This window comes from Pedobacter humicola, from assembly GCF_056490705.1.
In genome coordinates, this window is sequence record NZ_JBWJIG010000009.1 from 173,015 (window position 1) to 230,685 (window position 57,671).

The window sequence follows — 57,671 nt, forward strand, 5'->3', positions numbered from 1 at the left end:
AACGTGCAAGGGTAGAAACACCGCCTCCGCCACCAGCTAAACTTTGGAATGGATTGTTGGCAATAAACCTGTTTAAGGCCAATAGCGCAAATACCTGTTTATTCAATTCGCTTTCGTCGCGGTTTACGTTGAGCAATTTGGTATAAACGATGCCACCCAGTGCGCCGCGTTCATTTTCTGGTAAATCTAATTTAAAGGAGATAATCGGTTTTAAAAGCTCACCTTTCATCATTAAATATACCTGAAACGGCAGTTTTGTTTTAGCTTGAATATTAGATGGATCGTTGATTAAATCAATAGGTGCCGCATTAACTTCGTAGAGGGCACTTAAATTAACATTTGCCGTAGTTGGCTCTCCCGTCCAGATAATAGTGCTACCTTTTACCAGTTTAAATTCTTTCTTACCCAACGGGCCAACTGACAAGTTATAAGAACCATCAATAATCTCGTAACGTCCGGTTAAGCTGATTTTACCACTTGGATCCATCGTTGCATTTAAATTTGCGTCGCCTTTTACATTTAAGGCGTCACCGTTTGATGGATCTACCACAACATTAAGCTCAGCTTCAGGATCGATAGTTACTGCCGCAACAAGGTTGATGCCTTTAACAGGAGATTTACTGATGCTATCAACCTTTAAAGCTTTCTGTCCGTTAAAGGGTGGCGCATCTGCATCGATAAACTGCACAATGCCATCCTGGTCAATAATAGAAGGATCACTTGATGGAAGTGCGAAGAAGAATTTTGTTCCTTTATTTACCTTGATGTTCATGTTTACATCAGGCTGGTTTAAATCTCCACGGACCTTAATATCGCTGGTTAAAAATACGGTTCCGTAAATCATATCATTATCGGCTGCAGTGGAGTTGATCGCCCTGAAATTATTCATTCTGACATCCAAGCCGAAACGGTAATTTTTAAAATCAGTGGTGTACACTTTTCCATTGATAGTGGCCTTTTGATTTAAGGAATCGATCAGAGTAAAATTGTTGAAGCTGATGCCTTCGTTTGTAAACGAAATCTTCTCATTCGGCATACGGAAAAATGAATTTACGTAAGCCACATTAAAGCCTGCATTATTGAAGGTTAAATCGCCCAGGATCTTAGGAGCGGTTAAGGCACCTTTAACGGTTAGTTCGCCGGTTAAGGTACCGGTACCACGTCTGAGCTGACCGGCAGATAAACTCTCGATGTTTTTCATTTCGATCTTGTCGATATTTACCCGAAGATCTAAGGCACTTTGTGGTGCGGTATAATAGAACCCGTTAACCCTTAATTCGTGTACGCCGGTTAAAGCCACATTTACCTCAAAGGCATTTTCAGTATTGTTATTTACGGCTAAACGTAAGGTACCCAACTGATCTTTTTGATAACGCAACTGATCGATGGTGAGGTTTGCTTCGAATTTTGGTGTTGATGCCAGATCTTTAACATTAGCGGTTCCGTTTAAGCGGCCGCCAACTAAAGTGGTATCGGTTTCTGCAAATTTAGTGAGGGTCTCCAATTGGAAATCTTTAAAAGCTACAGCCAATGGTGCATTGGGTTCGGTAGGATTGCTGTTGATGGAGAGCGACTGACCGCTATTGCTGATCTCGAATTGATTAACCAGTATACCCGAAGCGCCAAACTGGATGTAATTGTTTTGCGAAACCACCCATTTTTGATAATCGAGCAATAATTTTTGTGGATCTAAAGTGAATTTAAAATCTTTATTGATGGATTGAAAGGTGCCACCAATTACATATTTATTCTTCAGTTGTCTATCACGCAGGAAGATATTCACGCCCAAATTGTTGTTCGCCGCATCACCACTTACTTCTGTATTAAAGAGTGCGATTGATGGACTTTGTAAGCTTTTAACCGTCAAGCTGTAATCTAGCTTATTATTGTCGTTATTGATGTTCAACACGGTGGTATCGACTTTAAAATCGCCGTATACTACCTGAGGGAAATTACCTTTAATCTGTAGGCTGTCTTTTTGCGTATCGATCAATCCGTAAAACTGCGATTGTTTAAACACGGTCAACTGTGGTACAAATTCTTTTAAAAGCTTAGAATCATAAACCTGTACAAAGAACCTCAAACGTTGATCAGGAACTTTGGTTATAGTACCAAAGGCATAATATTTATTAATCTGGTTGATAATTGCGCCACCTAGCTTTGATAATTGGTATTTGCCATCCAATTTTGCCGATAAAATTTCTGATTTTAAAGTCAGTTCGTTTTCAGTAGCGGTTGATTTTGCACGGATGGAAATCGTGTCTACATTGATTCTCTGTTTGTCTTTTACCAATTGCAGTCCGGTAACATCAACCGAACCATTTAGATAATCGGCATCAGCGGTGGCCAGATCTACCTTAACAACACCTGCCGCGCTTAAAACAGTCGGACTAAAATTCAGTGCCTGTAAGTTTACCTGTTTTAAATTCAGATCAGCTTTTACTGCAGGATATTTTCCTGCCATATTTACTTTCGCATCTAAATTAAAGTTGGCATTGCTATCGGGCATGCTGCTTTTGATGCTGATGTTCTGGTTACTGTAATTTCCGGCAAGGCTTAAATTGCGGTAAGTATATTTGTTGTAGTAAGCACTAAGCACCTTTGCGTTAAATTTTGCATTGATTTTTTTAGGATCGAGACCAGTGCCCACTACGTTTGCCTTAACCGAAACGCGGCCAAGTTTTGGCTGCATTTTTAATAGCCTGCCTACATTAAAGTTGTTTAGGCTGATATCTGCTTTATAACTTTCCTTACCCTTTGGCCCTTTCATGCCTGCTACTAAAATTGCACCGCCCATATCGGTATTGATATTAAGGTTGGTGTTAAAATCGGTCATCGAGCCTTTAAAATTACCTTTTGCATCAATTACATTTGGCAATTCGATGGAGGGTGGCAAAGATTTTTTAGGTACAGCAACCAAAATATCGCTTTTGGTTACATGCAGTTTCTTTATGTTTAAATCAAGAAAGGTTTTTTTGATATCAGGCAATCCCTTTGCTTTTCCGCTGATATCGATCTGTGTGTTTTTTAATCCGGTAACCTGCAGTTTTGGGATATTCAGGTTATTCAGAAAACCATCCACATTGGCGGTGATTTTTATTTTTTCGTTGCGGTAATTGGCAGGTACTGCATCACTAAACAAACCAGCGTCCTTTAACCCAATCGTGGTGTTTTTAAGGGCTATATTGAGTTTTACACGTTCCGGATGTTTGGTTAAATCCTCCATCGAAGTGAAATTTAACTCTGTGGCATTTTCAATTGAGGTATTTGGCGTTTTGAGAATAAAATTGCTGAGTTTAATCTGTTTGTCGTTATACACAGCATCGCCACGTAATTCATCCAGCACAAAACCGCTTTTCTCTTTTAACGAACCATTTTTAACATTTACCTTGATGCCCGCTGCACTATAATTTACATCGCTTGCACCCAAATTAAGCTGGTCGATTTTAAGATGGTTGAAATCCATTCCCTTTTTTGCAGGTTTGGCGCCGAGGTTATCAAACTGTACATTGTTATCAGCAAGGCTAATATTCTTAATGATTAAACCCAAAGGAGATTTTTCGGGAACTACGGTATCCTTAACTTTCTTTAGATCGTTGCTGGGTGCAGGTTTAAAAGCAAAAAGGATATTAGATTTATTTAAATGGGCATCATCAACCGAATATTTACTGTTGGTTAAATCTACCTTCAGGTTTGCCAGGCCCAGATCATTTACATCAGCAATGGCTTTGGTGGTCGAGAGCTGATCGTCATAATTTACCTTCACATTGCTGAAAACAAAATTCTGTACTTCGATTAGTGGCAGTTTACCCTGTTCTTTCTGGCTACTATCTACACTGTTAGTAATGTGCTGAACAAGTTTGACAAGTGGTTTTTGCTGTAAATAACGCAGAGAAGTATTCACCAGGCTTAATTCTTTGATTACATAATGTTGATTAGCCAGATCGAAATCTTTTATTTTAGTTTTAAAAGCACCTAAATATAATTTCACGTCGTTACCTGCAACGTCATCACGGTAGTTGATGCCGATATCTTCAAAAGAAACTTTATCAACGGAGAATTTTAAGGTAGATGTGGTATCCGTTTTTACCTTTTCTTCAGGTTTTTTCTGATCGCTGGCAAACGCATCAACCAGGAATGAAAAATTAAATGTGGTATCGGGCGTGATGCGCTTTACATTGGCGCGTACATTTTTTAGTTCAATATCATTGATCTCCACAGTATTTTTTAACAGCTTAAATAAGCTGATATCCACTGCGAGTTTTTCGGCATATAATAAGGTATCGCCTTTGCGGTCTTCGATATAGAATTTGTTTAGAACCACATCTTTTGGCAAAGCAATTTTGATGCTTTCCAGACTCACTTCGGTCTTGGTTTTGTTTTTAAGGTAGTTTATAGCCTTACCTTTAACAAAATTCTGAACCGCTGGGATGTTTAGGGATAGGGCTACACCAACTACCAGGATGATGATGGAAGCAATTACCCACAATAAAATTTTAAGACTTTTGCGTACGTATTTATTCAAAGCTAAGGGTGTTTGGTGTTTGATAAATGCTAAAAGCATGCCATTAAAATTAAATTTAAGGCAGGATTTACTAAATAATACAAAAATTAACTTAAATTGTTCGCCCGCTATAAAAATTTAACATTGGCGGTTTTATAATTCGTTAAAAATGAATGTAATAAATCTAAATATATCTTTTGAACAATACGAAAGTATTATAGAATTAACATTGGCAGACCGAAGCCTTTGTGAACAGGCAGAACAGGCTCTAAATACTTCATATTCTCCTTATTCGAAGTTTAAGGTAGGTACAGCCATCCGCCTCGCCTCGGGCGAAACCGTGCTGGGGAGTAATCAGGAAAATCTGGCTTATCCTTCGGGACTTTGTGCGGAACGTGTTGCCCTTTTTACTATTGGTGCGGCTTATCCAAATGCGGTAATTGAAACCATGGCCATTACGGCAAAGACTGATAATTTTGAGATTTTAAAACCAATTACCTCTTGTGGAGGCTGTTTGCAGGTGATGGCAGAGTTTGAACGCAAGCAAAAAATGCCGATTGAGGTGATTTTTTATTGCTTAAACGGTGAAGTACTAAAGGTACCCAGTGTAAAGAGCTTATTGCCTTTTTCTTTTGTGGAGGATCGATTAGAGCGGTAATTTCAGTTGAGAGTTTTCAGTTGAGAGTTTGGAGTTCTGGGCGCAGCGCCTTACCCTGACAAAGTTTGTGGATTAAGTTCGTTGTTGCAAGTCCCTATCCTTTAGAAGAGGGAAGCGGGGATAGTTTTATTAACTCAATAATTGAGTAGAGCGCTTTTAGTTTTTAGTGGGGAGTTTTGGGTGTGAGATCGGTAGTTCTGAACTCGTAGTAAGCAGTTCTGAGCTCGCAGTTAATCGTTCTGAAGTTGCTATTTCAATCTGAGGAAACCCGATTGATCAACGGTAAACCCATCGGTGATAGCTCACTAATCGACAGTAATTCATATCCCATCTCAAAATTTTCTTGTATCCTTTATAGCCTCCGTCAACAATTGTATATTTGATTTTTTAACCATATGAAGCATCTCTATATCCTTACCATCTTTGTTTTAATTTCTTTTGGTGCTTACGCCCAAACAGTACTGAAAAGCAAGTCAACTTATAAAATCACTTATTTCCGTTCTTCGGATGGCAAACCCAAAGAAGACCGGAATGCCACAATTGTAATTGCATCAGCAAATCAGAATTTGGTCAGCAATGCGGCCATACTCGATAATCAGGCAAAATATCCTTATGAGCAAAGTATTGTTACCAAACCAGGTCTGATTTTATTTCAACTTGCAGATTTGGCAGCAAATAACCAGATTGCTACCGCGGATAGTGTTGCAATCGGGAAACAAATTTTCGAATTCAGCAAAGAAACCAAAGTGATTTTAGGTTATACCTGTAAAAAAGCCACAACGGTTGTGAATTCGAACCGCATCGATTTATGGTACAGCACCGAAGCGGGGATCAAAGCCGCACCAACCATTTTGGGACAAAACCTTGGTCTGGTTTTAGAGCAGGTGCGTAATGGCAATAGTTTTGTAACCGCTGCAAAGATTGAAGAAGTTAAAAAACCGAAACCAATCGATTTACAAAAAATAAGTACCAAACTAACCGATGGATTAACCTATAAAGATCTGCTTTGGAAAAGCAGGTTTACCACTTTGAATGTTTTCAATAACGAACAGATCAACTTTATAGATAAACCACAATCGAACGATTCTATTTTTCGTTTTGCTGGTGGAACGGTAATCGCCAGAAAGGTTAAGTTTCCTGAATTGAAGGCTAAGCCCAATGTTTTTGTTGATCTGACTGAACAATCGAATGGCGATGCCTACGATCGAACGGGTTCAGTATTCATTATCCCGACGGATAAGCAGATCAGTTTAATGGATGCGCTTAAAAATTCGGTTAAAGACCTGCCGGTTTACGACAATGGGAACGGCAAAAAATACCAGGGCGTGGTGGCTACCATCAATTATAATCCTGTAATCGAACTGATGCGGTTTTTTACCCCTTTTGGAGTGGGAAAATACAATACCCTAAAACTCAAAGATAAAAACTGGGCGGAGAAAGTGTATTACCGGCAGGATGTGTCGGAACTGTTTCCGTTGGTGAATGGGAAAGAGGTATGGGTAGCTGTTTTTATCGGTAATTATGATAAGGGTGGGCATAAGGTGTCTTTGAATATTACACTGCACAACGGTGGAAGAGAAAAGGAAGCTAAAGAAGTGATTTTGCCATTGTTCAACTCGACCAACGTAATGGAAATGGCCGGACAGGAATATGCCACCATGTTTAGCAGCGATAAAGGTTTGGAAGTTTCTTTTACTTTAGCGAAAGATTTAAGAGATGCCAAACTGCGCTACATCACCACCGGTCATGGTGGCTGGGGGAATGGTGATGAGTTTGTACCACGAAAAAATACCATCTGGCTGGATGATAAAGAAGCTTTTGCTTTTACACCGTGGCGGCAGGACTGCGGTTCGTACCGTTTATCAAATCCTGCATCGGGTAACTTTGAAACCGGACTTTCTTCCTCCGATTTAAGCCGCTCGAACTGGTGCCCGGGTACGGTAACCAATCCCGAATGGATCAGTTTGGGTGATTTGAAAGCGGGAGTGCATAGCATAAAAGTAACCATCCCGATGGGAAAGCCAGAGGGCAGCAGCTCGAGCGCATGGAATGTTTCGGGGGTGTTGTTAGGAATGGAATAAGCATTTGATTTGTCATCCTGTATATCGGGAAGAATCTTTTTCTTGCTTTTTTTACCAGATAAGACATATATGCAGATATAAGCTTTAATCGCCACATATACTACGCTATCCCCCCTTTTTATTTTCAAGGAGGGAGGCTGGTTCTGCGCAATTGCAACCCCCAATAGTACCACACACTATTTTTCTAAACCGGATTGCAGCGGAGATCCTTTTTTGCGGCCTGAGCCTTGGCTGCGGACAAAAAAGATCGTAGCGGAAAGCCGGAATGACCGTTTAACAAACCTGCGGAACCCTGCTTTCCAAACCCTTTAAAAACAAAATTTCCAACTTTAAATGTGAATAACCTCTCTTTATTCTATGCGATCATTTTTATTATATTTACGGCTGCCAATTTTTGTAAATAAATGAGTGAAGAATTAGATCAAAACGTAAACGAAGAGCACAAACATACCATAACCCCAATCAACGGTTTATACGAAAACTGGTTTCTCGATTATGCGTCTTATGTAATTCTCGATAGGGCCGTTCCGCACATCCATGATGGTTTAAAACCTGTTCAGCGACGCATTATGCACTCTTTAAAGGAGATGGATGACGGGCGTTTCAATAAGGCAGCCAACGTAATCGGCAACACAATGAAGTATCACCCACATGGTGATGCATCAATTGGCGATGCAATGGTACAGATCGGGCAAAAAGACCTGTTGATCGATATGCAGGGCAACTGGGGCGATCCGGTTACGGGCGATAGTGCTGCGGCACCGCGTTATATTGAGGCTCGTTTATCAAAATTTGCCAACGAGGTGGTGTTCAATCCGGATACTACGGAGTGGCAGCTGAGTTATGATGGCCGTAATAACGAGCCGATTACCCTGCCTGTTAAATTCCCCTTATTACTTGCGCAAGGCGCCGAAGGTATTGCGGTAGGTTTGGCCACTAAGGTAATGCCGCACAATTTTATCGAACTGCTTGATGCCTCAATTGAAGCATTACAGGGTGTCCGTCCAAATATATTGCCCGACTTTTTTACGGGTGGTATGGCCGATTTTTCAAACTACAATGAAGGACAGCGTGGTGGTAAAATCCGCGTTCGTGCAAAAATTACGGAGAAGGATAAAAAAACTTTGGTGATTACCGAAGTACCCTTTAGTACGACTACGGGTTCGGTAATTGATAGTATTTTATCGGCCAACGACAAGGGTAAAATCAAGATTAAAAAGATCGAGGATAACACTGCAGCCAATGTTGAAATTGTGGTGCACCTGGCGCCGGGTATTTCGCCCGATGTAACCATTGATGCGCTTTACGCTTTTACGGCCTGTGAGGTGTCTATCTCGCCAAATACCTGTATTATCCAGGGAGATAAGCCGCACTTTTTAAGTGTGAACGATATCCTGATCGAAAATACAAAACACACTAAAAGTTTACTTAAAAAAGAGCTCGAAATCCGCTTGCACGAGCTGCAGGAAAAGATTTTCTTTAGTTCTTTGTTAAAAATATTTATTCAGGAGGGGATGTACAAAAATCCTGAATACGAGAATTCGAGTAATTTCGAGACGGTAGTAGAGGTTTTACACATTTTGTTCGACCCTTTTAAACCCTCACTTTACCGCGAAATTTTGCCTGAGGATTTCAAAAAGCTGATCGATAAGCCCATGAGTAGCATCACCCGTTTTGATGTGAAAAAAGCCGATGAGCAGATGAAAAACCTGGAAGATGAAATTAAAGTGGTTAAAAATCACTTAAAACATCTTACCGACTATGCGATTGCCTGGTACCAGCGCCTGAAGGATAAATATGGAAAGGGCAGGGAACGTAAAACTGAAATCCGTTTATTCGATAGGGTAGAGGCTTCAAAAGTAGCGCTGGCTAACGTGAAGTTGTACATGAACAAGGAAGATGGCTTTATCGGAACGGGATTAAAAAAAGACGTACATGTTGCCGATTGTTCGGATATTGATGAGGTAATTGTTTTCCGCGAAGATGGTAAATGTATCATCACCAAAGTGGCCGATAAAACCTTTGTGGGTAAAAATATTATCCACGCACAGGTATTTAAGAAAAACGATGAGCGTACCATTTACAACATGGTTTATAAGGATGGTGCAAGTGGTACATCATACATTAAAAGATTTGCTGTAGTAGGGGTAACACGCGATAAGGAATATGATTTAACCAAGGGATCTAAAGGATCGAAGGTACTGTATTTTACAGCTAACCCGAACGGAGAAGCGGAGATTATAAATGTTGCGTTGAAACCGCATTCTAAGCTTCGTAAACTTCAGTTCGATCAGGATTTTGCAGAAGTGGCCATTAAAGGGCGTGGTTCGCAGGGAAATATCATTTCGAAATATCCGGTTAAAAAGATCATCTTGAAGAGTAAGGGCGTTTCTACCTTATCAGGACTTAAAATCTGGTATGATGATTTATTGAAACGTTTAAATGTGGATGGCCGCGGGAAATACCTGGGCGAATTTGACGGTGATGACCGCATTTTACAGGTACATAAAGATGGTTTCTATGAGTTGAGCTCTTTCGAACTGAGTAACCATTTTGATGATGGATTGATTTTGATCCAGAAGTTTGACCCGGAACGGATTTTTGCTGCTGTACATTTTGAAGGTAAGGCACAGAACTATTTTATTAAACGTTTTGCATTCGAATTGCAGGCTAACGGGAGGAAAACCATTTTCATCAGTGAAGAGCAGAAGTCGAAGTTACTGTATCTGACCTCAAATCCGGGCGCGAAGATTATTGTCGATGTTTTAAAAGGCAAGACCCAGATTCCGGAAACATTGGATCTAATCCTGTCAGAACTGATTGATGTTAAAGGACTGAAGGCAAACGGAAACCGCCTATCGCCTCACGATGTACAGAAAGTAGCATTGGAAGAACCGGAGATAGAAGAGGTAGAGGAAGCAGCTGTTGAAGAAATTGAAGATGGAGGGGAAACAGCAGATGTAGTGGTTACGGATGAAGAAATAGCGACCAATGAAGAAATAATAGGGGAAACAGAGATGCCTGAAAAAGTTGCTGATAAACCTGCTGTGGAGCAGCCAAAACCAAAATTCGAACGTGCACCAGAATCAGCGGTTAAAGCCGACAAGCCAACAGCAGAGGAAAAACCCACTGAGGTAGAAAAGCCGGTGGCTGATAAGCCAAAGACTGAGTCTGTTAAAAAGGAAAAACCTAATGCAGAAGATAAACCAGAAGCTGAAGAAAAGCCAGCTAAAAAAGTAGATTTCGAAATCACCAATCCGGATGATATCGATATTGATGATAAAGGGCAATTGGGACTGTTTTAAATTCCAGATATCGGATTAGCATCACGAAAGCCCAAAACACAAAAGGCACCTCAAATCTGAGGTGCCTTTTTGCTTAAAAAAGAAAAAGAGTTTTATTTAATGCTGACCAATACTTTAATTTTTGCTACGGTTGGCTGGTCAAAATCTTGTAGGGCTTTGCCTAAAACCTGTCCAACTTTAACCTTATTCAAATCCGCTTTCATGGCTACGCCACTTTGCGATGAGGTTACCAGCATATCGCCTCTTTTAATGGCGCCACCTTCTAAACAAACTTTGGTCGGGATCACACCGATTACACCCATTGGTACTTTATCCAGTAGTTCCGAATCGATATTTTCTTCTGTTAATAAAACCCCTGGTTTGGTGGCATAAACACCGGCTACCAAATTAGAATATGCCCCATTCGATTTTTCAACAGCCCTGTCTTTATCTACTGAGATGATTAATATATCGCCTGGCTCAAAATCTTTTACTTCTCCGCTTACATCAAATGCTTCGGCCACATCGGCACCACTGTTTTGTGTCCCGCCATTAAAGAAACCACGACCTGCTTTGTTGATCCTGGCCACATTAACGCCTCCACTTTGACCGAGAAAAATATTTCCTGATGCTCCCGTATGGTTGGTTAACAATGCTGTTCCAGTACCAGTAGTAGAAATGTGGACGGTAGGTTGGCCGTTAGCGTTATTAAAATTAGCGAAGCGACCAGCTTTTCCTGTTCCAAAGTTAGGAGTCCAGCCATAAACAGCGTTTCCTGTTCCATCAACGGAAGCCTCAATACCATCGCCGTTTTTACCAGCATTGGCCGTAATTCCGTTTCCGTTACCTTCGGTAAGTGCAAGCAGTGCCGGCCCATTTCCACCTGCATTTGAGGCGTAAAACAATCCTGCATAACCGCCAGTACCAGATGACAGACCATAAATCCCAGCTGTTCCGAAATTGGCAAAAATAGAGTTTACCTCACCTTTTACCGCTGGAGAGGTACCTGTAGTACGGTCTACCTTAAAGTTACCCGCTGTACCATTTCCTACAGTCGTTACTGTTAAAGCTTCTGTTTCATTATCTTCGTTAAAATTTTCGAAATGACCCGCACGGCCTAATCCAAATGATGGTACCCAGCCATATACCGCATCTCCTTTACCATCAACGTTACCTTCTACAGCATTACCATCTTTACCTGCATTAGCTGTTATTGCGTTACCATTGCCATCGGTTACAGCAATCAATGCTGCGCCATTACCTGCTGGGTTAGAGGCGTAAAATAAGCCTGCTCTACCTCCTGTGCCTGATGATACCCCAAAAACACCTGCTGCACCAAAATTGCCGAATATGGTATTTACCTCTCCACGAACCGCAGAACCAACACTATTGGTGTTGTCCAGTTTAAATGAAGCGGCATTTCCAAGTGTATTGTCTGGAATATTTCCATTGGTATTTGAGTTTACCTCGAAAGTGTTTACATCTGTATTTGCTGCATTTGTGTTGTTGAAACGACCTGCCAATCCTTTACTGCCATTACTTCCAACTTCACCCTGAACTCCCACACCTGTGCCAGTAGTACTTGTGGAAATGAAACCACGCACACCGAAGCCGCCGCCATCATTGCGCCCAACAACTGCTCCTGCAATATCACTTGTGGTACGGCCAACAATCGCCTCACCTCCACCATTATTATCGCCAAAAATACCTGCAGAAGTTTGACTAGATGTAATTCCATGTATTGCGAAGCCGTTACCACTCGTACTTCTTATACCCTCACCATTCCCTGATGTCGAAGCATTGATTACAATTCCATTTCCTAATGTATTCGCATTTAGTACATTATTGTTATTTGAATTATTGGAAATAGCAATGTTGGCAGCAATTCCATTTGTGGATGTAGCATTTAAGCCTGTGCCTGAATTACTATTGGCATATACACCGTAACCATTACCACTCGAATTTCCGTATACGCCCAAACCACTTGGGGTTACACCATAAACGCCCCAGCCACTTCCCGCTTGGCTACCCCATATGCCTATACCCAGACCGCCTGTACCATTATTAATGCCTCGCAGCGCTGAAGAAAAACCTCCGGGAGCAGTTGAATTAACAATTCCCCTTATTGCTGCGATACTTGATGAAGTAGTGTTATTTATACCTTCAAGCGATGTTCCGTCGCCATCGTTGGTGATGGAAAATAAAGTGGAAGCATTGTTTTCAGTAGTAAAATACGGAAGAGCAAAACCGCCACCCGAAGCGTTGGCCGGAGCCCAGTTTGTTCCGTTATATTTTAAAACCTGGCCATTGGTAGGTGCGGTAGCCGCAACAGCAACATTCTGCAAGCCTTGAACCACCGGGTTAGGATAGTTTCCGCTTAAATCGCCACCTGCAGCTCCTGTTAATGATCCTGCGGGACCAACAGGGCCTATGGGGCCAGCGGGACCAGTTGCACCCACAGGTCCTTGAGTACCTTGGACACCTGCGGGACCTACCGGACCAATGGCACCAGTTGCCCCAGTTGCTCCAGTTGCTCCTATGGGACCTATCGGGCCAACAGGGCCGGCAGGACCTTGAGCACCGGTAGCCCCAGTTGCACCGGTTACTCCAATAGGACCTATCGGGCCTGTTGCACCTGCGGGACCTACCGGACCAATAGCACCTGTTGCACCAGTTGCTCCTATGGGACCTTTCGGGCCAACAGGGCCAGCAGGACCTTGAGCGCCGATAGCTCCAGTTGCACCAGTTACTCCAATAGGACCTATCGGGCCTGTTGGACCCACTGGACCAGTTGCCCCGGCAGGCCCAACCAAACCTTGGGGCCCGATTGGGCCTGCAGCTCCTGTTAATCCAATCGGGCCTGTTGCACCTGCAGGACCAACTGGTCCGATAGCACCAGTAGCACCCGTTGCGCCAATTGGTCCCGCTGGTCCGGTAGCACCAGCAGGCCCTATGGGACCGATGGCACCAGTAGCACCAGTTGGTCCGGCTGCACCCGTTGGTCCGGCCGGACCTGTTGCACCTGCAGGACCAGGGTTACCCGAGGCCGCATATAAGGCAAAAGGTACACTCATTAATTGAGTTGCTCCCAAGTCGGTAAAAGCTCCGCCGCCGATAGCCAGTTCTACTTTTAAATACTGATTTGCATTTTGCCAGGGCACACCTGTTAAAGTTCCTGTTGATGGGCTTCCTTTTCCAATCTGTAAGGTAAAGAGACCTAATGTGTTTGTAGTAAGATCGTGGCTTTCCTGATATTGTACAGGGCCACTTGCACTTGCTCCAAGTATCGAGATCCTAACCTTTACATTTTGTTTGGCAAGTACAGTTCCATCGTTATTGCGGGCAACTGCCTGATAGTTAATTCCTGTTAATCCGCTTTGGGCAAATATTTTCCCAAAAAAGATAAGGGTAACCGCAATGATGAGCGTAAACTTTTTCATGTTAAATAATTTAAGTAAAGAGGTATTAGATGTATATTTTACTGTTTTGTGCTGGTTTCCTGCTGCATGGGAGGTTGTTTAACCTCAGCTTTTGGCTCATTTTTATCAACTTTGATTTCTGCTTCTGAAGCTGTTTTAGTATTGCTTACTGCTGCTTTACTTTTTACTACAGAAAAAGAAGACCGTTGTGCACTCTGGGTATAATTCTGAAATAACCTTTGTTTTGTAGGGGTAGAAACATCCTTTTTTGAGGATTCCTCTTTACGTTTTAGTTTTTCAATTTCTGCAGCTTTATTGGGAAACAAAGTGTTAATGGTAGATTTTTGGGCTTTTGCATTCGCGATGCCAATAACGGTCAGCATCAACAGGAAAAAGAACTTTTTCATTTTTTATAGATTTTTTATGAGGTTTAATATTTAATCAATGGCATAGCTTAAGGTAAATTTGATTCCATTTCTAAGCACGTAACGCCTGGCGGTTGGGGCAACATAACTCATATCAAACTGAAAAGGTTTTAATTTTAAACCAAGGCCAACCGAAACATGTTGCCTGTTACCTTTTTCAGGATCTTCATAAAAATATCCGCTACGGAGGAAAAACTGGTTCATATAGGCAAACTCTACGCCTCCAGCAATTGTAAATTCTGATATTTCTTCCCGAAATCCTCCTGGGGCATCAAAAAGGGACGTAAATAAAGCACTGGGAACGCTTCGGGTGGGATCCTTCCCTTTTTCAATTTCATTTGTTGTTATGCCGTTTGCATCCACTTTATATCTTGGGGGAGAGGGAACCATTAATTTGTTTATATCTACTAGAAAGGTGAGACTGTTTGACTTGCTTTTCAATATAGTATAACCACCGCCGATCCGAAGGTTCATCGGTAGGAATGATTCTCCACCTGGTGATGAGGAATATTTGAGTTTAGTGCCGATATTGGTTAAACTCACGCCCCATGCATATCTGGAGGTGTTTAATGTTTTTTCAGAATATACACTGATATCGGCTGAATAGGCATTAACCGGATTTACCTGCAAACCGTTAAAAGTTCCGTTGCCCAAATCGCTTCTAATGAAACGGCCAGTTAATGCAATGGCCAGGTTCTCTCCGAATTTTCTGGAATATGTACCATCGATCGCAAATTCGTTGGCATTGTACTGCTGTAATAACCCACCGTTTTCATCACGGAAATTAATATTGCCCTGATCAAAATATCTTAATGAAACGCCGATTACTTCTTTGTCATTTAACTGATGATAAGCATTTAAATTACCGAGATGAAGATTTTTGTCAATCTCCATCATCCAGGGTACATAAGAAACGCTTATACCTGTTTTATTTGCGAAAGAAAGTTTTGCGCCGTTAATAAAATTAGAATTTGCATCGCTGGTTAATCCGGTGCCTGCCTCGCCAACGCCCGAGTTCCGTGCATCAGGACTAATTAATAAAAATGCAGCACCGGTTGTTACCGTACTATATTGATTTTGAAGCTGAGCCTTTGCGTAATTGACCGAACAAAGCAAAATCAGTACAGCAGATGCAGTTTTGATAAGCGTTTTCATGGAGGTATTTTAGATGGTTAGCAATAAGTTTATTGGATAATGAGTTTTTCAGAGAATGTCCGGTAATTGACATAAAGCACTACATGGTACATTCCTGAAGCAAGTCCGTTTAATGGCATCACATATTCGATTTTCCCCGCCAAACTTGTAACTGAACTCGAGTGTACAATCTGGCCAGCGTTGTTAACCAGGTTGATGATCACCTTGCCATCGGTTAATAAATCGAAATCTATTTTGGTTTTTCCGACAGCAGGATTGGGATAAACACGCATATTGCCCACCGCATTGGGAACAAAGTTTGATGCGATCGTTTCTGGCTGTTGAAAACCTTGTGTAAGCATAACGCCGGCGCTTTGCAGTGTAAGGGTGGCCACTTCGCCAACGGTAAACTGGATCAAGGTATTGCCTACCTGAGCACTTCCACCGGTACTGGCAACTACATTACGGGCAATTGCGGCCTGACCGTAAGACTTAAATAAGCACAGAAAACAAAATAAAGAGAGTAAAAGTACCTTTTTCATAGAGCGCAGGAAAGTTTGTTTAGTTATTGTTTATAGAATTAGCATTCTATAATTCAGCCACAAATTTTCATCGCCTGGTAGATTTAAAAGATGAGTGTTAATGGATGATCAGTACAAATTGACAGAAAGCAATCAATAATTTCAATACGCTTTTTACGGTATTTTTTTAATGAACAGAATTATTGTAACCCAAGAAATGCCTTATTCTCTAAAGCATATTTAACCAGCAAAGCGGTGTTATTTAAGTTAAGCTTATAAAAAATATTTTTACGGTGCGTATCTACTGTTCTGGTGCTTAAAAAAAGCAGATCGGCAATTTCTGCATTGGTATTGCCATCAATAATAAGGCTAACAATTTCAAGTTCGCGGGAGGAAAGAATGTGTTTGCTCTTTTTATCAGGATATTTATGGCTGCATAAAAATTCTTCCAGGATATTTTCCAGACCATCTGAAACATAATATCCGCCCTGATAAACCTGATCGATAGCCTTGAATAGGTTTTTATCATCGGTATCTTTAAAAAGGTAAGCTTTTGCACCGGCTTCGAGCATATTCAGCACATTTCTTTTGTCATTAAGCATCGTGAGTACAATCACCTTAACTTCTGGGTAGTCCGATTTAATAATCTCAAGCGTTTGATAACCGTTTAAGATCGGCATGTTGATGTCCAACAGCAGTACATCCGGCCTTTCAATTTTAATGAGATCAATCACTTCAGCGCCATTATTGGCCACCGCAATTACCTTAAAATCGCTTCTTACGCCTAAAATAAGCTTTAACCCATTAATGAGTACATTATGGTCATCTGCAATTAGTAGCTTAATCATTGATTTTTGATTTTAGAATCCGTTTTAAATTAATGGTAATGGTAACGGCAACACCTCTCCCGGTAGCGGTATCAATAACCAGTTCTCCTTTTATGGCCTTGGTGTGTGCCTCAATATTAAACAGTCCGTAACCTCTTTTTACGGTATTAAAATCATATCCCTTTCCATCATCTTCATAAAGGAAAATCAACCTTTCATTGCGGTTGATGATGACGATATAAATATTCTTCGCCGAGGCATGTTTAATGGTATTGTTAATCAGTTCCTGACAGATCCTGTAAATGGCATATTCAGGCGTGCTTTTGAGTGCAACGGTAAAACCCGAATGATCGAAATGGATGTTGATGATGCCTAATTTGTTAATGCTATCGATGAGATCTTCCATTGCGGTAACCAGGCCATTCTCGTCGAGCGTTTTAGGACTTAAATTGATCAAAGTTGTTCTGAGCACATTTACCGATGAATCGATGTATGCTGTTGATAATTTCCGGAGCTCGCCACCATCTATCATTTTATTGATGTCGCCCGCTAAAAGATAGTGTTTTAAGGAAGATAACTTCAATCCCAGTTCATCATGCAGATCGTCAGCTATTCTTTTCCGGTCTGCTTTTTGGAAATTGATCATCTGGCGCAATTGCACTATTTGAAGATGTTTAACCCATCTCAGATAAATAAAGAGTGCTAGCAAAGAAATCATGATCAGGCTAATGATACAGAGCGCGATAAACCAGCCCTTTTGCCAAAAGGGAGCATTAATAGCGATCAAAAGGATGGTTTTCTCGTTGCTGTACACATCGGTAAGCACAAGTTTAAACTTTCCGGAGGGCATATTGGGAAACCGGATACGATTACTGCCGAAAACACTCACCTTTTTGTTGTCATAGCCGATCATTTGATAAACTATTTTTCTTTGCATAGGGTTAATGAAATCCATTGTACTGAAAGCAATGGTTATGGTATTTTCATCGTGCTGGAGTTTTAAATTTATGGTGGTAATTGGATTGCCGATGCTTTGATAAATCTGATCGTTAACCAGGATTTCTGTAATCTGAGGTTTTGAATGACTGATATAAACATTCGGTTTTGTGGGGTCTATTACATTAATTCCGTTAGTACCTCCGAAAGCCAATAATCCATTTTTGAATGAAGCAGCAGCATCAGGATTAAAAACCATACTCTGCAGGCCATCACTAACGGTATAACGGGTTTGATTATTGCTTTTTGTGTTGTAGTAATATAAACCGTTGTTGGTTGCTATCCATAAATTATTATTTTGATCAGATAAAACACTACTACAGTTTAGATCGATCATGGCTGATTTTTCTATAGTGTTGGTAATGGAATTGAATTTTACCAGCCCCGAAGTCGTAGCCAGGTAAATGGTTTTGCCAACCGTTATACTGCCGTTTATACCATACGGCGATTTGGTAATTTCTTTGCTGAAAATAAATTTTCCAGCGGTTAATTGAGCAAGGTAAATGGATGTATAATAGGTTTGGATAATCGCCTGATTTATGCCAGTAGGGATTATCCGTTGTATATTGGGCCAGGATACTGCATGGTTGATGCCCTGATCCATTTCGAAATAAAGTTCGTTTTTAGGTTTGATCATAACCTTGGCAATGCCATATTCGGTAGCGGCAAATAAACCGGCTCCGATTTTTAAGATTTGATTAATCTGAACTTTCCCGTTCAACCTTTCAGAAAACTTTATTTTTAATGGGTTAAATATTTGCTTTTGCCTATTGTATATAAAAAAAAGGCCATTATAAAGTCCGGTTAAGATATCGCCATTGTCTAATTCTACAAGTTGGGCAATCCCAAGGTTTAAAAATTCGTGTTTTACTGGTTTTGTTAAATCCGAATGATAGATAAGTAACCCACCATTTTTTGTTCCACACCAAAATTGGCCATTTTTAAGCTTTAAGATCGTACTGACATCATTTTCAAAATTTGAAGAAACATCATCCTGATCAAGATACCTGGAGAAAATTACTTTATTTAAGTTCGTGTAATCAAGCCCATGGCCGTTAATACCTAAAAACAGGTTTTGTTTTTGATCGATGTAAATTTTTCTAATATAATTTCCTGATAGGCTAAATAGATTATCAGATAGATGTTTGTATCCGGCAAAAAACTTTTTTGTTTCTAAATCGAACAAAAGTAAACCATTACTTCTGGTGCCTATGATAAGCCAGGGTTTGTTGGGGTATTTTGCAATGGCCGTTACAGAAAGGTTTCTGCTTGTTTTACAGCTGTTAAAGCATTTATACTGTTTGGTCTTTATATTTAGTTTTATCAAGCCCATATCACTGGCAAGCCAAAGCAAACTGTCTGATGCAAAGTATACATCTTCTATATGATTGTTCAATTTTTCATTAGCACTGTTCATGAAAAACTCCTGAACGTGCTGTTCTTCCACATCATCAGCCTTGTTAATATAAATACCTTTTACACCCCTGCTGATAAACCAATCTAATTTATTGTAAAATGGAACCGGACTAAAATGATAACCGTTGGAATAGGTGGTTACGTACCTTGTGGTACTATCTGTATTGCTGTATTTATAAACATTGCCAGCCAGATACACCCAAAGATTTTGCTGTCGATCTATATAAAAAGGGAAGGAGTAATAATTATCGCTGAGCTTGGTCCCTTTTCTGAAATTGTAGCGTGTAAAATTGTCCTTTGTGCGGTTGTATTTTACCAGGTTACTTTGCGAACCGATAATTAAATCCCCATTTCTGTCTTCGATAATGTTGGTGATGTAATTGCCTGGAAAATCAGTTGCGTCGCTTTTCCTTTTGTAGGTGATACAGGTTTTGCCATCGAAGCGGTTTAATCCATTTTCGGTGCCAATCCATAAAAAACCATCTTTACCTGTATGTAATGCCCGTATTGTTGGGTCACTTAGGCCATCTTCAAGGGTAAGGTGTTTGAATAACAGGGAGGGGGCACTTTGAGCGGAAACCGCTTGACATAGAAAAATAAAACAAAAAATACCACATAGCCTTTTTAGCAAACTAAACCCGAAAAAGCAGTTATCAGGGAACATGGGATATTAAATGGGATGATTTGAGAATTTAAATATATAAAAATATAATATTTTGCCAGTTTTATATTTGTTGATTATAAGCGGATTGTGAAAATTGATCGCATAAACAGACTTTAAAATAGGGTTAAAATAAAAAAGTATATATTTGTCTTGCTCAAAGGGGTGCTTTTTGATTCTGCAATTTCTGTTGCTTTCAATTTGCTGAGATTATACCCATTTAGAGGCTTAAACCAAAAGGTTTGAGGTGTAGGGTTTAACCTTATGTCCTTTACCTCGAACCTTATGCCTGCTAATGAACCTGATGCGGGTAATGCCGACGTAGGAAGAGGTTAGAATTATCATACTGTTTCGCCCTGAAAACAGTCTTTAATTATTTTTTATCGGCTGTAAGGCAAATTATTGTAAATGAATTTTCAAGATTGGTTTAAGCTTTTCCAGGAGCAGATTTTACACACCTCTTTAATTGAATGGTTGGCTGTAGGTTTTGGTGTATCGGAGGTTTTGTTGGCAAAAAAGAACAATATATGGCTTTATCCAACTGGGATAATTTCTATTCTGTTGTCGATGTTTTTACTATTAAACGTAAAATTATATGCCGAAACACTTTTAAGTATTTATTATCTGGTAATGAGTGTTTATGGTTGGATCATTTGGAAAAAAAGAAAACTGGATGGTGAAAACCAGGTGTCGTGGTCGAGTAATAAGGAATTAACCATTGCGGTTTTAATTTCCTTTGTAGGTTTTGGTGTGCTATACCTTATATTGAGGCATTATACCGACTCGGATGTGCCTTTGTTCGATGCCTTTGTATCTGCTACCGCCTGGGCAGGAATGTGGCTCTTGGCCAAGCGTAAAATAGAAAACTGGATTTTCCTTAACATTTCTAATATAGTAGCTATTCCGCTACTATTTCATAAAAAACTCCCCTTGATGGCCTGTTTAACCACATTTTTGTTTACTGTAGCCATTTTTGGGTTTTTAGACTGGAAAAAAATCATCAGTAAAAGCAAGCTTAAACTGGCTTAACTTAAACATCAGTAATTTAATTATCCACAGGCTCACAACAGAAAAAACGATGACATGCAAGATACATTAACCGTTAGTTGGCAGGAAAAAGTTAAAGCCTATGCTGCACTTTCAGAAGAAATGGGAAAACTTCATCCCGAAATTTTGGAATTGGCTTATCAGGAAAACTGGTTCAAACTTTTTGTGCCTGAAATTTACGGCGGACCAAATAAAAAACTTCCTGAAATTTTAAGGTTAGAAGAAGAGCTGGCTGAGGCTGATGGCAGTTTAGGCTGGACCATTACCCTATGCGCCGGTGCAGCCTGGTTTGCGGGATTTTTAAATCCTGAATTGGCCGCTGAAATTTTTGCTGATCGTAAAGTTTGTTTTGCCGGAAGCGGGGCTATAGGTGGCGTGGCGGTTAAAACAGAAACAGGCTATCTGTTAAATGGAACGTGGAATTATGCCAGTGGTGCCCTACATGCTACCATATTTACAGCCAATTGCACAGTTAAAAATCAATATGGCGAAGATATTTTGGATGAAAAAGGAGCGCCAGAAATCAAATCGTTTATCCTAAAAAAACAGGAAGTAAATATTCTGCCAGGCTGGTCTTATTTTGGTTTAATTGCAACCGGAAGTCATGCTTTTGAAGTAAGCGATTTACATGTGCCCCAAAACAGGACTTTTAAGATTAACCAGCATATCGAAGTAGCAGATTCAGGCTTTGATTATCCCTTTTTACAGCTTGCAGAAACCACGCTAACAGTAAACAGCTTAGGGATGACGAAGCACTTTATTCAACTGGCAGAAGATGCATTTTATTTTCGTACAGGATTGAAAAGATATACCGATCAACAGGTTGTATTCTTTGATAGTGAGCTCAACCGCTGCAAAGGGGAAGTCCAAAATCTCCGTGCAAAATTTTACAGCGCATTCGATGAATCCTGGAATCAATTAATGGAGAACAGTAAGATTGCCGATGATAAATTAGCAGAGGTAAGTGCTGTTAGCCGCAAATTGGCACACGCCTGTTGGAAAACTGCCGCTACGTTATTTCCTTACTGCGGTTTAGAAGCAGCCAAAAAAGAATCAGAAATTAATCGTGTTTGGCGGGATATACATACTGCAAGTCAGCACGCACTGTTAACTTTCGAAAGCTGATTATTCGAGTAGCTCTGGTTTGATTTTATCCCTAAAATCCTTGGCAAACTTATTCAGTTTTGGCTGGATTACAAATGCACAATAAGGTTTGCCCTGGTTTTCACTGAAATAGTTTTGATGATAATCTTCTGCCTCGTAAAACTCCCTAACGGGCAAAATTTCGGTAACGATTGCTTCGTCAAAAACGTTTTCACGCGTAAGATCATCAATCATCTTCATGGCCTGTTTTTTCTGATCTTCGTTCTCGTAAAAAATTACCGAGCGGTATTGGGTACCCACATCATTGCCTTGCATATTTAGAGTTGTTGGGTTATGTGTTTTGAAGAATATCAGTAAGAGCTCAGTGAAAGAAATGATATCCTCATCGAAAATAATCCGAACAACTTCCGCATGTCCGGTATTGCCATTACAGATTTCCATATAGGTAGGATGTTTTAACGTTCCCCCCATATAACCCGATGTTACCTGGCTTACCCCATTTAACGTCTGAAATACGGCTTCAGTGCACCAAAAGCAGCCTCCGCCAAATATTGCTGTTTGCATATTCTACTTATCTAAAATCTATTCCAATTTTTTTAAAACAATCAAAAAAAGACATTTTATTGATATTAAAGCGGAAATTAAGGTTGATTATTCCCATAAGTTTTATCCGGTAACATTACGAGTGATCAATATAGTATTTATACGCAATAAGACAAACGACAACTTTTTCTGTTAAAAAACATTTTATAAATAAAAAACCCGTGATTTATGGTCACGGGTTTTGATATTATTGATATTGAATATATATCGGTTTAGGAGTAAGCTTTAACAGCTCTTCCGGAGTCATTAAACGTTTAGGGTCCTTCTTGAGATCGTTTTTGTAAAACAATTTAAAGCCTGTAAATTGTACGGGTTCTCCCTGTATGAAGTGGCGGTAAGTACCTTTTTTCAATTCGGGTTCGCCCCATCCATCCATGTGCACTACTACCTGAACTTCCGGGCGCAGTTTAATGCTCGGCGAATTGGTGACCATTTTTTTGGTGAAACGGTGCAATACAAATACTTTTGGAGGCAAATTGTATTTTTTAACAATATCCGCCAGATAACCTGTTACATAATTTACATCAGCAGCATCATAAGTGCCGATTTTTTTACCAGGTAATGTTCCGTCTTTCATCGAAAATTCCGGATCGATACCTAAGTGAACATATGGCAATTGTAAATACTTTTCGATATGTGGCAACTCCGCTTTAATGGTGCTTAAAGCCACTTGAAGATCTAAAAATACGATGGTATTGGGTTGCATTTTGGCGATTTTCAAAACAGAATCAATCTGCTTATTACCCATTCTGTTGATGTATTTTCCATCTTTACCTGGCGTTCCGCTGGCTACCGCAGCGATATAGTGTAAACCTGGTTGTACTGGTGTTGATGGATCTGCCTTCTCCCAATGTTTTACTTCTGCATTAAGGCGTTGCCACATTTCTTTAGGTGCATATTCGCCCAATGCCCCCATCTTTTTAGAGTGCAGGTTGCCATAATAGACAACAATACGTTTAAATGGCAAGATCGCCCCAGCCAAAGGATAAGGTTGTTTTTTTACCGGCCACTTTCCGGTTGTATCTCCGTTGGCCAGTTTTTTTACCAGAGAATCGTAAAGTTTCGGATCAACAGGTTTCATTACATTTGCTGTTGAGTCGGTTTTCTTTTTAGTCGAATCAGAAGAGAAGATTTTACCAATGCTGTTGCTGCCCTTACCGTCTGAATTACAGTTGGCGAACAAGCTGATCGCGGCAAAACCAAGTATAAGTGTGCCTGCTAATTGAGGGAATTTCATAGATATATTATAGATAATTAAAGTTTAGAATTTTCCGGATCTGTTTTTGATGAAAGTAGGTCGGAAATCTGGTAGTTTAAAATAAAGTAATCAACATTTACACATTGCAGAATTTGCCAAAAACACCCAATGGCAATTTAATACCAGAGGTAGCTTGAAGATACAATTCTCCGGTTTCTAAGTTTTTAACGGCTGGGAAAGACGTACGGATTAAATTCTCTACGATTACCGAAGAAAAGCCCAGCGAGTAGGTGTTAAGAATTAAGAAATGTTCTTTTTCATCCAATAACTGCACAACATCCTGCATCATTTCCTGGATATGGTCTTCCAGTTTCCACTTTTCCCCATTAGGGCCATGGCCATAAGCTGGCGGGTCTAAAATGATCCCATTGTATTTTTTGCCTCTTTTTAACTCTTTCTTTACGAACTTTAGTGCATCTTCCACCATCCAACGGGTATCTTTCAAGCCAGAAAGCTCCTGGTTTTCATTGGCCCAGGTAACCACTTGTTTAATCGAATCAACATGGGTGGTTTCTGCACCGGCGGCGTTGGCAATTAGCGATGCAGCGCCAGTGTAAGCGAAAAGGTTTAAAACTTTAGGCTGTGGTGTTTTAAATTTTTTAATCGATGAAGAGATAAAATCCCAGTTTACGGCCTGCTCCGGGAACACCCCTACGTGTTTAAAAGAAGTTAAGCCTAAACGGAGCTTAATCGCTACTTCATCGTTTTTATATTCTACATGCCAGCGATCAGGGATAGATTGATTTTTCTTTACCCATTCGCCAGAAGTAGCCGAACGACCCCTGAAAGTAATGTTAGCAGTTTTTTTCCAATCCTGTTCCGAATATGTTTTTTTCCATACCGCCTGCGGCTCCGGACGGATAAGGGTAACATTTCCAAAGCGTTCTAGTTTTTCAAAATCCCCGCAATCAATCAGTTCGTAATCTTTCCAGTGGGTGGGGGCGAGTAATTGTATCATTTGTTATAATAACTTTAAATTTGGATAACTTTTAATGTGTTGATCATCCGTTATCAGCGTTAAACCATTTGTTACAGCTTGTGAAATAATCAGCCTGTCAAATGGGTCTTTATGTATTAATGGTAATTTGGAGTAAGTAATAAAGTCTTCTTTAGATGGCAGAAGAATTTTTACTTGATACTTCTTAAGCAAATGATATAATGAGTTTATATCATCTTTTAATTTTAATTTTCCAATGTTTAGTTTTATTGTGATTTCCCAAATGCTAACGATACTGATATGTTTTTCTGTACGAGGGCCGTTTATAATATCTATAACTTTTTTTAAAATAGCACTATCTCCATTAATAAAGAATAGAAATATATGAGTATCGAGCAAAAAACGCATTACATATAATCTTTTAACTCATCCAGAGGTTCGTTAAAATCATCAGAAATATAAAGAATTGTACCTTTTGCAGCGCCATATAAGCTTTTTGGTTCTTCAACAATGTTTGGCTCTTCAATTTTCGACTTTGAAAAGCTCTTCGCATGCTTGGCTTTTAAAAAATCAATAAAATCTTCCACCTCGTTTACCATGTTTTCTGGTAAGGTTTCCAATTTGTGAATGATATTCTTTGTGGCCGTAGTCATATACAAATATAAGCATTTTCTTAAAACTTATCTTTTGCAGCTTTCATGAAACGGCTGGCAAATACGAAGTCGTTCAGTTCCTGAATATCGGTATGCGCAATTTCTTTGTTGCTGCCTTCCCAGAATTTTTTTCCTTCGTGTAAGAACAAAATATAATCGCCAATACCCATCACTGAGTTCATATCATGTGTTACCACAATGGTGGTGGTTTTATATTCTTCCGTAATTTCCTGGATGAGCTCATCAATTACGATCGATGTTTTTGGATCTAAACCTGAGTTGGGTTCATCACAGAACAAATATTTAGGGTTCATGGAAATGGCACGTGCAATACCTACACGTTTTTTCATCCCGCCCGATAATTCTGCCGGAAACAATTTGTTTTTGCCTGCAAGGTTAACCCTTTCTAAACAAAAATTTACGCGCTCGATTTTTTCTTTTCTGCTTTGATCGGTAAACATATTTAAAGGAAACATGATGTTTTCCTCAACAGTCATACTATCGAATAATGCCGAGCCCTGAAACAGCATACCAATTTCTTTACGTACTTCGATCCGTTGCTCGTATGACATTGGTGTGAAATCGCGGCCATCGTACAATACCGAACCCGAATCTGGCTGGTGCAAACCTACCATACATTTCAGTAAGGTCGTTTTTCCTGATCCGGAACCACCGATAATTAAATTGGTTACACCTTCTTCAAACTTTCCGGAAATGCCTTTTAGTACATCGTTCCCGGAGAACGATTTATAAATATCTTTAATTTCGATCATTACAATAAAAGTTGAGTAACTAAATAATCGCAAACAAGAATAGAGATACAGCTAATTACAACTGCTCTTGTACTGGCCTGCGAAACTTCTAAAGCACCACCTCGAACATAAAAACCTTCGTAAGCAGGAACTGATGTAATAATAAAACCAAATACAAATGCTTTTACCAAAGCAACGGTAATGGTATAAGGATTAAAATCAGTAGTAATACCCTGAATATATTCTGCCGGGGTAACAGCGCCTGAAATAGAACCACCAATATAACCACCAGTAATACTTAAGAACATAGAGATGATCACCAACATGGGTACCATGGTGATGCCCGAAATAATTTTTGGAAGAATTAAGTAGCCTGGTGCATTTATCCCCATAATTTCTAAGGCATCAATCTGCTCGGTAACGCGCATAGAGCCAATTTCTGATGAAATGGCCGATCCGATTTTTCCAGCCAGTACAATGGCACTAATGGTTGGGCTTAACTCTAAAATACTTGAATCCCTATTTACCGAACCGATAATTGTTTTTGGAATAAAATCGCTAACCAGCTGGAAAGCAATTTGCAAAGTCATTACTGCTCCAATAAAGGTAGATATAATGGCAATCAAACCTAAAGAGCCTACACCAACATAATCCATTTGTTTGGCGATTTCTTTCAGGTATATTTTCAGTTTTTCCGGCTTTCTGAATACAGACTTGAGTAGCAGGATGTATCTGCCGAAATTGGTAAAATTCATTCCGTATGTATTTGCTTAATTTAAATGATCATTCTTATACTACTACAAAGAAACGATAAAAAAGTTGTCGCTCTTCGCTAATTACAAAAATATTCGTGGTTTTGAATATAAATATGGTTTTTTGTCAACAAAAATTAAACCACAAAAGATGAAAGCTGTAATAACCGGAGCAACTAAAGGAATTGGCAGAGCGATAGCGATTAAACTGGCGCAAAATGGATATGATTTAATTTTGGTAGCGAGAGGCGCACAAGATCTCGAAGCACTTAAACAGGAACTCACATCTTATGGCAATGCTATTTTTACCCATGCTGCAGATTGTTCGGTCAAAGATGAAGTTTATGCATTTCTAAATTCGGCTGCAATAGGTTTTGATGATGTTGCCGTATTGGTAAACAATGTTGGCATCTTTTTGCCCGGAAGTATGCTCGATGAAGATGACGAAACTTTCGAAAAACAACAACATCTAAACCTAAATGCCGGCTATTATATCAGTAAGTTTTTTGGAAAAAAAATGCGCTCAATACAGCACGGACATATATTTAACATCTGTTCGGTAGCCAGTAAGGCACCTGTAAAAAATGGTGGCAGTTATAGTGTAACAAAATCAGCGATGTTAAGTCTTAATCATGTATTGCGGCAAGAGTTAGCCCCTCACAACGTTAAAGTAACTGCGTTTTTGCCAGGTTCTACAAAAACTTCATCTTGGGAAGGAACAACAATCCCCGACGATAAATTTGTACAGCCTGAAGATATTGCAGAAACCTTATTTACCATTTTAAACTTAAGTAAAGGGGTGAACGTAGATGAGGTTTTGATTACCCCGCTAGATTTTTAACACAAAATGAACAACGTTATGGAAAAGAAGCTTTTTAGAAACGAACACGATAAGATGATTGCCGGTGTAGCTTCGGGACTTGCAGATTACATGCAGGTGGAGGTTACCATAATCAGATTATTGTTTGCATTATCAGCTATATTTATGGCTGGAGGTGGCTTAATAGCCTATATAGTGATGTGGATTATAGTTCCGGTAAACAACGATCCGGCAGCACGATTCTCAAAATTTAACGATTACTTCGGTAACAAAACACCCAACACTCCACCATTTGGATCTGCTGATCCTTTTGCTGGCCCGGCTAATCCGGGAAATGCAAACTGGACACAACCTGTTGATGCTACAACAAAAATACCCTTTGAAACACAGGCCGATTTCAGTAAGCTCAATAAGTCGAATGATACCGGCCGTACCATCGGCGGATTGGTTCTGCTTGTAATTGGATGTTTTTTCCTGATGCGCGAAATGGATTTTATCCCTGATTGGTTTAGTATCCGTAACCTATTTAGGTACATGTGGCCATTAATATTTATCGCTTTAGGGGTAAGTATTATTGCTAAATCAAAAAGGAAGAACGATTGGGCGGCTTTTCAGCACCAACAGGAAACAGAAAAGCAAAAAACTGCCGATTTTTCGGAAACAGCTGTAGAAAATGAACCTGCAACACCCGTTAACAAAGACGACAACTCAACAACCGCTAACCCTCAATTATAAACAAAATGAAATTAGATAGATTAATTTGGGGTATCATCCTGCTTTTTATCGGCGGTGTACTTCTACTCGAAAACTTTGGCGTAATCGAATTTTATTGGCGCAATGTGTGGAGCTTTTGGCCTGTATTCTTAATCATAGCAGGCTTAAATATCCTGTTCAATAAAAACAATTCACAAACAGGCAGCATGATTTCGATCGGTGTGCTGGTGGTGGCCTTATCGTTCCTCTTTTATAAAGGGCAGCAGGTGCCAGAATACGGTAACTGGTGGGGACGCCATTTTAAAAAGGACATCGATGTCAATATCGATAGGAATGATGACGACAACGATAATGATAACGACAATGACCAGGATACAGTATCCTATCATTCAAGCTTGTCAGAACCATTTGTAGCTGCTGATAATGCCAAGAAAACAGTTTTGAATATTTCAGGAGGCGGTATATCATTTAACCTTGATGGCGAAACTTCAGAATTGATTAGTGCCGATATAAAGAAAAAACATGGTAATTTCTCTTTAAAGAAAGTACTTACCGATAGTGCCACAGTGCTTACTTTCCAAATGGACGATAAAAAGAACAAATGGAATTTTGGCGATGGTGGTAACGATGTTGATTTTAAATTAAATAAGGGAGCCAACTGGGATATTTTGATGAAACTTGGTGCGGGCGAAGCAAATTTTGATTTTGCTGATTACAAAGTACGTACTTTCCGTTTTGATGGCGGGGCAGCTGCCCTTGATATTAAGTTCGGAGATCTGTTGCCGATAACCGATGTGATCGTAAAGTCGGGTGTAGCTGATGTTAAAATTAAGGTACCTGCCAACTCAGGTTGCAGGATTAAAACGAAAACAGGTTTATCTGCAAAAGATTTCGACGGATTTGAGAAATTAAGCGAGGGTGTTTACGAAACTTCAAATTACAAAACGTCCACTAAAAAAATCTTTATCAATTTAGATGGTGGATTGAGTAACTTTGAGGTGAGCAGATATTAGGAGATGGAAGATGTTAGATGGGAAATGGAAGAAAATTCCTGAGCATTGATCTTGAAATCCTAACATCTAAACCATCCTGATATAAACGAATGAATCCTGATCAATACACAGTCGTAATTAATGGTAAGCCACAAGGGCCGTATAGTTTAGCCGAGCTGAAAGATTTAAACATCAGTGCGAATACTTTTATCCGCAAACCCGGAATGGACGATTATAAAGAAGCTCATGCAATTCCCGAATTGCGTGAGCTTTTGGGTTTTAGCTATCAAAAAACCGCACCTCAATATTTTGCCGCTTTCGATCAGCGTTTACTGGCAACGGTAATTGATCATTTTATTATTTTTGGTTTCTATATCCTGGCCGTTTTAACGAGTTTTATCTTTATAGAAGGCAAAGACCAGCGGATGATGGCTTTTCTGATTCCATTTCCATCCATATTTATCATTAAACTGATTTATGGCAGCATTGCTGAGGCAACCAAAAATCAGGCAACAATAGGTAAAAAATTGCTCAGCATTAAAGTAACTGATTTAGAAGGGAGCCGGATTTCTTTTGGCGTTTCTATAATCAGAAATTTTTCTAAAATCTTGTCCGTAATTCCTGTTTTCTTTGGTTACCTCTACAGTTTTCTTAATAAGAAAAACCAGTGCTGGCATGATATCGCTGCCAATACTTTGGTGATAAAAGACAGGTTGATTTAATCGGAAAAGCAGGACTGGCCTATCTGTTTTTGCTGGTCGGGCTGTATGCTATATCTCCGATAAAACCTGTGAAACAAGCAAGCATACCACAAAATAATAAACAATAATGCTTAAATCGGAGGATGCCGCTTTCATCCCGTTTATACACCTGGGTTGGTGCAACGGTGCCAAACCCACCCACCGCTAAAAAATAAACCCGATCAAAGCAGGATGCCGATATTTCCATCGGCAGAAGCGGGAGCGGGGCTACAATTGCCAGACAATACTGAAGTTTCGTTTCCGAAAAAATCAAATTATTCCTGATAAATCAACTGATTTAATTACAACATTACAACATCAAAAATTCCAACAATCCTTATCTTTGCAAACAGATGGAAAATATATTGGCAAAACATGATCTGGCTGGTGGATATTGCAACAGTTTAACAACTTACTCAAGGTACTTAACCCGGGAAGTAAATATTGGCGACATTGCATTGGGCGGGCATAATCCGATCCGGATCCAATCGATGACGACAACCGATACTATGGATACTTTGGGTACGGTAGAGCAGACCATCCGTATGGTAGAATCGGGCTGTGAATATGTGCGTATTACCGCCCCTAGCATTAAAGAAGCCGAAAATCTTGCCAATATTAAAAAAGAACTGCGTTTCCGTGGTTATCATGTTCCATTAATTGCCGATATCCATTTTACACCTAATGCTGCCGAAATGGCCGCCAGGATTGTAGAAAAAGTGCGTGTTAACCCAGGAAACTACGCAGATAAAAAGAAATTCGAAAATATAGAATATACCCAGGATGCTTATAACGCAGAGTTAGCCAGGATTTATAAAAAGTTTATTCCCCTAGTCAAAATCTGTAAAGAGTATGGTACGGCCATGCGCATCGGAACGAATCATGGTTCACTTTCCGACAGGATCATGAGCCATTACGGCGATACTCCCCGTGGAATGGTAGAATCTGCCATGGAATTTATCCGCATGTGCGAAGACCAGAACTATTATAACCTGGTGATCTCAATGAAAGCCAGTAATACCCAGGTGATGGTTCAGGCTTACCGTTTATTGGTAGAAACCATGGCGAAAGAAGGGATGAATTATCCGCTGCATCTGGGCGTTACCGAAGCTGGTGACGGCGAAGATGGCCGTATTAAATCAGCCGTTGGTATTGGGACCTTATTAGAAGATGGACTGGGCGATACCATCCGGGTTTCGCTAACCGAAGATCCTGAATTCGAAGCACCAGTGGCCAAGGCTCTGGCAGACCGCTACTCGAAAAGGAGTTCGGAGCCTGGAGTTCAGAGTTTTGAGTCGCCTGCAAAGGTCACAACTCCCGACTCCCAACGCCCAACTTATTCCCCTTACGAATACAACCGCCGCGTTACCACTCCTGTTCAGCACATTGGTGGCCATCATCATCCGGTTGTGATGATCGATGTATCGAAAGAAAATTTAAAAGATCCCTACTTTTTAAGTTCGGTAGGCTATAACTACAGCGCGGGCTTAGATAAATATAATTTAGCCGATCAGGCTTGTGATTTGGCTTATTTGGGAGATAATCTGCCATCTTTTTCTTTCCCCGGGAATTTAAAACAGGTGTACAATTACCAAACCTGGCTAAAACTTCAGGATAAAAACAACTGCCATCCTTTATTCACATTTGAGGAGTTTAAGGAAGCTGAAATTAAAGATGAATTTTTAAACTTTATTGAGGTGGATGCCGGAACATTCCAGCATTCCAACATTCCAACATTCCAATCCAATGTGGTTTTAATCCTCAAAACTTCTGCATTACACGGAATGGCCGAACAAAGGACATTTTTTATATCCTTGCAAGAACAACACATACAAATTCCTGTGATTATAAAAAGAACCTATCAGGATGCCGACGCCGACCATTTGATGCTGTATGCCGCTACGGATATCGGTGCTTTATTTACAGATGGTTTTGGTGATGGTATTTGGATTGATTCAGAGGGACAGAACCTGTCGTTAATCAATTCAACCAGTTTTGGTATTTTGCAGGCTACCCGTACACGTATCAGTAAAACAGAATATATTTCTTGCCCGAGCTGCGGCAGAACGCTTTTCGACTTACAAGAAACCACACAACTGATCCGCTCGCGTACCGACCACTTAAAAGGCATAAAAATCGGTATCATGGGCTGCATTGTAAACGGGCCTGGTGAAATGGCAGATGCCGATTATGGTTATGTTGGTACCGGACCAGATAAAATTACTTTATACCGCGGCAAAGAAGTAGTGAAGAAAAACGTAACTACAGCTTATGCACTTGATGAGCTCATTGACATTATCAAAGATGATGGCAATTGGGTAGAAAAGGTTTAAAATATGCACCAAAATCTGTGTCTTCGCAGGCCAGTATAATGTGTAATTTTAATTCATGCATTTTATTTTCGGCCTGTGAGGACATGGCCGATGAGTTATCCAAATGGTTTGTGTCTCACAAACCATTTTGCTTTATTTAGCACCATTTAACTTTTTGACCAATAAATCCTAAATTGCCTTAATGAACATCCCTGAGTTTCATAACCTGTTTAACGAACTTCGAAACTGGCTGGCAGGCAAAGGCCTTGTTGGTGGCGAACTGATCTATTCCTATTTTTTTATCGGACTGGTTGGCGTTGTGCTGTTTCTGTTCATCACCATATTCGTAACCCGGCAGGTTTTTATCGGTGTGGTAAAAAGTGCCAAAACCAAGTCCGACTGGCAAAAGGCGCTGTTCGAATTTAGGGTTTTCAGGGCTTTTGCCTTAATTTTTGGTGCCTACATTATCTATAACGTTGTTCCCTATCTTTTTATCGATTTTAAAAACTGGCTCTTTTATGCCTTAATTTTTGCTAAAATCTATATGGTTTTAGCAGTGATGTTTGCCATCAATGCATTTTTGAATGCTTTGGTTTCCATCATGGAATCATCAAAGAAATATGCCGATAAACCGATCAGAAGTTATAAACAGGTAGCCAAAATTGTGTTCTACATTGTTGGTTTTGTACTGATTCTGTCAATTATTCTTGGCGAATCGCCACTCTATGTTTTTGGCGGTTTTGGTGCGGTTACCGCTGTTTTTATCCTTGTTTTCAGAGATCCGATTTTGGGTTTTGTGGCTTCGGTACAAATGAGTGCCATCGATCTGGTGAGAGTGGGCGATTGGATTACCGTAGAAAAATACGGTGCGGATGGCGAGGTAACGGAAATTAATTTAACGACCATTAAAGTGCGGAACTGGGATAAAACGGTTACCATTGTGCCCAGTTATGCCATCGTGAGCGAATCCTTTAAAAACTGGCGCGCCATGGAAGAAAGTGAGGGCCGGAGGATTAAAAGACACATTAATATTAAAATTTCGAGCATTAAATTTTGCGATGAAGAATTGATCGGAAGGTTACAAAGTATCGATTTTCTAAAAGATTACCTCAAAGAAACACAAACTTTTATCGAGCGTTATAATGCCGAAAATACGGTGAATCCAAATAATCTGGTGAATGGCCGACATATGACCAACATCGGGACTTTCAGGGTTTATGCGGAGAAATACCTGGAGAGCAACCCCCATATCAACACGGATTTAACCTTTATGGTACGCCAGTTACAGGCCACAGAAAACGGACTTCCAATCGAGATCTATGTGTTCTCGAAAGAGAAGGGATTAAAGCGTTTCGAAGAAGTAGCTGCCGATATTTTTGATCACCTGTTGGCTGCGGTCCCTTACTTTGACCTCGAAATTTTCCAAAGCCCGAGTGGCAGCGATATGCGCAATTTTGTGCGGCGAGGGGATGATTAATTAACAAGCTTTTACAGCCTAATATTTATTCATAGCGCTTAATTTCCAGTTCCTTTGCTTATACGGTCGTCACGCTGGGTTCAGTTCAGCATCTTTCTGGCTTTGACCAGACCCTGAAATAAATCCGATAGGTATCGGATCAGTGTGACGACCATCAATTAAGGATTAATCTTCTCGTAAAAATGTCAAAACCTTTTCACAAACCTTAAACAGCAGCGGCGGCAAAGTTTCACTAGTGTAAGGTTGTGTTGCGCCATAAACATGGTTGGCGCCTTCAATTTTAACCAATCTGCTATTTGGGTTGGCCTCAGCCAAAGTTTGTGCAGTTTCAAAAGGCACATTCACATCATCATCGCCGTGGACAATTAACCAGGGAATGTTTATCCTTTTGGCAGCATCTAGAATATTCAATGCGGCTGAATTTTCTTCCAAATCTTCTAATAAAGTTACGTCTAAAGGCATCTGTTCTTTGGTGCGGGCATTGGTGACGAAGATTTTGCCATTCTTTTTCCATTCGGCTTCCTGTTCTTTTTTCCACAGACTGCTAAAATCGCCAATAGCGCTCCAGGTAATCAGTTTGTTAATTCTTAAGTCGTTAGCAGCCTCGATAATCGATAATCCGCCACCACGACTATGGCCTATCAGGTTCACCTTTGTATCTTTGCCATAGGCTTTTTCAATAAAATCGAGCACTGCGTTTACATCAAAAAGCTCTTTTGATACCGTATTGCTGGCAAAGGCTTCCATATCAGTCACATCTTTAGGGTCATCAACCGGCACACCACTATGTGATAAATTAAACTTTACATAACGGTAACCATTGCTTGCAAAATACCGGGCCACTAAATTATGGGCGCCCCAATCTTTAAAACCTTTAAAGCCATGTACAAAAAGGATGATGGGCGTATTTGGGTTTTTCTCGTCGAAAGTAATGTCGCCAATAATTAATTTTCCGTCGGCACCGCTAAGGCTAAAATTGCTTTGTGTAATCATAATTTAAAAGAGTTGATCTAAAATATAAACCTACGAAATCCAATTTTGTTGTGTGTTTTTAGAGGACGCGTTATCTCGGCTCGAACACAGTGGAATGCCTGCCCGAACAGATGGGGCGAGACTTATTATCCTAGATTTAGCTTCGCTAAGCAATCGTAGTTCTCGACTTCGTTGCACCCGATCTATCGGGTCCGCTCGAAATGACGCATATTCAATGAGAATAATCAAATTGTTTTTTTGTAATAATACCAGGCCCAGCCAATAAACAATAACTGAAATGGCAACCTTGCCCAGGCTATGAACGGGGTTACCCATATTTTACCCAACATGAACGGCGCCATCTGGATCATGTAGATATGGGCCGGCATAAAGGCAATCAGCATCAGGATAATCAACAAGGCCGCAACCTTTCGGGTCTTCGCGAACAGTAATAAAATGCCTAGAATAATTTCTATTATCCCCGAAAAGTAAATTAAAAAGCCAGGTACAGGCAACCATTTTGGCATGATCACGTAATATACTCCAGTGGATAAAAAGTGGTTACATCCGGCTAGAATATAGAAAATGGCATATGCCCAAAGAAAAAACTTGCGAATTGGTTTATTCATGAAATCAAGATAGTAAAATTAATCGCCAGGCACCTCTATTTAAAACCGTTCTAAATTGATGTAAATTACAGGTTAATGACAGTCACATGCCTTCACCATGTTACTTTTGTATCCCGATAATAGTTAATAACGGAATCACTTGGAATATTTAAAAGTAATAGCTTTTACGCATCACCACATCGACCTGAAATCTTTAGGGAAATTAGTTATTTGTGATCAGAGTTTAGATAGCAGGTTGAAGAATGTTCAAGCAGAGCTTCCCGTTAGCGAAATTTTCTATATTGGAACCTGTAACCGTGTTGAGTTTGTTTTCCTTACCAAGGAGAAAACCGACAAGGAATTTGTAACGCGGTTTCTTACCGTTTTAGACATGGGCCTGCCTCCCGAGTTTATGGAGCGTTTTCTGGATAATGTTTCTGTTTACGAAAATGAAGAGGCTTTTAACCATTTACTCAGAACATCCTGCTCTTTAGAGAGTTTGGTGGTTGGCGAAAAGGAAATTCTTGCGCAGATTCGCAAAGCTTACGAAAACTGCCGCGATGCCGGATTTACAGGCGATTACATGCGCATGATCATGGATAGGGTAGTGAAAACGGCAAAAGAAGTTTATACACATACCAATATTTCGAAAAATCCTGTTTCTGTTGTCTCGTTGGCTTACCGCAAATTAAAAGAACTGAATATGTGTGGCAACTCACGTATCCTGATTATCGGCGCCGGCGAAACCAACCAGAATATTGCAAAATATCTTAACAAACATAAATATTCCAATTTTTCCATTTTCAACCGTACACTTTCGAAAGCCGAAACTTTGGCCGAAGAGTTAAACGGAAAAGCCTACAACTTAGAAGCGCTTGAAAATTTTAATGAAGGATTTGATGTGATCATTACCTGTACAGGTTCTACCGAAGCAATTATTGGCGAAGAATTGTACGCCAGGTTGCTGAATGGCGAAACCGGCAAAAAGGTAATTGTAGATTTGGCCATCCCCAATGATGTTACGCCTGCGGTGATCCACAATAATCCGGTTCATTATATTGAGGTAGAATCGCTGAAAGAAGTGGCACGCAAGAATATCCAGGAGCGTTACAACGAACTGGTACATGCGGAAGAAATTATTAGCAATAACATTGCTGAGTTTTTTTATGTGTTGAAACAACGCCGTATCGAACTGGCGATGCAGGATGTGCCGCGTAAAATCAAAGAGATCAAAAATACGGCCCTAAATGGTGTATTTGCTGATGAAATCAGCCAGATGGACGAAGCATCGCGTGAGGTTTTAGAACGTGTAATGAATTACATGGAGAAAAAATGCATCAGCGTTCCGATGATTATGGCCAAAGAAATTCTGGTTAATCAACCTTAACTTAACCGAAAAAGGGCGCTAAGGCAATTCAGAGAACGCTAATGGCCGTAGATCCCATTCTAATAAAACCCGGCAAGCACACGATAGAGTGTTAAAAATATTGTTTAGGCTGGCGCCAGCTGTATTGACAAAGCTCTGTGGTAACCACATCCGCATGTTGGTCGCCCCGGTTAACGCCAAACTCAAGAATCCACCCCGTACCTCCGGCTCCGGATTATTCTTTACCCTTTCTAGGTACCAGGTTAACCCCATGTTAACCCTTTGCTTACCTGTTCTCTACCTTTTCTTTACCTATCGCTTACCTATCCTTTACCTTTTGCTTACCTAAAAGGTAAAGCCAGCGTCTGCTTTGGGCCTTCCTGGGGTTAGCCGGGCGGCTATGTTGTCTGTCGTAGGTAAGAATAACTCCGCATTTAATCCTAAGCATCATGTGATTATCCTCAGCATAACAAACCGATTGTGTAATGTCACAGAAATCCTTTAAATTATCCTTTCTGTAACCTCACTGTCTCATTTTTAAACAATTCATGGTATAAACCACTAATTAAATTAAATTTGCAACTCATTTAACCTTTATAGTGAAGAAATTAACCATCGGAACACGCGGTAGCGACCTGGCATTATGGCAAGCAAATCATATAAAAGATGAATTGGCAGCCATTGGAATTGAAGCAGAAATAAAAATCATTAAAACGCAGGGCGATAAAATCCTGAATTTAAGATTGGATAAACTGGAAGGCAAAGGCTTTTTTACCAAAGAACTGGAAGAAGAGCTTTTGGGCGGAACAATTGATCTGGCCGTACATTGCCTTAAAGATTTGCCTACCACACATCCTGATGGATTGATCATTGCGGCTTTGCCACCACGCGAAGAAGCAAGCGAATATCTGTTGATTTTAAAAGATTGTGTAGATGTTTCGCAGAAACTTTCGCTAAAAAAAGGTGCGATGGTGGGAACTTCATCCAATCGACGTAAAGCGCAGTTATTGGGCCTACGTCCCGATCTGGAAATTGAAGATTTGCGTGGAAACGTACCCACCCGGATCCAAAAACTCCGCGACGAAGATTATGATGCGATTTTGATCGCTAAGGCAGGTGTGAAGCGTTTAAATCTTGATGTGAGCGATTTACATGTGGAAGAACTCGAAACCACGGAATTTATTCCGGCACCAGCACAAGGTGCTTTGGCCATCCAGATCAGAGAAAATGATACCGAGCTTTTTGATGCACTACAGAAACTGCACGATCCGGAAACTGCCGAAACGGTAAATGTGGAACGTAAAGTGTTAAACCTTTTCGAAGGCGGTTGCCATATGCCTTTGGGTTGTTATTGCCAAAAGGAGAATGGAAAATTCGAAATCTGGACATCAAAAGCTGAAACTGCAGACGATTTTCCTGAACGTTTATTTTTACGTGCCGATACAACAGAAGGTTTGGCAGAGAAAATTGTAGCCAAATTTAATGCAGAAAGAAAGAAACCGGCAAAGGTTTTTATCTCGCGCGAAATTGGCGAACACAGTTATTTCCGCAGAGCACTGGAAAATAATAATATAGAAATAGAGGGTCGTTCGCTAATCCGTACGTTCCCAATTGTAACGGTTTTAGATCAGTTTATCTTACGACATCTGGACTGGATTTTCTTCAGTAGCCGTAACAGCGTTGAATATTTTTTCAACTTAAAACCCTTGTTGCCAAAGAAAACGAAGTTTGGTGTAGTGGGAAGAGGGTCGGAAGATGCTTTACGTAAATTTGGCCATATTGCTGATTTTGTTGGAACCAGTGGAGATATTACTGAAGTAGCAGAAGATTTTGCAAAACTGGTTGGTGGACAGCAGGTACTGTTCCCAAGGGCGCAGGATTCTTTGCAATCAATTCAAAAATCATTGCCAGCAGATGCTAAAATTATTGATCTGCCAATTTACGAAACGGTAATAGAAGAAGATATCGACCAGAGTTATGCCGATGTGTTGATTTTCACCAGTCCATCTAATGTGGATGCCTATTTTGCCGATAACTTATTGGAACCAGGCCAACAGGTAATTGCGATAGGTAACTCTACTGGTAAAAAGTTCGACGAAATGGGCGTAAAATATGCTTTGCCTTATTCGCCTGATGAAATTGGATTGGCTGAAGCAGTGTTTGGGATTGAAGTAAGGTAGAAGGAAGGCAAAGGTTAAATGGTTTAGGGAGGAATGTTGAAATACTTTTGTCTCGATACTGGATACTAATATCCTGATACTCGATACTACAATTTTGATACTAAATCCAAAAATCTGTGTAGTCATCCCGCAAGGAAAAATAGAAAATACTCAAGCCTTGATACTCGATAGCATAATCTTGATACCAGTTAAGGTCTTGCTACCCGATAAATCAGTCTTGATACTAAATACTTAAAAAAATGTTAAACCGTCCGCGTAGATTAAGGAAAAATCCACTAGTGAGAGAGATGGTAGCCGAAACCCGGTTATCGAAAGATATGTTTGTGTACCCTTATTTTATAGTACCAGGCAGTAATGTTACCCATGCCATTGATGCGATGCCTGGCGTAAACCATTATTCGGTTGATACCCTGGTGAAGGATGTTGAGGCGGGAATGAAAAAAGGCCTGAACAAAATTATGCTTTTTGGGGTGGGTGATGAGAAATCGGAAGATGCAAAGTCGGCTTACCACGATCATTCCCTAGTGCCAACCGCGGTTCGTGAGTTAAAGAAACAATTCGGTGATGATTTATATGTGATTACCGATGTTTGCGTTTGTTCTTATACCACACACGGTCATTGCGGTATTTTGGAAAACGATTATGTTCAAAATGATAAAACGGTTGAAGTAATCGCTAAAATGGCCTTAACGCATGCTGAAGCGGGTGCTGATATGTTTGCACCGTCGGATATGATGGATGGAAGGATTGAAGCCATGCGTCATCTTTTGGATGAAAATGGTTTTGTAAACGCGGCCATTATGAGCCATGCCACAAAATTTGCTTCTGCTTATTATGGCCCTTTTAGAGAGGCTGCAGACTGTGCGCCGAGCAAAGGCGACAGAAAAGCATACCAGATGGATTTCAGAAACCCACTGGAAGCTTTACGTGAAGCACAACTGGATGAACAGGAAGGTGCCGATGTGTTAATGGTGAAACCAGGTTTAGCTTATCTGGATATTATCCAGCGGTTAAAACAGGATACCAATTTGCCGATTGCGGTTTATAATGTATCGGGCGAATACTCGATGGTTAAAGCAGCTGCCGAACGCGGATGGATAGACGAGCAAAAAGTAGTGATGGAAACCATGCATGCCTTTGCCCGTGCGGGTGCAAGTATTATTACCACTTACCATATTAAAGATATTTTAAATAACGATTGGCTATAGAAGTGGAAGGTAGAGGGTTTAAAGGTTGAGGGTTTATATGCCACAATCTATATATCCTTAACAATCCGTTCTAAAACCTACAAAACATAATGAGGTGAAAGGTTGATGGTTAACGGTTATGGGTTATGCGCCCAAGACCCTTCTGCCTTCTGCCTTTGGCCTTCAACCTTAATAAAATGTTAGATTCATTAAAAAAAATGTTTTCAGGCAACGAAGCCGATATTCCGGTAAATACAGGAAGTAAACCTGATATTTCGAGGGTTAAATCTGCAGAACTGTACGAGAAATCGAAAACCTATTTCCCTGGAGGGGTAAACTCTCCGGTAAGGGCTTTTAAATCTGTTTATGGTACACCGCTTTTTATCGAAAAAGGTGATGGTTGCTTTATCTGGGATGCTGATGGCAACCAGTTTATCGATTTCTGTGGGAGCTGGGGCCCGTTAATTTTAGGACATAACAATCCTAAAATCCGTGAAAAGGTTACTGAAGTCATGCAGAACGGAATGAGTTTTGGTGCGCCAACAGCTTTAGAAAATGAATTGGCAGAACTGATTATTAAAAATAACCGTTTTGTAGAGAAAATCCGTTTTACCAGTTCAGGTACCGAAGCGGTAATGTCGGCAATACGTTTGGCAAGAGGTTTTACCAGTCGCGATAAAATTTTAAAATTCGAAGGTTGTTACCATGGCCATAGCGATTCGTTATTGGTTAAAGCAGGTTCGGGCCTAGTTACTTTTGGCGAAACTTCTTCAGCAGGAGTGCCAAAGTCCTTTGCAGAAGAAACCATTGTGATTCCTTTAAATGACAAAACAGCCATTGAACAGGCTTTTGCACAGTTTAAAGATCAGATTGCTGCCGTAATTATTGAAGGAATTCCGGCGAATAATGGTTTGATTATTCAGGACGAAGCGTATATTCATTTCTTGCGTAAAATCTGTACGGATAACGGTTCACTACTAATCTTTGATGAAGTAATCACCGGTTTCAGGGTAGGTTTTGAAGGCGCAGCAGCACATTATGGCGTTACTCCTGATATCGTTACTTATGGTAAAATCATCGGCGGGGGATTACCTGTTGGGATGTATGGTGCACGTGCAGAAATTATGGCGCATATCTCTCCTGATGGCGGCGTATACCAGGCAGGAACTTTATCAGGAAACCCGGTAGCCATGGCTGCAGGCATCGCTACCTTAACAGAACTGAATAAATCAAGCTTTTATAAAGACCTGAATGCAAAAGCGCAGGAATTTGTGGCGAGCATCCAACGTTTTGCAACAGCACGCAACTATAAATTCAAGGTATTTACCATTGGCTCTATTTTCTGGTTTGCTTTTACCGATAAAGATAAAATCCAGTCGGCTGACGATATTGATGCTGGCAGCATGGAGAAATTCAAAATAATGCACCGTGAGTTATTAAACAGGGGAATTTATTTAGGTCCATCGGGATATGAAGTTGGTTTCGTATCTTCAGCACATACAAAGATCGAATTAGAGAAAGCGAAAAGAGCTATTTTTGAAGCGTTGGATTTAGTGTTTAAGAAATAACACTATAGAAATATAAATTTGTGCCATGGTTTGTGGAGACACGAGCCATGGGGATGCTGTAAATCTGTGTAATCAAATAATCTTTGCAATCAGGCATTTGTGTAAAAACATCTGTGTATCAACCCTAAGGGAATGAAGAAATCTATAATTATATTTTATGCATTATTGCTTTACGCGTTAATCCAACTCATCTCTTGGGGCACTTTGGTGGTGCGTTTGCAACCCAGCCGCATGACCATGATTATGGGCGAAGGGTCGGTATTTTTATTTCTACTCTGCTTCGGAGGGTATTTTCTGCACCAATCGCTAAAACGCGAGGATAAGTTAAGGGAGCAACAACAAAATTTCCTGATGTCGATTACACACGAGCTCAAATCTCCTTTGGCGGCTATAAAACTTTCGATCCAAACCATTGTTAAAAGAGATCTGGATAAAGCCCGCCAGGTTTCGTTACTGAATAACTCGTTAAAAGACATTGAGCGTTTAGACGATCTGGTCGAAAATATGCTATTGGCTACCAAGATCGAAAACCGTTCTTATACCTTTCCGAAGGAAGAATTTAACTTCTCTGAATTGGTGTATAAAATTACAGACCGGTTGCAGGTCCACTCTTGTGGCAACGAACAATTGATCAGCACCCAAATTCAGCCAAATTTGCAGATAGTAGGTGACAAATTTGCCTTATCGTCAGTGGTGACCAATTTAATTGAAAATGCGGTGAAGTATTCCAGTCCATGTGATGAGATAAATGTGCATTTAAACGACGTGGATGGTCATATTCATTTAAGTGTGATTGATAAGGGACCGGGTATTTCAGATGCCGAAAAAATGTTGATATTTGATAAGTTTTACCGAGTTGGTAACGAGAATGTCAGAAAAGCGAAAGGAACAGGTTTAGGCTTGTTTATTGTGAAAGAGGTTTTACAATACCATGATGCAGATATTACAGTAAAAGACAATCTGCCCCAAGGAAGTATTTTTGAAGTAACATTTAGTTAATCTCAATTATGTCACAAAAATTAAGAATTCTATTGGTAGAAGACGAGGATCACTTGTTAGATGCTATCAAATTAAACCTCGAACTTGAGGGTTATAAAGTTCACGCCGTTAAAGATGGCAAAACCGCTCTTAAAATTTTTAAAGAAGAACGCTTCAACCTCATCATTTTAGATGTAATGTTGCCTGAGATGGATGGTTTCCAGGTTTGTGAAACAATCCGTTTAGAGAATGCAGAAGTTCCAATTATGTTTTTAACTGCTAAAAATACTTCGGAAGACCGTGTATTGGGTTTGAAAAAAGGTGCTGATGATTATTTGGTTAAACCGTTCAACTTGGAAGAATTGATTCTTCGTGTTGGCATTTTGGTTAAACGCAGTTTAAAATCTGATGATTTAAAAGAATTGAATTCTTACAAAATCGGCGATAAAACTATTTATTTTAACTCTTTCGAATTGAAACACGATGATGGTACCATCACACCATTAACCAAAAAGGAAACGATGTTGTTGAAACTGTTAATCGAGCGTAAAAACGATGCCGTTTCAAGAGAGCAGATTTTAGAAACCGTTTGGAACTATGATGTTTATCCATCAACCAGAACGATTGATAACTTTATTTTAACGTTCCGTAAGTATTTCGAACCAGATCAAAAAAATCCAGTTTATTTCCACTCTATCCGTGGGGTAGGTTATAAATTCACTGATAGTCATTAATGTACAATAATAAGGGCAGATATGCTTTAATGGCAGTTTTTGTGCTTGCTGCATTGGTTTGTGTTTTTTACAATCAATATCAGCTGGCCGCTGTTTCAGGGCTTTTATTTGCCTTTGTTGTTTGGAGCCATTTTAAACATGGTTCGGTGTTAATGGCATCGAAGCATTTCAAAAATAACGAATTCGGTAAAACCAAAGCTTTATTGGCCGAGGTAGCTAAACCAGAGCGTTTGGCCAAAAGCCGGAGAGGTTATTACGAATTTATGCAGGGCAATATGGCGCTGAAAGAAGAAGACTACGATAAGGCTGAATATCATTTTCAGTTGGCCAGTCGTTTTCCGGTAGGCGGTAAGAACGAGAAATCGTATGTACTGATCCACCTGGCCAATCTTGCTTTACGGAAGAAGGACAGAGAAAGGGCAGAAGCTTATACCAAATTGGCCAAAGAACTGGCCGAAACACAACGATCGAAAGATATTATCGTTAAAATTGAAAAAGAAATAAGCAAAATATAATATTAGTATTGTCATTTTGAACAACGAAGCACCAGTTTAGGAATAAAAAGGTACTTCGTTTTTTTTTTATTTATACCTTTGCGCAATTAAATTTTTAGGCCGCCCGTCATGCTGAACTTGTTTCAGCATCTTTTTTGCTATTAAGACCCTGAAATAAATCCGATAGCTATCGGATGAGGGTGACGTTGAACAATGGATACCAAATACAAAATATGAAGAATAATTTATTTTTAGACGCTGCATTTTCAAAACAAACCGAACGCCCGCCAGTATGGATGATGCGTCAGGCAGGTCGTTTTATGCCACAATATTGGGAAATTAAAAACAAGTACTCTTTTTTAGAGATGTGCAAAACTCCCGAAATTGCTGCTGATGTGACCATGTTGCCTGTTGATTTGTTGGATATTGATGCGGCGATTTTATTCTGTGATATTTTGGTAACTGGTGAGGCTATGGGTGGCGAATTGAGCTTTACCCAAGGGGTTGGTCCGAAGTTTGCCAATCCGGTACGTAATGCCCAGGATATCGAAAACTTAAATGTCGACTGTCTGGATGAATTGCAGTACGTTGCTGATGCGATTAAAGTGATACAACAACGGTTGGATAGCAGAATCCCATTGATCGGTTTCGCTGGTGCCCCATTTACGGTAATGAGTTATTTAATTGAAGGCGGTTCTTCTAAAGATTTTAAATTAACCAAGCTTTTTATACACAACCAGCCAGAATTGGCACACCAGCTTTTGGCTAAAATTGCAAAGGTAACGGCCGATTATCTGAACCTTCAGATTGCTGCTGGTGTTAATGCTGTTCAAATTTTCGACAGTTGGGCACTTGCTTTATCCTGGAATGATTATCAGGAATTTTCTCACCGTTATATTCAGGAAATTATTGCCAATTTAAATAGAAAAGATATTCCGGTGATTTCGTTCTGCAAAGGAAGTTCTGTTTTTGCACCGATTATGGCAGAAGCCAAACCGGATGTAATTTCAGTAGATTGGAATGCCGATTTATTGAACATTAAAAATGCTTTGCCAAAAGGCATTGCCGTTCAGGGAAATTTAGATCCGCATATTTTATATGCCGATAAAGCAGTGATTAAGGCACAGATCCATAAACTATTCGAACGCATGCGCGGTACCGAAGGCTTTATCTTCAATTTAGGTCATGGTATTATGCCTGATATTCCTTTCGATAACGTAAAGTATGCAATTGACGTGGTTAAAGAATTTAGGTATTAAATTCTCATCACCTTATTAAATAGATAAATGATAGAAACCCTGTTGCCATATTACCATTACTTCCTTGCAGTACACATTGTATTTGTAATCAGCTGGATGGCGGGACTGTTCTATATCCTAAGTCTTTTTATTTACCATACGGAGGCCAACGATAAACCTGAGCCCGAAAAGAGTATCCTTCAGAAGCAGTTTGTTAAAATGGAAGCTACTTTATGGAAAATTATTGCTACCCCAGCGATGATTATTTCTGTTTTGGCCGGCGCTTCTATGCTAACTTTAAATCAAGGTTTGCTACAAATGGATTGGATGTGGGTTAAGCTCGGTTTTGTTGTGGGTTTGCTCATCTATCATTTTATCTGCCAAAATATCGTTAAACAGCTTAAAAACAATCAATACAGGTTAACGAGCTTTCAGTTGAGGTTATGGCGCGAACTGGCTACCATTTTTATGATTGCCATTGTATTTGTAGTGATTCTTAAGAGTGCCATCAACTGGATCTACGGTTTAATCGGCATAATGGGGGTAGCGATGGCAATCATGATTGCAGTTAAACTGTATAAAAACTATCGTAAAAAGCGTGGAGAATAATCTTTACACCATAAATGTGCTAATGCACCAATAATTATTTGCCATTAGAAGTGCCTCAAAAGCTTTGTGTTCTTGTGCATGGGTAGTCAACTCATATTAACTTTGTTTCCTTTTCGTAAACTTGCATCAGCTTCCTGATACTTTGCTACACGCTACTTGATACTTTACCAAAAAACTATCCTAAATTTGGGCGATAAAATCCAAGCTCATGTTTACAATTACAGGTCTGAAAAAGGCCTTACTCTTAATACCTTTTCTTTTTAGTGCTTATTTGGCTTCGGCACAGTTTAACCAGTCGGCTTTTGAAAACCGGATCCGCCCTGATAGCAGTTTAACCAATGAGGTGCACTTCAATTTTTACAATTTAAACTACGTCCGTAATTACGAGTATACCAACGATTTTCACGATGGGTACACTCTTTATGGCACGCAGTTGCAACCTCAGATTGTGTATTACGCGCATCCTAATCTTGCCATTACCGCTGGTGCGTTCATCAGAAAGGATTTTGGAAGAAACGGCATTTCAGATGCGAAGCCATTGTTCAGTGTAAAATACCATAAAAGAAACCTGACCCTGATTTTTGGAAGTTTAGAAGGCAACATTCAACATAAATATATCGAACCTTTATACGATTTCGAAAGAACCATCACTACGCCGATCGAATATGGTACACAGTTATTGGTGGAACGTCAGAAATTTACTTTAGATGCCTGGATTGCCTGGCAAAAGATGATTTACAAGGGCGACCCGGCAAAAGAAGAAATCATTGGTGGTTTATCAACAGAAAGTTTTTTAATAAAAAACGATGATTGGAAATTAAGCATTCCTGCACAGTTTTTGGCTTTCCATCAGGGTGGACAAATTGACGTACTTAAAGAAATTCCGATTACAACCATGTTTAATGGGGCAACAGGTATAAAATTGCATAAAGACATTAATGGTAATATTAAACAGGTGTATACGGATAACTATATTGCCGTGTATAAAGATTTTTCACCAGATAAAAGAAAGGCTTACGAAGGTGGCTTTGGTTTGTGGTTAAATGCAGGTGTAGAAAGTAAATGGGGAAGTTTAGTAGCCTCTTACTGGAAAGGCAACAATTTTATTTCGATTAAAGGTATGCCGCTTTACGAATCGGTATCCGATAACCTGTACAGTCCTGGCTTGAAGCAAAGTGCGAGAAATATTGTTTCGCTACGTTATGCCTATCAAAAAGAGTTGATTCCACATTTGTATCTTGATGTGCGTTTTGAACCACACATCGATTTAGACCATACTGATAAACAACTTCAGTTTAACCATTCGTTCTTTTTAACCTATAAACAAGATTTTAAATTGTTTAAGGTAAAAAAGGATGGAAGATAGCACAGTTTAGGATAATTAAGTTCACGCCATTTCAACCCCCGCAGGTTTCCAGAACCTATGGGGGTTTTTATTTTCAAGCAGTTGCCTTGTTTCTAAACCCGATAGCAGCGAAAAACACGAAGGTGAGGAACGAACCAAGGCTTTGAAGCGAATAGCGGGACTGCTGTTCCCAATAAAATACTGCATGTTCATTTTCAGATAAAAAATCTATATCTTTCTTTAAATTTATTTAAACTATATCTTGTTGATAATCAACTGGTATGAATCCCTGTTTTAACTTTATTTAACTTTTTCTTTCTCCCCATGCAACCATTGTTTGTAATTGCCCATCTTCTATATACAAACACACAATGAAATTGACGCGAAGCTATACGATAAACGATTTGATGGAAGGCTGCAAAGCTGGCGACCGGAAGATGCAGGAGCTGCTTTATAAGCAAACGGCATCGAAAATGCTGGCCGTTTGTATGCGCTACGCCAAAGATAGGATGGAGGCAGAAGATGTATTGCAAATGGGCTACATTAAAATCTTCCAAAAAATAAAAGAGTACAGAGGCGATGGTTCTTTTGAAGGCTGGATAAGGCGCGTAATGGTAAATACTGCGATTGAAAGTTACCGTAAGAATTTACGCAGCTTAAATGTGGTGGAAATAGATGAAGCTTACGAACAACCTTCAACCGGATTTGATTTTGGCACCTTAGGGATGCAGGATTTGATGAAGGTAATACAGAAACTGGCAGATGGTTACCGCATGGTTTTTAACATGTATGTAATAGAAGGTTATTCGCACAAGGAAATTGGAGAAACGCTTGGCATCTCAGAAGGCGCGAGTAAATCGCAGCTATCGAGGGCAAGGGCAATATTAAAAGAGGAAATTATAAAAATGGAGGGATTTGGTTATGCAACCTATACGGGATAAGGATTTTGATCAATTGTTTAAGGATGCTTTTGCTGATGCAGAGGTAACACCTTCGAGGGATTTATGGAGCAACATTGAAAGCGAAATAGCCTCAAAGAAAAAGAGGATCATATCCATTTATTGGTTATCAGCTGCTGCTGTATTACTGATCGCTACGATAGGTGTTTTGATTTATCAACAACAAAACACGACCAGTGGAAGTAAACAATTGGCCGGTAATACCATTGAAAAAACGAAACCGGTAGTACAGTCGGCAGTTGTTAAGGATACTGTTACTAAATTGGTTGAACCTATTGAAAATATCGCACCAGTTTTACCAATTCAACGTAAAGCGGAAAGTACGATTGCCAAAACTAAGGTTAAACAAAATGTTGTTAAACCGGTAGAAAAACAGGCTATCATTACTGCACCTCAAATGCAGAAACAAGAAACGATGGTTGCTCAGGTTGAAGATCCTAAAAAAGATATCAAAGCACAAATTGACGCGGCAATTCTTGAACAGCCTAAAGCAGATGTTGTAATTGCAGCCAATCAAACAACAGTTAAAACAGATGAACCCATTAACGATAATGAACAAAGTAATAAAGGTATCCGTAACGTTGGCGATGTGGTAAACCTGATCGTTAACAAAATGGACAAAAGAAAAGATAAACTGATCCAGTTCCGCACGGATGACGATGATTCTTCTTTGTCATCGATTAATATCGGCCCGTTTAAAATAGGAAAACGGAATAAGAAATAAGCCAGGATTGATCAGGATTTACAGATTAAGATTACAGCATTTATACCACTCAATAATTCATTTATTCAAACCCTCAATAAAACACACATAGATATGAAACGGCTAATTTATACAACACTTTTGGTAAGCGGACTTGCCGGTGTTATGGCTCCCGGTGCTTTTGCACAACAAGATTCAATTAAAAGAAACAGAAAAGATTTAGATTACGGTATTGTAAAAATAACCAGAGACGGAAAAGATAGCACAAATAAAGATCCTAAAAAAGGCCGTTTCGTAGGCGGAATTACTTTTACCAGGGTGGATTGGGGTTTCTCCAGGTTAATCGACAATGGAAGTTTCAATTTATCCCCTAATAACGATTTCTTAGATTATAAAGGCGGTAAAACCAGTACCTTCTCTTTTGATATCCTGCAATTGGGCTATCGTTTCAACTCTAATTTTAAAGTGTATGTAGCCGGTGGATTTGATTGGACTTTAATCCGCTTAAGAAAAGATATCACTATTGCTAAAAACTCGAGCGAATTTGTTTACACCGATCAGGCACCTGTACATTTCTCTAAAAACCGTTTCTCGAGCAGTTATGTACATATTCCCTTAAACTTCGAATTCCGCACTGGCGAAAACAAGAACGGTAAAAGATTTTATCTGGTTTTAGGTCCGGAAGTGAGCTTTTTGCTAAACGGAAAAATTAAACAGGTGAGTGAGGAGCGTGGTAAAGAAAAACAATACGACAGTTATCACTTCCAATCGGTTCGTTACGGCGGTACCATTAGATTTGGTTATGGCGGTATCGGTTTGTTTACCAAATATTACTTTAACGATATGTTTACCACCGCTCAGCAGGCTGGTTTAAAGAACATGAGCTTCGGACTTACCTTTGGCTTGAATTAAGCCCTAAATCCCCTAAAGGGGAGTTGATAACACACCAATAAAACAGATCCTGTTTCGGTTAGGCGAAACAGGATTTTTTTTTGGTTTTCCCCATTTCCCTTAAACCTTCTACCTAAAAACCCTCCACCTTTTTCTTATCTTTACCGCGTGAGCAATACCCTAATCAGCGTTAAAAATTTAACCAAACAATATCAGGCAGAACAGGCCGGAGGCATTAAAAATGTAAGTTTCGAGATCAAAAGGGGCGACGTAGTAGCCATTATTGGCGAGAGTGGCAGTGGAAAATCGACTTTGTTGAAATCCATTTACGGACTGTTGAAAACTGATGAAGGCGAAATCTTTTTTGAAGATCAGCGGGTTAAAGGCCCCGACGAGCAGTTGATACCTGGCCATAAACAGATGAAGATGGTTACACAGGATTTTTCGCTGAATATTTACGCAAAAGTGTACGATAATATTGCCTCACAACTATCGAATACCGACCTTAAAACCAAAGCCGAAAAAACACTTCAGATGATGGAGCATCTTCGGATTTTACCACTTCAAAATAAAAAAATCATCGAACTGAGCGGGGGAGAGCAGCAGCGCGTGGCCATAGCAAAGGCCATGGTTGCCGATACACAGGTTTTACTATTAGACGAACCTTTTAGTCAGGTTGATGCCTTGCTGAAGAACCAGTTGCGTGCAGATATTAAACGCGTAGCCTCAGAAACCGGTGTTACGGTAATTTTGGTTTCGCACGACCCTGCCGATGGATTATTCCTGGCCGACCAATTGCTGATTCTGAAAAACGGCGAATTGTTGCAGACCGGAAAACCATCAGAGATTTACCAGCATCCCAAACACATTTACACTGCACAGATTTTAGGTAATGCCGTGGTTTTATCGAAAACTGATGCCGAAAAAATAGGTTTAAAGACACTGAAAGAATTCGTTGTATTTTACCCCGAATGGGCCGAAATCAACAGCAACTGGAGCAGCAGGCGTTTTGAAGTAAAAGATGTATACTACAAAGGTTTCTACGATGAGTTGCTATTGGAAAGAAATGGCGTGAACATCCGTGCTTTACAATTGAACAGGGGAGAGCATAAAAAAAACGACCACGTTCAGTTGAACATTAGTCGTTTTTTAGAGTTTTAATTGTAATTATAATTTCGTGTTCTAATGAGCTAATTATAATTATAATTATAACTTTTTGGGAGATCAAAGGATACAGTATTTTCCATCCACGACGTTTTAATGTGGGAAAATTAGCACATAAAAAAACGACTAAGTTCAGAGGAACATTAGTCGTTTTAGCGTTTTAAAATATTTTTCTTTTACGTTACATTTTCAGCTGCAACCAGAACAACTTTTATTCTAATTGGGGTTGTTGGTAATGTTGACCTGCTTATCGAAAGACCCCCAATATGAGCTTCATAGTCCATATCACCGTAAGGTAGTTGATAATAATTGGTATAATTTGGAGTAGCAGAGTAGACCAATATACCTTCATCGTAGAAATTAATATCGTCAATTTCTGGAATATTTAAGTCAAGATAGTATTTGCCATTTTCTAGTACCCATTTATTTGGCGTAACATCAAATACAACAGTTCTATTTGGAGCTGTCTGTTGTACAATTGTGTCTTTTTTGCAAGAGGCCAGACCTAGTGTGGCGATGCAAAGCATTAAGATGGTAAGTTTTTTCATGTTGATTAGTGTTTTATTTGTGTGTATGATATTGCTATTACAAATCTGCTGCCAAAAAAATAAAATGCATGATTTATGGATTAATTATTGTGCAACAGATTAAATACACAACTACTAGCATCCAATTTTATTCGATATGAAGCTCTTTTTTCGCCTTTTGCCCTGGTTAATTTTAATCGTTGCGGGGTATCTATTTATTTCCAAAAAGTTTAGCATCAATACCTCTGTAGAGAGCAAGCATCAGCTTCTGGTAGAGAAAATCGAAGCCATTGGTAAATTAGAGCTGGTAAGGTACCAGATCAGCGATGTTTTGGAACATAAAAATAAAACTGATTTTTTGCCCGAAGCCAGTGTGTTATTGATTGTTAAGGCCGAAGCAGTGGGTTGTATCGACCTCACAAAAATTACGCGCGAGGATATTGATATTGATGCGGACACTGCTGTAGTAAATTTGCCACAGCCCGAAATCTGTTATGTAAAAATAGATCATAAAAACTCCCGGGTTTACGATACAAAGATGGCTTTCTTCCGCGAGGCCAGTTTAGTAGACGAGGCCTATAAAGCAGCCGAAAGACAGGTGACTACAGAAGTGAATAAATCGAGTATTTTAACACAGACCAAAACCAATGCTACTACGGTACTTAAACCGATTATTGAGGGTTTGGGTTATAAGAATGTGAAATTTACTTTTCAATAAGGTTTAAGGTTTAAGGTTTGAGGTTAAGGGTTAAGCGGTCGTCACCCTGACCTATAGCGCAGCGGAAAACTACGCAGTAAATTTATTTCAGGGTCTTTCTGGAAAGATAGAACTAAGTAAAACTTCGGGAAGGCAGGATAGATGCTGAAATAAATCCGATAGCTATCGGATCAGCATGACGATTACATATTTTATTTTATGAAGTCTTCGCGATGCGGATTAAAAATATCGATCAATAATCCAGCTTCCAGACAAACCACGCCATGAAATACAAGGGTTGGGGCAAAGAAAACATCTCCTTCAGTTAAGATTTTCTTCTCATCGCCCATGCTCACTTCAAAACTGCCTTTGGCAACATAACTCATTTGTAAGTGAGGATGGTTATGGATGGTACCTATGGCATCTTTTTCAAAAGCTACTTTAACCAACATCAGCTGGTCATCATAAGCCATAATCTTGCGTTTAACGCCCGCGCCTAAATCTTCCCAATCGATATCGCTGTCAGAAATTAATGTTTTGTTGCTTAAGTCTTTGAAATTCATTTTTATAAGATATGTCGTGTTGAGCCTGGCGAAATACTATACTTATCGTTCGACAGGCTCAGGATGACAAAGAAATTAAATTATAATTGTGTCCTCTGTGTTAAAACAGGCATTAAACCAAGTATTCAAACAAAGTCTGATCCTGGTTGAGCTCAATAATTTCGAATTTAAAATCTTTCATGCGCTGCAATAAACTTGCATAATCGTTTTTGTTAGAAAGTTCTATTCCCACCAGTGCAGGGCCGTTTTCCTTATTCGTTTTTTTAATAAACTCAAAACGGGTAATATCATCCTGTGGACCTAAAACTTCATTCACAAAAAGCTTTAAAGCACCTGGTCTTTGTGGGAAGCGTACAATGAAATAATGTTTCAAGCCTTCGAAAAGCAGAGATTTCTCTTTAATCTCCTGCATGCGCTCTATGTCGTTATTTCCACCGCTAACGATACAAACTACCGTTTTACCGGTAATCTGGTCTTTAAGCTGATCTAATGCAGCTACAGACAGGGCTCCTGCAGGTTCAACAACAATAGCATCTTCGTTATATAGTTTTAGTATGGTGGTGCATATTTTCCCTTCAGGGATTAAATGCATCTGATCCAGAAGTTCCTTGCAATATTCGTAAGTAATATGCCCGATCCTTTTTACAGCAGCACCATCAACAAAACGATCTATCTCTTCTAAAGTAAATGGACCACCATATTCCATCGCGGTAACCATCGATGGTGCGCCCAGTGGTTCTACACCAACCAGTTTTACCTCAGGTTTAACGGTTTTCATATAGGCACTTACGCCTGATGCCAAACCGCCACCGCCAACTGGCATCACCACCATATCCAAATCCGGTAGATCTTCATAAATCTCTACACCAACCGTAGCTTGTCCTTCAATTACTTTTTCATCATCAAACGGTGGAATAAAAGTGGCCGATTTTTCCGCGCTGTAGGCAAGGGCTTCTTTCAAACAATCATCGAAAGTATCACCCACCAAAACCACTTCTACACTGTCGCCGCCAAACATGTAGGTTTGTTTCACCTTTTGTTTAGGTGTAATTTCGGGCATAAAAATAACACCTTTGATGCCCAGCTTTTTGCATGAATATGCTACACCCTGTGCGTGGTTACCAGCACTTGCACAAACTACACCGTTAATCAAGGCATCTTGTGGCAACGTGCTAATTTTATTGTAGGCGCCACGTAATTTGTACGAACGTACAATCTGCAGGTCTTCCCTTTTTAAATAAATATTGGCATTGTAATGGGCAGAAAGCCCGGCGTTAAACTCCAAAGGTGTACGTTTTACCACGCCCTTTAACCGTTGCGATGCAGATTGAAAATCTAGTGTATTCGGTGTTGTCGTATTCATTGTTTTAGTATCAAGTGGAGAGATCGTTCTAGTGCTAAGTATCGGGTATTTAGTAGTATCAAGTATTCAGTATCAAGACTGAGATCTCTCTTTTATTTTTTTGTAAAGCAGGGGTTGGTACTTTTCGGTTCTTACAGTCCTGCTATTCGTTTCAATCTTTTTAAAACCACTGTAATGCTGAAGATTGAAGAAGCCTGTTTCATAGGTTGCAGATGCTTCGTACCTCAGCATGACATCATATTAAAGGTTGCTGCAATTAAAAAGTATTTCCACTGCTATCAGGTTTAGGTAAATTAAGCCGGTGCCTTAAACTAAAAATGCCACCCGCTTAATGCCAAATCCTGAGCTTTAGGCTAAATGCAAAGCAACCAATTGGTTTAAATCGTGGTCGTTAATGCCCTGTTTACTATCGGCCAAAACCAGGAATTTTTTGTAAACAATATCTAAATGATCTTTTTCCAATCTATGACCTAAACGCTCTAAATGATGTTTTAAGGCGTGGCGGCCACTTCTTGCTGTCAATACAATTGTCGCATCAGGGAAACCAACATCTTCAGGTTTAATAATTTCGTAGTTTTCACGGTTTTTCAGGAAACCATCCTGGTGAATACCTGAACTATGCGAAAATGCATTGCCGCCAACAATTGCTTTGTTTGGTTGAACTGGCATATTCATCTGGTTTCTCACCATATGGCTCATTTCGTAAAAACGGGTAGCATCAATCTGGGTGTTTAGGCCCAAAATCTTGTGTGTTTTCAAAATCATGACGACTTCTTCCATGGATGTATTGCCTGCACGCTCTCCGATGCCGTTGATGGTACATTCTACCTGGCGGGCACCATTTTGTAAGCCGGCAATAGAATTGGCTGTAGCCAAACCTAAATCGTTGTGGCAGTGTACCGATATAATGGCCTGGTCGATATTTTTTACATTCTCTTTTAAGAAAAGAATTTTCGAACCATATTGATCTGGCAGGCAGTAACCGTTTGTATCAGGGATGTTTACCACTGTTGCACCAGCAGCAATTACCGCTTCGATCATTTTGGCTAAAAACTCGATGTCGGCGCGGCCAGCATCTTCAGCGTAGAACTCAACATCTTCCACATATTTTTTAGCATATTTTACGGCATCAACAGCACGTTCTAAAATATCTTCACGGGTACTGTTAAATTTATGTTTGATATGGAAATCAGACGAGCCGATCCCGGTGTGGATACGCGGTCTTTTTGCATAACGTAAAGCATCTGCAGCAACATCGATATCATTTTTATTTGCACGGGTTAAAGCACAGATAATTGGATTACTGACTGCTTTTGATAACTCAATTACGCTGTTAAAATCTCCTGGACTAGATACCGGGAAACCCGCTTCAATCACATCCACACCTAAAAGCTCGAGTGATTTAGCGATTTCTACTTTTTGGTTTGTATCTAACTGGCAGCCTGGAACCTGCTCGCCGTCACGCAATGTCGTGTCGAAAATATAAACTTTGTTTGGGTCGTGAATCATAATCTTAAGTTTAGGATGTGATTAATTTTTGGGATAAGAATTTAATTACCAATTTACCCATTTCGGCTGTGCCTAAAACTTTAAATCGGTTTGTATTTTGGTCAGCAATATCATGTGTTCTAAAGCCTTCCTTAAGTACCTGGTCAACGGTATCAACCAGTAATTTAGCTTCTTCTTTTAATCCGAAACCAATTTCCAGCATTAAAGCCGCCGATAGGATAGAAGCCAGTGGGTTAGCCAAATCTTTGCCTGTAATATCGTGGGCAGAACCGTGGATCGGCTCAAAGAAACCTGTACTTTCGCCAACAGATGCGGAGGCGAGCATACCCATTGAACCTGCAATCTGCGAAGCCTCATCGGTTAAAATATCACCAAATAAGTTGGCGGTTAACACCACGTCGAATTTCTTTGGATTTTTAATCAGCTGCATGGCTGCATTATCGATAAACATGTGTTCAGTTTCTACATCAGGGTATTGTTTTGCAATTTCCTGAACCGTTTCGCGCCATAAGCGGGAACTTTCTAAAACATTTGCTTTATCTACTGAACACAATCTTTTGTTGCGTTGTTGTGCGGCCTGGTATGCTTTGTGGGCAATACGTTCTACTTCATAACGGTGATAAATCATCAGATCTGAAGCCGTATTTCTGTCTTCAGAGCGTATTTTCTCACCGAAGTACACATCTCCGGTTAATTCGCGGAAGAATAAAATGTCGGTACCTCTTAAAATTTCTGGTTTAATACTAGAGGCTTCAAGAAGTTCATCAAATAGTAATATTGGGCGGAGGTTGGCAAATAAACCCAATTCCTTACGGATTTTTAGCAAACCCTGCTCTGGTCTAACTTTTAAACTCGGGTCGTTATCGTATTTGGCATGACCGATTGCGCCAAAAAGGATAGCGTCGCTTTGTCTCGCTTTTTCTAAAGTTTCATCCGGCAAAGGCTCGCCAGTAACTTCAATGGCTGCATGGCCCATTAGAGCTTCATCAAACACAAATTCATGGCCAAAAATTTCGGCAATTTTTTCTAATGCTGCTTTTCCCCAAGTGGTTACTTCGGGTCCAATACCATCTCCAGGTATTACTAAAATGTTCTTCTTCATTGTACTAAACGTTTTCTAGTATAGTTTCGACGACTTTTACCTCGCCTTTTTCTAACAATATTCTTTTTTCTATGCAGGTTGGCAGCTGCGATTCAAAATGGCCAACATAAATTAAGGTCATTCCATTGCTGCACAGTTCATCAACCAATTGGTTAAAATGTTGTGTTTGCTGTTGGTCTAAACCTTGACAGGGTTCGTCCAGAATTAATAGTTCCGGGTTTTTTATAATCGTCCGCGCCAACAATACCAATCGTTGTTTACCAAGCGGAAGCGCGGTTAATAATTCATTTTTGTTTTCAGTTAATCCAAAATACTCCACAAGTTCATCAACCTGTGTGCTTTTGGTATAGGGCAACTGTTGAAACAAACCTACGGTATCGTAAAAGCCCGAAGCGATGCTTTGCCAAACGGTGGCCGTAGCATCGAAATACCAGTGAAACTCAGGCGATATTAAACCAATGTGCTGTTTAATATCCCATATACTTTCGCCGCTTCCACGTCTGTTGCCGAATAAATAAAGTTCGTTGGCATAAGATTGTGGATGGTCGCCGTTTACTAAACTCAGCAATGTTGATTTCCCTGATCCGTTATGCCCCTGTAAAAGCCATTTTTCTCCAGCCTTAACTTCCCAGTTGATATTTTTTAATACCTGTTTATCGCCATAACTGATGTTCACATCAATCATTTTAACAATATTTTGCGAACTGTAAACAGGCGGTTCTTTTAAGAATGCCGGAATTTCTTTTAAGCGGGGTTTGGTATTGGCAGATGTTTCTAAAGCATCTACTTTAACCAATTGTCCGTTTCTTATTTCAGCAAATGATGTT

The 57,671-nt window shown here is 39.9% G+C and carries 48 protein-coding genes (2 of these 48 running past the window's edge); 26 read left to right on the forward strand and 22 right to left on the reverse strand.

Annotation, left to right across the window (positions count from 1 at the left end; genetic code table 11):
* Positions 1–4,564, reverse strand: the 5' portion of a protein-coding gene (locus tag AC04Q1_RS15520) for a translocation/assembly module TamB domain-containing protein (protein WP_478365495.1). 470 nt of this gene lie to the left of the window's left edge; only the first 4,564 of its 5,034 coding nucleotides appear in the window; the start codon lies at positions 4,562–4,564; the stop codon falls past the left edge of the window.
* A gap of 109 nt (positions 4,565–4,673) precedes the next feature.
* Here AC04Q1_RS15520 and AC04Q1_RS15525 point away from each other — a divergent pair, with 109 nt between their 5' ends.
* The 3 genes from AC04Q1_RS15525 (at position 4,674) to AC04Q1_RS15535 (ending at position 10,548) form a co-directional block, all read left to right on the forward strand.
* Entirely contained in the window at positions 4,674–5,162 is a 489-nt protein-coding gene (locus AC04Q1_RS15525) for a cytidine deaminase (RefSeq protein WP_478365496.1), read from the forward strand.
* A gap of 395 nt (positions 5,163–5,557) precedes the next feature.
* Complete coding sequence (locus AC04Q1_RS15530) at positions 5,558–7,243, forward strand: PNGase F N-terminal domain-containing protein (RefSeq protein ID WP_478365498.1); 1,686 nt, start codon at positions 5,558–5,560, stop codon at positions 7,241–7,243.
* Positions 7,244–7,647: 404 nt separating this feature from the next.
* Complete coding sequence (locus AC04Q1_RS15535; RefSeq protein WP_478365499.1) at positions 7,648–10,548, forward strand: DNA gyrase/topoisomerase IV subunit A; 2,901 nt, start codon at positions 7,648–7,650, stop codon at positions 10,546–10,548.
* Positions 10,549–10,640: 92 nt separating this feature from the next.
* Here AC04Q1_RS15535 and AC04Q1_RS15540 read toward each other — a convergent pair whose 3' ends face one another.
* The 6 genes from AC04Q1_RS15540 to AC04Q1_RS15565 form a co-directional block, all read right to left on the reverse strand.
* Positions 10,641–13,967, reverse strand: a complete 3,327-nt coding sequence (locus AC04Q1_RS15540) for a beta strand repeat-containing protein (protein WP_478365500.1) — start codon at positions 13,965–13,967, stop codon at positions 10,641–10,643.
* A gap of 38 nt (positions 13,968–14,005) precedes the next feature.
* The gene (locus AC04Q1_RS15545; RefSeq protein WP_478365501.1) at positions 14,006–14,353 is read right to left on the reverse strand and encodes a hypothetical protein; all 348 of its coding nucleotides are present in this window, start codon (positions 14,351–14,353) and stop codon (positions 14,006–14,008) included.
* A 30-nt stretch (positions 14,354–14,383) separates the two neighbouring features.
* Positions 14,384–15,526, reverse strand: a complete 1,143-nt coding sequence (porV, locus tag AC04Q1_RS15550) for a type IX secretion system outer membrane channel protein PorV (protein ID WP_478365502.1) — start codon at positions 15,524–15,526, stop codon at positions 14,384–14,386.
* 29 nt (positions 15,527–15,555) lie between these two features.
* The gene (locus AC04Q1_RS15555) at positions 15,556–16,047 is read right to left on the reverse strand and encodes a T9SS type A sorting domain-containing protein (RefSeq protein ID WP_478365503.1); all 492 of its coding nucleotides are present in this window, start codon (positions 16,045–16,047) and stop codon (positions 15,556–15,558) included.
* A 179-nt stretch (positions 16,048–16,226) separates the two neighbouring features.
* Positions 16,227–16,874, reverse strand: a complete 648-nt coding sequence (locus tag AC04Q1_RS15560; RefSeq protein WP_478365504.1) for a response regulator — start codon at positions 16,872–16,874, stop codon at positions 16,227–16,229.
* Positions 16,867–19,896, reverse strand: coding sequence for a ligand-binding sensor domain-containing protein (locus AC04Q1_RS15565; RefSeq protein ID WP_478365505.1), 3,030 nt, complete (start codon positions 19,894–19,896; stop codon positions 16,867–16,869). The genes AC04Q1_RS15560 and AC04Q1_RS15565 overlap by 8 nt, the downstream gene beginning before the upstream one ends.
* Before the next feature lie 438 nt (positions 19,897–20,334).
* Between AC04Q1_RS15565 and pnuC the strand changes: the two genes are divergently transcribed.
* Together pnuC and AC04Q1_RS15575 are read left to right on the forward strand one after the other, a co-directional pair.
* Positions 20,335–20,955 (forward strand): nicotinamide riboside transporter PnuC, encoded by a 621-nt coding sequence (gene pnuC / locus AC04Q1_RS15570; protein ID WP_478365506.1) that lies wholly within the window; start codon positions 20,335–20,337, stop codon positions 20,953–20,955.
* 54 nt (positions 20,956–21,009) lie between these two features.
* Positions 21,010–22,098 carry an acyl-CoA dehydrogenase family protein gene (locus AC04Q1_RS15575; RefSeq protein WP_478365507.1) on the forward strand — a complete coding sequence of 363 codons (1,089 nt, stop codon included), beginning with the start codon at positions 21,010–21,012 and terminating at the stop codon, positions 22,096–22,098.
* On the opposite strand, the gene msrA is transcribed toward AC04Q1_RS15575, so the two are convergent.
* The 7 genes from msrA to AC04Q1_RS15610 all read right to left on the reverse strand — a co-directional run bounded on the left by msrA (position 22,099) and on the right by AC04Q1_RS15610 (position 27,035).
* Positions 22,099–22,641: a peptide-methionine (S)-S-oxide reductase MsrA gene (gene msrA / locus AC04Q1_RS15580; protein WP_478365508.1), complete on the reverse strand. Its 543-nt coding sequence runs from the start codon at positions 22,639–22,641 to the stop codon at positions 22,099–22,101.
* Between the two features lie 226 nt (positions 22,642–22,867).
* Positions 22,868–23,917, reverse strand: coding sequence for a hypothetical protein (locus tag AC04Q1_RS15585; protein ID WP_478365509.1), 1,050 nt, complete (start codon positions 23,915–23,917; stop codon positions 22,868–22,870).
* A gap of 97 nt (positions 23,918–24,014) precedes the next feature.
* Positions 24,015–24,896: an RsmD family RNA methyltransferase gene (locus tag AC04Q1_RS15590; RefSeq protein WP_121283734.1), complete on the reverse strand. Its 882-nt coding sequence runs from the start codon at positions 24,894–24,896 to the stop codon at positions 24,015–24,017.
* Positions 24,897–24,899: 3 nt separating this feature from the next.
* Positions 24,900–25,283 carry a type II toxin-antitoxin system VapC family toxin gene (locus AC04Q1_RS15595; RefSeq protein WP_478365510.1) on the reverse strand — a complete coding sequence of 128 codons (384 nt, stop codon included), beginning with the start codon at positions 25,281–25,283 and terminating at the stop codon, positions 24,900–24,902.
* Entirely contained in the window at positions 25,283–25,528 is a 246-nt protein-coding gene (gene vapB / locus AC04Q1_RS15600; protein WP_478365511.1) for a type II toxin-antitoxin system VapB family antitoxin, read from the reverse strand. The genes AC04Q1_RS15595 and vapB overlap by 1 nt, the downstream gene beginning before the upstream one ends.
* Before the next feature lie 20 nt (positions 25,529–25,548).
* On the reverse strand, positions 25,549–26,301 hold the full coding sequence (locus AC04Q1_RS15605; protein ID WP_478365512.1) for an ABC transporter ATP-binding protein: 753 nt from the start codon (positions 26,299–26,301) through the stop codon (positions 25,549–25,551).
* A complete protein-coding gene (locus tag AC04Q1_RS15610) occupies positions 26,301–27,035 on the reverse strand; it encodes an MlaE family ABC transporter permease (RefSeq protein ID WP_029275780.1) in 735 nt (244 codons plus the stop codon). Before AC04Q1_RS15610 ends, AC04Q1_RS15605 begins: the two co-directional genes overlap by 1 nt.
* Before the next feature lie 148 nt (positions 27,036–27,183).
* Between AC04Q1_RS15610 and AC04Q1_RS15615 the strand changes: the two genes are divergently transcribed.
* From AC04Q1_RS15615 to AC04Q1_RS15640, 6 genes are all read left to right on the forward strand, one after another.
* Positions 27,184–27,873 carry an SDR family oxidoreductase gene (locus AC04Q1_RS15615; protein ID WP_478365513.1) on the forward strand — a complete coding sequence of 230 codons (690 nt, stop codon included), beginning with the start codon at positions 27,184–27,186 and terminating at the stop codon, positions 27,871–27,873.
* A gap of 18 nt (positions 27,874–27,891) precedes the next feature.
* Positions 27,892–28,587, forward strand: a complete 696-nt coding sequence (locus AC04Q1_RS15620; RefSeq protein ID WP_478365514.1) for a PspC domain-containing protein — start codon at positions 27,892–27,894, stop codon at positions 28,585–28,587.
* Positions 28,588–28,592: 5 nt separating this feature from the next.
* On the forward strand, positions 28,593–29,579 hold the full coding sequence (locus AC04Q1_RS15625) for a LiaF transmembrane domain-containing protein (RefSeq protein WP_478365515.1): 987 nt from the start codon (positions 28,593–28,595) through the stop codon (positions 29,577–29,579).
* Positions 29,580–29,668: 89 nt separating this feature from the next.
* Positions 29,669–30,280, forward strand: coding sequence for an RDD family protein (locus AC04Q1_RS15630; protein ID WP_478365516.1), 612 nt, complete (start codon positions 29,669–29,671; stop codon positions 30,278–30,280).
* A 371-nt stretch (positions 30,281–30,651) separates the two neighbouring features.
* Positions 30,652–32,631, forward strand: coding sequence for a (E)-4-hydroxy-3-methylbut-2-enyl-diphosphate synthase (ispG, locus tag AC04Q1_RS15635; protein ID WP_478365517.1), 1,980 nt, complete (start codon positions 30,652–30,654; stop codon positions 32,629–32,631).
* Between the two features lie 181 nt (positions 32,632–32,812).
* On the forward strand, positions 32,813–34,087 hold the full coding sequence (locus tag AC04Q1_RS15640) for a mechanosensitive ion channel family protein (RefSeq protein WP_478365518.1): 1,275 nt from the start codon (positions 32,813–32,815) through the stop codon (positions 34,085–34,087).
* Positions 34,088–34,252: 165 nt separating this feature from the next.
* Here the strand turns inward: AC04Q1_RS15640 and AC04Q1_RS15645 are convergent, their stop codons facing one another.
* Both AC04Q1_RS15645 and AC04Q1_RS15650 read right to left on the reverse strand, forming a co-directional pair.
* A complete protein-coding gene (locus AC04Q1_RS15645; RefSeq protein ID WP_478365519.1) occupies positions 34,253–35,080 on the reverse strand; it encodes an alpha/beta hydrolase family protein in 828 nt (275 codons plus the stop codon).
* 224 nt (positions 35,081–35,304) lie between these two features.
* Positions 35,305–35,688 (reverse strand): DoxX family protein, encoded by a 384-nt coding sequence (locus AC04Q1_RS15650; protein WP_478365520.1) that lies wholly within the window; start codon positions 35,686–35,688, stop codon positions 35,305–35,307.
* A gap of 139 nt (positions 35,689–35,827) precedes the next feature.
* Between AC04Q1_RS15650 and hemA the strand changes: the two genes are divergently transcribed.
* The 14 genes from hemA to AC04Q1_RS15720 all read left to right on the forward strand — a co-directional run bounded on the left by hemA (position 35,828) and on the right by AC04Q1_RS15720 (position 51,080).
* Positions 35,828–37,054 carry a glutamyl-tRNA reductase gene (hemA, locus tag AC04Q1_RS15655; RefSeq protein WP_478365521.1) on the forward strand — a complete coding sequence of 409 codons (1,227 nt, stop codon included), beginning with the start codon at positions 35,828–35,830 and terminating at the stop codon, positions 37,052–37,054.
* A gap of 578 nt (positions 37,055–37,632) precedes the next feature.
* On the forward strand, positions 37,633–39,213 hold the full coding sequence (gene hemC, locus AC04Q1_RS15660; RefSeq protein ID WP_478365522.1) for a hydroxymethylbilane synthase: 1,581 nt from the start codon (positions 37,633–37,635) through the stop codon (positions 39,211–39,213).
* A gap of 239 nt (positions 39,214–39,452) precedes the next feature.
* Positions 39,453–40,421 carry a porphobilinogen synthase gene (hemB, locus tag AC04Q1_RS15665; protein WP_478365523.1) on the forward strand — a complete coding sequence of 323 codons (969 nt, stop codon included), beginning with the start codon at positions 39,453–39,455 and terminating at the stop codon, positions 40,419–40,421.
* A gap of 176 nt (positions 40,422–40,597) precedes the next feature.
* A complete protein-coding gene (hemL, locus tag AC04Q1_RS15670; RefSeq protein ID WP_478365524.1) occupies positions 40,598–41,968 on the forward strand; it encodes a glutamate-1-semialdehyde 2,1-aminomutase in 1,371 nt (456 codons plus the stop codon).
* Positions 41,969–42,100: 132 nt separating this feature from the next.
* Positions 42,101–42,967: a sensor histidine kinase gene (locus AC04Q1_RS15675; RefSeq protein WP_478365525.1), complete on the forward strand. Its 867-nt coding sequence runs from the start codon at positions 42,101–42,103 to the stop codon at positions 42,965–42,967.
* 8 nt (positions 42,968–42,975) lie between these two features.
* Positions 42,976–43,680 carry a response regulator transcription factor gene (locus tag AC04Q1_RS15680; RefSeq protein WP_025146905.1) on the forward strand — a complete coding sequence of 235 codons (705 nt, stop codon included), beginning with the start codon at positions 42,976–42,978 and terminating at the stop codon, positions 43,678–43,680.
* Positions 43,680–44,195 (forward strand): hypothetical protein, encoded by a 516-nt coding sequence (locus tag AC04Q1_RS15685; protein WP_478365526.1) that lies wholly within the window; start codon positions 43,680–43,682, stop codon positions 44,193–44,195. The genes AC04Q1_RS15680 and AC04Q1_RS15685 overlap by 1 nt, the downstream gene beginning before the upstream one ends.
* A 212-nt stretch (positions 44,196–44,407) precedes the next feature.
* Positions 44,408–45,433, forward strand: a complete 1,026-nt coding sequence (gene hemE, locus AC04Q1_RS15690) for a uroporphyrinogen decarboxylase (protein ID WP_478365527.1) — start codon at positions 44,408–44,410, stop codon at positions 45,431–45,433.
* Positions 45,434–45,460: 27 nt separating this feature from the next.
* Positions 45,461–46,021 (forward strand): CopD family protein, encoded by a 561-nt coding sequence (locus AC04Q1_RS15695; protein WP_478365528.1) that lies wholly within the window; start codon positions 45,461–45,463, stop codon positions 46,019–46,021.
* A gap of 208 nt (positions 46,022–46,229) precedes the next feature.
* Entirely contained in the window at positions 46,230–47,387 is a 1,158-nt protein-coding gene (locus tag AC04Q1_RS15700) for a hypothetical protein (protein ID WP_478365529.1), read from the forward strand.
* Between the two features lie 350 nt (positions 47,388–47,737).
* The gene (locus tag AC04Q1_RS15705) at positions 47,738–48,307 is read left to right on the forward strand and encodes an RNA polymerase sigma factor (protein ID WP_025146912.1); all 570 of its coding nucleotides are present in this window, start codon (positions 47,738–47,740) and stop codon (positions 48,305–48,307) included.
* Positions 48,288–49,049, forward strand: a complete 762-nt coding sequence (locus AC04Q1_RS15710; RefSeq protein WP_478365530.1) for a hypothetical protein — start codon at positions 48,288–48,290, stop codon at positions 49,047–49,049. The genes AC04Q1_RS15705 and AC04Q1_RS15710 overlap by 20 nt, the downstream gene beginning before the upstream one ends.
* Before the next feature lie 93 nt (positions 49,050–49,142).
* On the forward strand, positions 49,143–49,940 hold the full coding sequence (locus AC04Q1_RS15715) for an outer membrane beta-barrel protein (RefSeq protein ID WP_478365531.1): 798 nt from the start codon (positions 49,143–49,145) through the stop codon (positions 49,938–49,940).
* A gap of 147 nt (positions 49,941–50,087) precedes the next feature.
* Complete coding sequence (locus tag AC04Q1_RS15720; RefSeq protein ID WP_478365532.1) at positions 50,088–51,080, forward strand: ABC transporter ATP-binding protein; 993 nt, start codon at positions 50,088–50,090, stop codon at positions 51,078–51,080.
* Between the two features lie 179 nt (positions 51,081–51,259).
* On the opposite strand, the gene AC04Q1_RS15725 is transcribed toward AC04Q1_RS15720, so the two are convergent.
* Complete coding sequence (locus AC04Q1_RS15725; RefSeq protein ID WP_478365533.1) at positions 51,260–51,631, reverse strand: hypothetical protein; 372 nt, start codon at positions 51,629–51,631, stop codon at positions 51,260–51,262.
* A 136-nt stretch (positions 51,632–51,767) separates the two neighbouring features.
* Here AC04Q1_RS15725 and AC04Q1_RS15730 point away from each other — a divergent pair, with 136 nt between their 5' ends.
* Positions 51,768–52,328 carry a DUF4230 domain-containing protein gene (locus tag AC04Q1_RS15730; protein WP_478365534.1) on the forward strand — a complete coding sequence of 187 codons (561 nt, stop codon included), beginning with the start codon at positions 51,768–51,770 and terminating at the stop codon, positions 52,326–52,328.
* A gap of 191 nt (positions 52,329–52,519) precedes the next feature.
* Here AC04Q1_RS15730 and AC04Q1_RS15735 read toward each other — a convergent pair whose 3' ends face one another.
* From AC04Q1_RS15735 to AC04Q1_RS15755, 5 genes are all read right to left on the reverse strand, one after another.
* Positions 52,520–52,870 carry a cupin domain-containing protein gene (locus AC04Q1_RS15735; RefSeq protein ID WP_478365535.1) on the reverse strand — a complete coding sequence of 117 codons (351 nt, stop codon included), beginning with the start codon at positions 52,868–52,870 and terminating at the stop codon, positions 52,520–52,522.
* A gap of 112 nt (positions 52,871–52,982) precedes the next feature.
* Positions 52,983–54,233, reverse strand: a complete 1,251-nt coding sequence (gene ilvA / locus AC04Q1_RS15740; RefSeq protein WP_478365536.1) for a threonine ammonia-lyase IlvA — start codon at positions 54,231–54,233, stop codon at positions 52,983–52,985.
* Positions 54,234–54,581: 348 nt separating this feature from the next.
* Positions 54,582–55,742 carry a 2-isopropylmalate synthase gene (locus tag AC04Q1_RS15745; protein ID WP_478365537.1) on the reverse strand — a complete coding sequence of 387 codons (1,161 nt, stop codon included), beginning with the start codon at positions 55,740–55,742 and terminating at the stop codon, positions 54,582–54,584.
* Positions 55,743–55,752: 10 nt separating this feature from the next.
* Complete coding sequence (gene leuB / locus AC04Q1_RS15750) at positions 55,753–56,844, reverse strand: 3-isopropylmalate dehydrogenase (RefSeq protein WP_478365538.1); 1,092 nt, start codon at positions 56,842–56,844, stop codon at positions 55,753–55,755.
* Positions 56,845–56,848: 4 nt separating this feature from the next.
* Positions 56,849–57,671, reverse strand: the 3' portion of a protein-coding gene (locus AC04Q1_RS15755; RefSeq protein ID WP_478365539.1) for an ATP-binding cassette domain-containing protein. It continues 638 nt past the right edge of the window; the window shows 823 of its 1,461 coding nt (coding positions 639–1,461); the start codon falls outside the window, past its right edge; the stop codon is at positions 56,849–56,851.

Coding starts and splice junctions, on each gene's coding strand:
- AC04Q1_RS15560 (WP_478365504.1), bottom strand. CDS start 16,874: ATGATTAAGCTACTAATTGCAGATGACCATAATGTACTCATTAATGGG.
- AC04Q1_RS15735 (WP_478365535.1), bottom strand. CDS start 52,870: ATGAATTTCAAAGACTTAAGCAACAAAACATTAATTTCTGACAGCGAT.
- hemE (WP_478365527.1), top strand. CDS start 44,408: ATGAAGAATAATTTATTTTTAGACGCTGCATTTTCAAAACAAACCGAA.
- hemL (WP_478365524.1), top strand. CDS start 40,598: ATGTTAGATTCATTAAAAAAAATGTTTTCAGGCAACGAAGCCGATATT.
- AC04Q1_RS15620 (WP_478365514.1), top strand. CDS start 27,892: ATGGAAAAGAAGCTTTTTAGAAACGAACACGATAAGATGATTGCCGGT.
- AC04Q1_RS15680 (WP_025146905.1), top strand. CDS start 42,976: ATGTCACAAAAATTAAGAATTCTATTGGTAGAAGACGAGGATCACTTG.
- AC04Q1_RS15675 (WP_478365525.1), top strand. CDS start 42,101: ATGAAGAAATCTATAATTATATTTTATGCATTATTGCTTTACGCGTTA.
- AC04Q1_RS15590 (WP_121283734.1), bottom strand. CDS start 24,896: ATGATACAATTACTCGCCCCCACCCACTGGAAAGATTACGAACTGATT.
- AC04Q1_RS15650 (WP_478365520.1), bottom strand. CDS start 35,688: ATGAATAAACCAATTCGCAAGTTTTTTCTTTGGGCATATGCCATTTTC.
- AC04Q1_RS15585 (WP_478365509.1), bottom strand. CDS start 23,917: ATGAAATTCCCTCAATTAGCAGGCACACTTATACTTGGTTTTGCCGCG.
- AC04Q1_RS15630 (WP_478365516.1), top strand. CDS start 29,669: ATGAATCCTGATCAATACACAGTCGTAATTAATGGTAAGCCACAAGGG.
- AC04Q1_RS15615 (WP_478365513.1), top strand. CDS start 27,184: ATGAAAGCTGTAATAACCGGAGCAACTAAAGGAATTGGCAGAGCGATA.
- AC04Q1_RS15545 (WP_478365501.1), bottom strand. CDS start 14,353: ATGAAAAAGTTCTTTTTCCTGTTGATGCTGACCGTTATTGGCATCGCG.
- ilvA (WP_478365536.1), bottom strand. CDS start 54,233: ATGAATACGACAACACCGAATACACTAGATTTTCAATCTGCATCGCAA.
- AC04Q1_RS15530 (WP_478365498.1), top strand. CDS start 5,558: ATGAAGCATCTCTATATCCTTACCATCTTTGTTTTAATTTCTTTTGGT.
- AC04Q1_RS15725 (WP_478365533.1), bottom strand. CDS start 51,631: ATGAAAAAACTTACCATCTTAATGCTTTGCATCGCCACACTAGGTCTG.
- AC04Q1_RS15645 (WP_478365519.1), bottom strand. CDS start 35,080: ATGATTACACAAAGCAATTTTAGCCTTAGCGGTGCCGACGGAAAATTA.
- AC04Q1_RS15555 (WP_478365503.1), bottom strand. CDS start 16,047: ATGAAAAAGGTACTTTTACTCTCTTTATTTTGTTTTCTGTGCTTATTT.
- AC04Q1_RS15745 (WP_478365537.1), bottom strand. CDS start 55,742: ATGATTCACGACCCAAACAAAGTTTATATTTTCGACACGACATTGCGT.
- AC04Q1_RS15715 (WP_478365531.1), top strand. CDS start 49,143: ATGAAACGGCTAATTTATACAACACTTTTGGTAAGCGGACTTGCCGGT.
- leuB (WP_478365538.1), bottom strand. CDS start 56,844: ATGAAGAAGAACATTTTAGTAATACCTGGAGATGGTATTGGACCCGAA.
- AC04Q1_RS15575 (WP_478365507.1), top strand. CDS start 21,010: ATGCAAGATACATTAACCGTTAGTTGGCAGGAAAAAGTTAAAGCCTAT.
- AC04Q1_RS15685 (WP_478365526.1), top strand. CDS start 43,680: ATGTACAATAATAAGGGCAGATATGCTTTAATGGCAGTTTTTGTGCTT.
- AC04Q1_RS15535 (WP_478365499.1), top strand. CDS start 7,648: ATGAGTGAAGAATTAGATCAAAACGTAAACGAAGAGCACAAACATACC.
- AC04Q1_RS15625 (WP_478365515.1), top strand. CDS start 28,593: ATGAAATTAGATAGATTAATTTGGGGTATCATCCTGCTTTTTATCGGC.
- vapB (WP_478365511.1), bottom strand. CDS start 25,528: ATGACTACGGCCACAAAGAATATCATTCACAAATTGGAAACCTTACCA.
- AC04Q1_RS15525 (WP_478365496.1), top strand. CDS start 4,674: ATGAATGTAATAAATCTAAATATATCTTTTGAACAATACGAAAGTATT.
- ispG (WP_478365517.1), top strand. CDS start 30,652: ATGGAAAATATATTGGCAAAACATGATCTGGCTGGTGGATATTGCAAC.
- AC04Q1_RS15595 (WP_478365510.1), bottom strand. CDS start 25,283: ATGCGTTTTTTGCTCGATACTCATATATTTCTATTCTTTATTAATGGA.
- AC04Q1_RS15540 (WP_478365500.1), bottom strand. CDS start 13,967: ATGAAAAAGTTTACGCTCATCATTGCGGTTACCCTTATCTTTTTTGGG.
- porV (WP_478365502.1), bottom strand. CDS start 15,526: ATGAAAACGCTTATCAAAACTGCATCTGCTGTACTGATTTTGCTTTGT.
- AC04Q1_RS15710 (WP_478365530.1), top strand. CDS start 48,288: ATGCAACCTATACGGGATAAGGATTTTGATCAATTGTTTAAGGATGCT.
- pnuC (WP_478365506.1), top strand. CDS start 20,335: ATGAATTTTCAAGATTGGTTTAAGCTTTTCCAGGAGCAGATTTTACAC.
- hemB (WP_478365523.1), top strand. CDS start 39,453: ATGTTAAACCGTCCGCGTAGATTAAGGAAAAATCCACTAGTGAGAGAG.
- AC04Q1_RS15605 (WP_478365512.1), bottom strand. CDS start 26,301: ATGATCGAAATTAAAGATATTTATAAATCGTTCTCCGGGAACGATGTA.
- AC04Q1_RS15705 (WP_025146912.1), top strand. CDS start 47,738: ATGAAATTGACGCGAAGCTATACGATAAACGATTTGATGGAAGGCTGC.
- AC04Q1_RS15640 (WP_478365518.1), top strand. CDS start 32,813: ATGAACATCCCTGAGTTTCATAACCTGTTTAACGAACTTCGAAACTGG.
- AC04Q1_RS15695 (WP_478365528.1), top strand. CDS start 45,461: ATGATAGAAACCCTGTTGCCATATTACCATTACTTCCTTGCAGTACAC.
- AC04Q1_RS15700 (WP_478365529.1), top strand. CDS start 46,230: ATGTTTACAATTACAGGTCTGAAAAAGGCCTTACTCTTAATACCTTTT.
- msrA (WP_478365508.1), bottom strand. CDS start 22,641: ATGCAAACAGCAATATTTGGCGGAGGCTGCTTTTGGTGCACTGAAGCC.
- AC04Q1_RS15730 (WP_478365534.1), top strand. CDS start 51,768: ATGAAGCTCTTTTTTCGCCTTTTGCCCTGGTTAATTTTAATCGTTGCG.
- AC04Q1_RS15610 (WP_029275780.1), bottom strand. CDS start 27,035: ATGAATTTTACCAATTTCGGCAGATACATCCTGCTACTCAAGTCTGTA.